The following is a 55,607-nucleotide window of genomic DNA, read 5'->3' on the forward strand; positions in this document are numbered from 1 at the left end:
CGTCCTGGGTGGCGACGGAGAGGGCGAAGGGGCCTCCGGAGCCGAAGTCGCGCGTCACCGTCCAGCGGACGCCGAAGTTGTTGCTCGGCAGCCCCGAAGCCGGAGCACCCGACCCCCAGTTCTGGTCGATTGCCGAGTCGCAGTCCGTTTTCTTCGGTGTGCCCGAGAAAGTGGTGTTGGCGAAGAACTGCCGCTTATAGACCGGAGATGCGCAGGTTGTCGCGGCGGAGGCGGGCGCGGCGACTGCGGTGAGCAGGGCGCCCGCGGTGGCGAGCACGAAGGCGGAGGAGACCGCGGCCGTCGTGCCTCTGGCTGGGTTCATGCGTTCCTTCAGGAGTGCCGATCGTCGCCGATCGTCAACGGGAGGTAAAGCCGTTGACGATCACGACTCCTGAAGTGGCCACTTGGTTGTAGGCAGTTGCAGTGACTTGTGCGACTCAGGGTGAAGCTGAGGGGATTGCTGGAAGGCGAGGGCGTAACCTCTTCCCATCGTGTTCACTTGGGGAACACAGAACGCTGTTGCCATCTCGTTAAGTGGTTACTCCTTGACGCTGAGGTGATCGCCGCGTTGGCTTTCAGCCACCTGGGTCGCAATGCTGCAACCTCGCCCGGAAGGCACCTGATGTGAACACTCGTAACGCCCGGCTTCGTCGTACGGCCATATCCCTGGCCTCGTCCGCGATGGCCGTCACCCTCGCCGGCTGCGGCGTCGTGGACGGAATCGGCGGCAGCAGCACCAAGGCCAGCCCCACGAAGGGCGACGACATCCAGGTGGGCCTGCTCCTCCCGGAGAGGGAGAACACCCGTTACGAGAAGTTCGACTACCCCATCATCAAGGCGCAGGTCGAGAAGCTCACCAGCAACAAGGGCAAGGTGGTCTACGCCAACGCCGAGCAGGACGCGGCCAAGCAGAGCCGCCAGCTCCAGCAGATGGTGGACGACAAGGTCGACGTCATCCTGGTGGACGCGGTGGACTCCAAGTCCATCGCGGCCGGCGTGCAGAAGGCCAAGGACGCCGGCATCCCCGTCATCGCGTACGACCGCCTGGCGCAGGGCCCGATCGACGCGTACATCTCCTTCGACAACGAACTCGTCGGCGAGGTCCAGGGCAAGGCCCTCGTCGAGGCGCTGGGTGAGAACGCGGCCTCGAAGAAGATCATCATGATGAACGGCGCGACCACCGACCCGAACGCGGCGCAGTTCAAGGCCGGCGCCACGTCCGAGCTCAAGGACAAGGTCGTCATCGCCAAGACGTACGACACCAAGGACTGGAACCCGGTCAACGCCAAGGCCCACATGGAGAAGGCGATCGCGGCCGTCGGCCTCAACAACATCGCCGGTGTCTACTCCGCCAACGACGGCATCGCGGGCGCCGCCATCGACGCCCTGAAGACCGCGGGCGTCAGCAAGGTCCCGCCGGTCACCGGTCAGGACGCCGAGCTCGACGCGGTGCAGCGCATCGTCAAGGGCGACCAGTACATGAGCGTCTACAAGTCGTACCCGGACGAGGCCAACGCCGCCGCCGAGATGGCCGTGGCGAAGGTCCAGGGCCGCTCGATCGAGTTCGACGCCCTCACCCGCGACAAGGTCGACAGCCCCACGAACCAGGACGTCCCGGCCCAGCTCGTGCCCGTGGTCGCCCTCACCAAGGCCAACATCCAGGACACGGTGATCACGGACGGCATCTACACCGTCAAGCAGATCTGCACGGCCGTGTACAAGGCGTCGTGCGCGGCGATCGGGCTGAAGTAGAGCGGTACGAGGTATGCGGGCCGGGCGGCCGCCGGTAAACCGTTCCCGGTCCGCGGATGTCTCACAGGATGACCGCACGTCGTACCGTGCGACGTACTGTCATCGTCCTGCTGGAGGCACCCCGTGGCCATGATCGGCCTGTTCTGGATAACCGAGGAGAGTGTGCACCTGGGTGCCGAGCCCGAAGGACAGGGGCGCGGCGTCCGGCTCACTCCCGAGGGCCTGGAGGCCGTCGGCACGGTCGGCACGGTCGGCACGGATCAGCGGGGTTCCTGGGCCTGGGCGGACATCCGCGCCGTCGACATCCACCACGTCCAGGTGCGCGCGAGCACCGGCTGGCTGATGCACAGCGTCGCCGACACGGTCCTCGACCTCGCGGCGGGCATCGGCGAGACCCCGCCCCCCTTCGAGCTCCACGTCCGCACGGCCACCGACGAGACAGCCGAGCTGACCGTGCACTGCGCGGTGCCCGGCGGCTACGTCCAGTCCGAGTACGAGCTGTCCCTGGAGCTGCTGCACCGGTTCGTGGACGGTACGGCGGACGTGGCGCGCCTGCTGGAGTGGGGCCGCGCCGAGGGCGGCGGCACCACGCCGTGGCGCCCGGCCCGGGAAGCCTTGCTCAGGAGCTGGGCGACGACTTGATGTGCCGCGACTTGATGTGGCGCAGCAGTGCGGTGAGCCCCTGAGGGGCGGTGGTTATGACCGTTTGGGGGGCGTCGCTCTCGCGGAGGCGGATGGTTCCGTCGGGGGCGGTGGCGACGTTCACGCACTCGCCCTGCGGGCCGCCGCTGAACGTCGACTTCTGCCAGTCGAGGTCGGACATCTTGGCTTCCCCCTAAAGCGTGTAGAGAAGGTGCTGGATGAGGGCCAGCGAGTCCTTCACTGAGTGTGCTTCCGGGGCCAACGATACGTCGATGGGGGTGAGGGCGTTCTCGACGAGACGGTCGAACATCTCGCTGTACTTCTGGAGTTGGACTTGCTCGCTCAGGTACCGGGCGCCAGTGGGCTGCTCAAGAACCACTGTGCTCAGCTGTGAGGCGCTGGGGATGATGTGGACGAAGTTCCCGCTCAGGGCGGCGTGCGCCTGTGCGCTGAACGGGTAGATCTGGATGGTCACGTGGGGCAGGCGGGCCAGTTCGATGAGCCGCAGCATCTGCTCGCGCATTATCTGCGGGCCGCCAAATCGCATGTGCAGGGCGGCTTCATGGATCACGGCGTGCACGATGGGCGGGTTCTTGCACGTGAGGATGTGCTGCCTCTCCATGCGGAATTTCATGGCCTCCTCGATGTTCTCGAAGCCCAGCTTGGGACTGTTGAAGATGGCCTGGGTGTACGCGGCCGTCTGGAAGAGCCCCGGAACGAAGAGTGACTGGTGCACCCGCAGGGCGACGGCGCTCGCCTCAAGTTCCGCCAGACTGAGGGCACCTGGCTCCATCGGCCCCTTGTATGCGGTCCACCAGCCCTTGCCCGTTGCCTCCGAGAGGGCGACCAGGGCCTCGACGTACGTTCTATCTGTGCATCCGTAAGCGTGGCACAGCTCCCGGAGCCGCTCCGTCAGAATCGTCGTCTTCGCCGTCTCGATCTGGCTCAGCTGGGCGCGGCCCATGCCGATCCGCTCCGCAGCCTGCCCAGAGTTCAACCCTGCTTGTTCGCGCAGTTGTTTGAGCTCAAGGCCGAGTCGTCGCTGACGCTCGCTGATGGTGGTGCGCAGTCCCACGGATTACTCCTCGTCCGATCGGTCAAAGTCTCTCCAGCTCAAGGGAGTTCGTCCACCGATCCGGGCGAACAGCTTGAAAATTATAAACCCAACCCCCTACCGTGAGTGTGGCGCCGATAACTCTCCGGAACCGTACCGGAGTTGTCCAACTTCCCCTGCCCGCAAGCGAAAGCGCACCCGATCCGCCCCCCAGCCGGAGCCGGACACTGCCATCGCGGGCGCTACCCCCCACTCGCCCCCCACTCCACAAGCTCTTCGACAGGAGCCGATCCCCCCATGGAAATGGAAGCCGCCCGCAAGGCACCCCACCGCCCAGCCCAACTCGCGTACGACTACAGCCTCTTCGCCCCCGCCGACGCCACCGCCCCCAAGGTCTGCCGGGACTTCGTACGCACCGTGCTGCTCACCCTCGACCGCGAACCCCTCATCACGCCCGCCACCCTCTGCACCTCGGAACTGGTCACCAACGTCCACCTCCACACCAAGGGCACCGCCATGCTCCGCGTCCAGCTCACCCCGGCCCGCCTCCGGGTGAGCGTGTACGACGAGAGCCACGAGCCCCCGGTCACGCCGGCGGCCACCGGCACCGCCTGCTGGGGTCGCGGCCTCGCGCTGGTCGCGGAGGTGGCGGATCTGTGGGGTGTGGCGCAGGAACGGGCGGGGCGGTTCGCGAAGGGGGTGTGGTTCGAGCTGGGCGGGCCCGATCAACCGCCACCCGGATGGGTGGCGGGCCTTTCCCCGGCACCGGCCAGGCCGTACCGTGGGGCAGAGGCTGGATTCTGCGATTTTTCTGCACAGAATGCCATCTGACCCGGCAGAGGAGGTGATGAGCTGTGCTTCTCAGCTTCCGTGTCGCAAACCATCGGTCCATCAAGGAAGAGCAGCAACTGTTGCTCGGCCCGGTGTACGAAGCGGACCGCCCGGAAGGGACGGACTGGGAGGCGGTCCCCGTCGCCGCCGTCTTCGGGGCGAACGCGGCCGGCAAGTCGAACGTGGTGGACGCCCTGCGATACATGGCGGAGATGGTGAGCTCCTCACACCGGGACGCCGAGCCGGGCGCCGGAATCGAGCGCTACGCCTTCGCACTCGACGAGGAATGCCGAACGGAGCCGTCCTGGTTCGTCGTGGACCTGTCGCTGGACGGCGTCCGGCACACGTACGGCTTCAGCCTCGATGACGAGCGGGTCGTCGATGAGTGGCTCTACAGCTATCCGCACGGGCGAAAGCGGGTCGTGTTTCAGCGCGCCGGCGAGGACTTCACCTTCGGCGACGCACAGCCCCGTAAGGAGCTGGAGCTGGTCACGAAGATCACCGAACCGAACACACTGTTCATGACGGTCGCCGCCCGGTCCCGGCAGGAAGCGTTCCGTCCGGTGTACACGTGGTTCACGCGAGGGGCGCGGTTCCGCTACGGAACGCAGAGGGACCTGCTCTTCAGTGCCACGGCCGCAAGGCTCCTGTCCGATCCAGCCCGTGTCCCCGGCGTTGTCCGCCTCCTGAAGGCTGCGGATCTCGGGATCGAGAACGTGGGGGTGGAGCGGGTGGCGGCCGATGGCGCGAGCACTCCGGAACCCTCGCACCGGCTGTGGGACGCGCTTGCGGACAACAGCTCGGACTCGGCTTCGGGCATGCGGACGCTGAAGCGCGAAGTCACCCGGGTGTGGGTGGAGCAGCGAGGTCGCCATGGTTCCGTCCGGCTTGGTCTCAAGGACCAGTCGGCCGGTACGAAGGCCCTGCTGGCGTACGCCGGTTCGGTACTGGGCGTTCTGGAAAGCGGCGGCCTTTTGGTCGTCGACGAGATCGACTCCAGCCTGCACCCCCGGCTCACCGCACATCTGATCAAGCTGTTCCAGGACGAGGCCACCAACCCGCGGGGGGCACAACTCCTCCTCACCACCCACGATGCGAGTCTTCTCGGACGCAGCGGTGGCGAGGACATCCTCAAGCGGGACCAGGTGTGGTTCGTCGAGAAGGACGGCTACGGGGAGACGACGCTCTACCCGCTCTCCGACTTCAAGCCGCGCCAGGAGGAGAACCGGGAACGCCGCTATCTGGGCGGCAGTTACGGCGCGGTACCGCTGTTGAACGAAGAGCTGTTCGCGGCCGCTGTCGCCGTGCGGGAGGGGAGCGATGGCGAGGACTCCGAAGAGTAGCGGGCGCCGCCGCCCCGCCTTCGAGTCGGACTTGAGGCGCGTGGCGGGGAAGCGGGAAGCCCGTCGAAGACTGCTGGTCGTGTGCGGTGCGGATGTGACCGAGAGCGACTACTTACGCGGCTTGGTCGCGCATGTCGCCAATCCGGCTGTCACGGTGAGGATCGCCACGAAATCGTGCGCGCCCACGCAGCTCATCAAGTACGCGGCAGGGCAACGCGAGTTGTCCCGAAGTGACTTCGACGAGGTCTGGTGCGTCTTCGACGTCGACGAGTTCCCGGATGTGTCGCGTGCCGTCTCGCAAGCGGGCGCGGCTGGGATCGAGGTAGCCGTCTCCAACCCGTGCTTCGAGCTGTGGCTGATCCTGCATTTCGGAACGCACACCGCGTACGCAGGGACCTACCGCGAACTTCTCCCCCATCTGACCCGTCATCTTCCCCGCTACGACAAGTCCCGCCTCGACTTCCGTCATTTCGTGGACGGGTGGGAGTCCGCGGTGCCGCGCGCCCGAAAGCTGGCACCCCTCGGCAAGGAGCACGAGGTCAATCCCGCGACCGGCATGTGGGCGCTGGTCGAACGGATCGGGGGTCCGCCCGGCCGAGCTGGGTGACTCCTCCGTCCCGGGCCGGTGGATCGCTCCCTCCTCTCCCCATCTCAGCTCACCTCACCGAGTGGCTCGATTCCCTAAACAGCCGTCTGCCGGTCCGAACCGTCCGTCGTGGCGCCGGCGGCTCGCGCGCCCGCGCTCCGGGCCGTGGAGGCGATGTCCTGGAGTGCGGCGATGTGCTGGGTGAGCGCGTGGTGCCCGTCCGGGGTCAGTGAGAGCCAGGTGCGCGGGCGTTTGCCGACGTAGCCCTTGCGGATGTCGAGGTAGCCGGCGGCTTCGAGGGCCGAGGCGGCCTTGCTGAGGACCGAGTCGGACACCTCGCAGGAATCCCGTACGGTCGCGAACTCGGCCTCGTCGCAGGCGGAGAGGAAGGCGACCACGGCCAGCCGGGTGGGGTGGTGGATCGTCTCGTCGAGGGTCGGCCTGCGCGGCTCGGGTGGGTCAACAGTCATACGAGCTCCCGCAGTTGACGCGTCGTCACGGCGTTGCGCCACGCGCAGTAGGCCCACGCGACGAGCCCCAGCGCCGTACCCAGGGTGACATGCGTGGCGTCCTCCCCGACGCCCAGCAGTCGGAGGAACAACCACGCCAGCCCGATCGTCACGCTCAAGCAGAGCACCAGGGCGACCCCCGTCCACCCGAACCGCTTGTGCGCCATCACCCCGGTGCTGCGCCGCCGGGCCCGCGTCAGCGCGAGGACGGCCAGCAGCACCACCCACCCCGCCCACTGCCGCCAAGCTCCCCACCCCGGGTCGCCCGCGTCCGCGGATATGGTGCCGATCGTCCCTTGGACGGCCACGAGCACCCCGATCAGCGGCCCGTACCACGCGGGTATCAACCGTGCCCGCAGCCGGGCCCGTGCCTGCGCCGTGTCGACGTCCCGCAGTGCGCTCGCCGCGGCTTCACCCGACAGGACGCTGTCGGCGGCCGGGTCTGCGTCGCGGTTGTTCTCCTGATCGGGCATCGAGCGCTCCAGGTTTTCCAGGTGTTCCGGGTATTCCGGGTGTTCCCGGTTTTCCGATGGATGTGGGCGCCCGCTGACACGCTCGCCCGCCCGCTCACCGGCTTACTTGCATCCTGGCAGGTATTTTCCACACTGGAAAGTACTTTCTCGCCGCCGACCAGTCCTCCGGTCCCGCGCCGCATGATCCACTCACGTCATGACCGAGATCGTGTTGATGTCAGATCCGAAGATCGCCGCGATACCCGTCGTGGAGTGCGGAGAGCCGCTTCTCGACGTACGGGCGGGGGAGCCGTTTCCCGTCGACGGGCGGAGGCGGGACGGCTCGGGAGCCTTCGCGCATCTGCGGGAAGGGGTGTTGAGCAGGCTCGTGGAGGCGCGGGTCCTGCTGCCGGACGGCGTACGGCTGTTGTTCGTCGAGGGGTACCGGCCGCCCAGCCTGCAACGGTTCTACTTCGAGCGGTACGCCGACGAGTTGCGCGCGAGCAACCCCGACTGGGATGCCGAGCGGCTCCGGTCCGCGGCGAGCCGATACGTGTCCCCGCCGGAGATCGCCCCGCACAGCGCGGGTGCCGCCGTGGACCTGACCCTCGTGGACGTCGACGGTCGCGAACTCGACATGGGCACCCCGGTGAACGCGAACCCGGAGGTGAGCAAAGGTGCTTGCTACACCGCAGCGGAGAACATCAGCCCGGAGGCGCGGGCCAACCGGCAGCTGCTCGGCGACGCGTTGACCGCCGTAGGGCTCGTCAACTACCCCACCGAGTGGTGGCATTGGTCCTACGGCGACCGGTACTGGGCCCTCGCCTCGGGTGCCGGTCACGCGCTCTACGGGCCCCGGGAACTCGACTCCTGCTGAGGCCCGGCAGGCTCCGTCGGGCGCGGAGATCCTGTGGAGATGCGCGCCCCCACGGGGCCGACGAGGAGGGCGATCCGGATGATCCGGACGCCTGGGTCAAGGGTTGGTCAACGAACCCCCTGAAGATCGTCTAGGGTTGCGCGCTGCCACCTGACGATCACGGGGAGATTCTTTCGCATGGCTGGAATGAACGGGGATATACGGTACGCGGCGCCGCGCAGGCGGGGTGCGAGGGCGACGGCGATGTCGGTGACCGGGCTGGTGCTGTCGCTCGGGCTGCTGACCGGGTGCGGGTCGGGTGACGCGGCGAACGAGGGCGGGTCCGACGGCAACGGGAACGGCAACGGCGCGGCGTCCGGAGGCGGCAAGGCAGCGGCCGGACCCGCCTACAAGGGGCCCCAGTTGCCGGGCCTGGCGCGGCAGGCCGCGTGGAGCCTGCCCGCCACGGACGGTGGGGGCACCCCCGGCGTACTGGACCTCGGCGACACACTGCTGTTCGCCAAGGACGCGGACGGCGCCTACCTCTCGGACAACGAAGCCCAGGGCGAGCCGGAGAACGCGAAGAACCGCGTGCTGTTCTTCGCGGACGAACCGGAGAGCCTCGTCCTGGAGTTCCGGGACGCGAAGACCGGTGCCCTGCGCAAGAGCCTCAAGGTGAAGACCGACATGGTCTCCGCCACGACGTGGCACGACGGCGTCCCGGCCGTCGCCGTGAGCACGTCCGCGACCGCCGAGTCCGACGGGCTGACGGAGGAGTCGACGACCTCGACGGCCACCCTGTACGACGCCACCGGCAAGAAGCTCGGCGTGAGCGAACTCCCGCAGGACGATGAGCAGTCGACGGACGAGCGGACGTACGCCGCCGCCTACCTCTTCGAGGGCTACCGCGTAGCCGTCGCCGACAACACTCTCACCCTCACGCCCATCGACGGCGGCACCGCCCGCACGGTCGGCTGCACCGGTTCCCAGGCCGACTGCTCGTTCCTCCCGAAGGAAGGACTGGCCACCGGGCAGTCGACGTACGCACCGCTCATCGCGGGCACCTACTACGCCGGCTTCGAGAACGCCACCGGCTACGAGTACGACCCCGAGCAGGTCACCCTCTCCGACCTCACCACCGGCGCGAAGGTCTGGAGCAGCGGCGATGTGACACCGCCCCCGGGCGTGAAGTTCCGGGACGACGGCGACCGCATGTCGGAGGCGACCCGGGTGCTGCGGGTCGAGGACGGCAGAATCCTCACCGCCTGGCAGACCCAGGCGGGCTCGGACACCTGGATCGACGCCTGGTACGACCTGAAGGGCGCCAAGACCGCCACCGCGTCCTACCCGAGCGTCGAGGAGCCCCTCCTCTCACCCTCGGGCGACCTGGTCGCCGCCACCACCGACAGCGGCACCGTCGTACGCCAGACCGCCGACGGCAAGCAGCTGTGGGCCCAGGACGCAGGCGAGAAGGCGCTCGCGCCGGTCCGGTTCTCCGCGGACGGCTCGGTCCTGTACGGCACGACGGACGGCACGGACAACGGCATCGACGACGACAACCACACCGTCGTCGCCGTCGACGCCCACACCAAGAAGGTCCTCGCCAAGGACCTCACCACCGACCAGATCCCCTACTTCAACGACACCACCCAGTACGGCTACCTCTCCACGGACGACGGCTTCTTCGTCTTCGCGCCTGCCTCGTGACACACGGGTCGCCAGGTCACCGAGGTCGCCAAGACATCGACGTACGAACGGAGTTCACGCCACCCGCGTGAACTCCACCGTCACCTCCGGCGGCCCCCCGGCCACCCCCCGGTACACCCCCTTGTGCGGCGTCACGTCGTCATAATCCCGTCCCCGGCCCACGACCACATGGGACTCGTCGGCGCGGGTGCTGTTGGTGGGGTCGTAGCCGGTCCAGTCGCCCGCCCAGTACTCGATCCAGGCGTGGCTCTGGCCGGCGACGGGGCGGTGGAGTTCGGCCTCGCGTTCGGGGTGGAGGTAGCCGGAGACGTAGCGGGTGGGGAGGCCGAGGCCGCGCAGGAGACCGGTTGTGAGGTGGGTGATGTCCTGGCAGACGCCCGCGCCCTGTTCCCAGGCCTCCATGGCGCTGGTGTTCACGCCGGTGGCGCCGGGGATGTAGCGGACCTGGTCGGTGACGAGGGAGGAGACCGCGACCGCCGTCTCGTGGGGGTCCAGGCCGGATGCCAGGTTCCGGGCCCGTTCCACCAGCTCCGGCGGCACCGTCGTACGGCTGGTCGGCGCCGCGTACTCCAACAGGCGTGACTGGGACGTCACTTCGGCCACCTTCGCCCATGTGGGGGCAGCCCTCAGCGGGCCCGGCGGGGCCGTCTCCACCAGGCTGGACGCCGTGATGGTCAGGTCCGCGTGGGGTTCCATGAGGTCGAAGCCGGTGACCTGGGTGCCCCAGTAGTCCCAGTACGACCAGGTGGCGGTGGAGGGGTTCACGGTGACCCGGGCGTCCAGGGTCGTCTGGCCGGGGAGTGTCAGCGGGGTCATCCGCACCTCGTTGTGGGAGGAGACGGCGGCCTGCGCGTAGGAGACGCGGGTGGTGTGACGGATGCGGAGACGGCGTGTCACGGGAGTGGTCATCTCGCTCACGCTCCTTCCTGGGCCCACTCGACGGGCCCCTGGTACGGGAAGAACTTTTCCGCCACCGCCTCCGCCGAGGCCATGCACGCCTGTTGCAAGTCCTTGAGGAGGAGGGGGAGTTGGTCCTCCAGGGCCGACAGGTCCAGGTACTCAAGGCGGGTCCGCATACGGCCTATCGGGCGGCGTGCCGGATCCTGGCGCGGGCGGCCGAGCGCCGCCAGGCACTCCTCCGCCGTCGTGAGGGCGTGCAGGGCCGAGCGCGGGAAGTCCCGGTCCAGCAGGAGGAATTCGGCCACCCGCGGGGTGTCGCCGAAACCGCCGTACACCCGGGCATACGCCTCGTCCGCGCCGCTCGCGCTCAGCAGCGTCGGCCAGTCGGGGGCGTGCGCCGCGTCCAGCACCCGTACGGACAGCAGTCGTACGGTCATGTCGACGCGCTCCAGGCTTCTGCCCAGCACCACGAAGCGCCAGCTGTCGTCCCGGCTCATCGTCGAGTCGGCGAGCCCGAAGAAGAGGGCGGCCCTGCGGCGTACGAGTTCGAGGTAGGCGTACGGGCCCGTGCGGCGCGCGGCGAGACGCTGGTCGGCGAGGGCGTGCCAGGTGGAGTTGAGGCACTCCCACATCTCCGACGACACCGCCTCGCGCGCGCTGCGGGCGTTGAGGCGGGCGGCGCCCAGCGCGCCCTCGATGGAGCAGGTGGAGCGCGCGTCGAAGGCCAGCTGGTCCAACACCTGCTGCATGTCGACGCGTTCGTCTCCGGCGTCCACGCCGAGGATGGCGTACAGCGACCGGCAGGCGACGTCCTCGTCGCGCCAGGGGTCTTCGAGGAGCCGGTGGAGGTAGGCGTCGAGGATGCGGCCGGTGGCGTCCGCCCGCTCCACGTAACGGCCCGTCCAGATCAGGGCTTCGGCTATCCGGGAGAGGATCACGTCGTTCACTGCTGCTGTGCCCCTTCCTGTACGACGGCGGGGGTGCCGTCGGGTCCGAGCTGGCGCGGGACGACCTCCGGAACGGTGTCGCTGAACTCCGGCTCGGGGTGCTCGGCGGGTCCCTCCGCCAGCACCCAGGTGTCCTTGGAGCCGCCGCCCTGGCTGGAGTTGACGATGAGGTTGCCCTCCTGGAGCGCGACCCGGGTGAGCCCGCCGGGCAGCACCCAGATGTCACTGCCGTCGTTGACGGCGAACGGGCGCAGGTCGATGTGGCGCGGCGCCATGCGTTCGCCCGCGAGGGTGGGGGAGGTGGACAGGGCGACCGGCCGCTGCGCGATCCAGCCGCGCGGGTCGGCGGCGACGGCGGCGCGGGTGCGTTCGAGGGTCTCCCGGTCGGCCTTCGGCCCGATGACGATGCCCTGGCCGCCCGCGCCGTCCACCGGCTTGATGACGAGCTGGTCGATCTGGTCGAGCACGGCGTCCAGCTGGCCCGGTTCGTCCGGCCGGAACGACTCCACGTTCGGCAGGACGGGCTCCTCGCCCAGGTAGTACCGGATGAGATCAGGAACGTACGTGTAGAGGAGCTTGTCGTCGGCGATTCCGTTGCCGACGGCGTTGGCGAGCGTGACCGCGCCCGCCTGCGCGGCGCTCAGGATGCCCGGGCAGCCGATCACCGAGTCGGGCCGGAAGTGCAGCGGATCGAGGAAGTCGTCGTCGAGCCGCCGGTATACGACATGGACCGGCATCTCGCCGCGCGTCGTCCGCATCCAGACACGGTTGGCTCGGCACACCAGATCATGCCCCTCCACCAGCTGCACGCCCATCAGCCGGGCCAGCAGCGCGTGTTCGAAGTACGCGGCGTTGCTGGGGCCGGGCGTGAGCACGACGACACGCGGGTCGCCGACCCCGTCCGGGGCCGCGGCCCTGAGCGCGGCGAGGAGCTTCTGCGCGTAGCCGTCCACGGGGACGACATGCTGCTCGGCGAAGAGGGAGGGGAAGATCCGGGTCATCGCACGCCGGTTCTCGATGACGTACGACACCCCGGACGGCACGCGAACGTTGTCTTCGAGCACCCGGAAGTCTCCGGCCTCGTCCCGTACGAGATCGATCCCGGCGACATGAATCCGGACACCGCCCGGTGGCTCGACCCCGTGCGCGGCTCTGTGGAAATGCGGTGAGTTGAGCAGCAGCCGCCACGGGACGACACCGTCCTCGAAGGCCCGGCACGGCCCGTAGGCATCGCTGAGATAGGCCTCAAGGGCCCTGACCCGTTGAGCGACCCCGCGTTGTATGAGATCCCATTCGAGCGCGTCGAGGATCCTCGGAACAAGATCCAGCGGCCAGGGCCGCTCCTCGCCCGCGAAGGCGTAGGTCACGCCCCGGTCGGTGAACGCACGGGCCATCTGATCGGCCTTGAACCGCAGTTCACCCGGTTCGATCGGCTGAAGCGCCGCCAGCACCGGCTCATAGGCGGTCCTGACCTCACCCGGCCGCTCAAACATCTCGTCCCACGCATCGGCCAACGCGTACGCGTCAAATATGTCCGCCATGGACTGACGTTAAGTGCGATACGTAACGCGCCGATCACTCGACGATTTCCACCGGCTCACGCGGTGTTTCGACGAGCTCCACTCTGCGCTGCCGCGCTCCGGCGCGCGCCGCGGCCCTGGCCGAAAAGGGGGGTGATCGACCAGGGCCGCTCGGAGCGCCGTCGCGCCCGTGGGAAGCGGTACCACCATGCACCGGGTGCCGGGGCCGCGCCACCGTCATCTTGTTGCAACGGGCGAGGAGGAGGTGGGGATTTTTATGCACAAAGGCGGGTGAGAAGGGGCGCGCGGGCGGGGCAGCCGTGTTGCGATGCCGGACGGGTCCGCGCATAGTTGCGCTGCGACAGACGCTGTTTACGCGGGGCTTGCACCAGCGGTTGGAGCCAGAGGTGGAAGATGGCCGGGCACGGGACGGACACGCATCCGCACGGGGCTGACCGACTGTGCGAGGCCGGAGACCGGGTCTACTCCCGGGCCGTGCGGCGCGGCCGTGTGCCCCGCGAGGCCGCGGAGACCGTGCCCTGCCTGCTGGAGCTGGCGCTGTTGCACCCCGACCCCGACGACATGGGCTGGCTGGTGCCGACCTCGCCGCAGGAGGTCATGACACGTCTCCTGCGGGGCCTGTACGAGGAGGTCAGCGCGAGCCAGGCGCGGGTGGGCGACGCGGTGTCGGCCTTCGAGTGGTACGCGGGGCTCGGCGGACGCGTCCAGGCGCCGGCCGAGGGGGTGGCGATCCGCGTCCTCGACGGACTCCCGCGTATCCGCGCCGCGATGGACAAGGCGACGGAGGAGTGCGCGAGCGAGGTCCTGGCGGTGCAGCCGGGCGGCATCCGCCGCGAGGACGAACTCTCCGAGGGCCTGCACCGCGCGCTGGAGATGCGCCGCCGGGGCGTCCGTATGCGCGACCTGTACACGCATGTGGCCCGGCACGGCCAGGGCCTGCTGAACTACATGGAGTTGATGGGCGGCGCGGCGGAGGCCCGGACGCTGGACGAGGTCGTGGAGAGGCTGATCCTCTTCGACCGCAAGGTCGCCTTCATCCCCGCCAACACGGACCGCACGATCGCCCTGGAACTCCGCCACCCGGCCCTGGTGGACTACCTGGTGACGGTCTTCGAGCGGTTGTGGCGCCTGGCGATCCCGCTGACGTCCCCGCTCCCCTCGACGGGCATCGAGGGCATCACACACCGCGAGCGGTCGATCGCCGCCCTGCTGGCGGAGGGACACCAGGACGCGGTGGTCGCCGAGCGGCTCGGGATCAGCGTCCGTACCTGCCGGGCACACATCGCACGGCTGTCGGAGACGCTGGGGGCCGCCAGCCGCACGCAGCTGGGGGTGCGGATCGCTCAGGCGGGTCTGGATGGGCCTCCTCGGGCGCCGGAGGTTGAGCCGGTCACGCTTCCGGGTGCTGGCCCGGGCGTCATTCCGGGGGGCGTACCGGGGGTTGTTCCGGGTCTTCGTGCTGTCGCTGATCCAGAATCCCCGACCGGCCTATGAGGTAACCGAGTTGGGCTCGGCTCTCGCTGCCTAGGGTGGCGGCGAGTTTGGCTATGTGGACTCGGGCGGTACGGACGTTCATGCCGAGGCGGTCGGCGATGGCGGTGTCGGTGAGGCCTTCGATGAGGAGGCTCGCGATGGCCTGCTGGCGGGGGCTGATGCCGTTCAGGGAAGGCCGTTGGACCGCTTCGGGATACATGGGGGTGGCGAGGCGCCAGAGGCGGTCGAAGGTGATGAGGAAGTGCTCGATGAGGGCCGGGTGGCGTATTTCCAGGGCGAGTTTGTAGTCCTTGCTCGCCGGGATGAAGGCCACGGTCCGGTCGACGACGATCAGTAACTGGGTGACTTCGTCGAGGGTGCGGGCCTCCACGTCGCCCTTCAGCACCTCGTAGCGGGCGACGACGGTGGGGGCGTGGCGGAGGGTGTGCTGGTAGAGGGTGCGGATACGGCCGCCGCGGTCGAGGAGGGACTGATCGCGGAGCAGGGCCTGGGAGTGGCGCTGGGGCTGCGAGTTGGCGCCGACGTGGCTGACGTGGGGCTGGACGGCGAGGATCTGGGACGCGCTCTCCATGGCCCGGGTGATGGCCAGGCTGATCTGGTCCCCGCCGTTGATGAGGCTGATCGTCGGGGTCTCCGCGGTCGCTGTGCGCGGGCTGTCGATCCGCATCAACGGCTCGAACACCGCGGCCAGCCGCTCCTCACGCCGCCGTTCGTCCGCGATACGGTCCTCGGCGCCGCGTAACAGCCGGTGCAGGGCGAGGGCGGGCGCCACGGGCTCCAGCCGCCGGGTGTCCTCGACGTGCGGCTGAAGCAACCCGAGGTCGAGCAGACAGGGCGCGGATACGGTGTCCTGGGCGGGCACCTGTCCTTCGCGGAGGGCCTGCGTGTACAGCTCTACGCCCTCCTCGCAGAGATCCTCCACACCGTGCGACCGATGTGCCTCCGTCACTCTGCCTCCTCCGGTTGCTCTTGTTGCCCTCGCTGCTCCTGTTGCTTGAGGATCCCGGATTCGGCGATGAGGTAGCCGAGTTGGGCTCGGCTTTCGCTGCCGAGGGTGGCGGCGAGTTTGGCGATGTGGACTCGGGCGGTGCGGATGTTCATGCCGAGGCGGTCGGCGATGGCGGCGTCGGTGAGGCCTTCGATGAGGAGGCTGGCGATGGCGCGTTGGCGGGGGGTGATGCCGTTCAGGGTGGGTTGCTGGACGGCTTCGGGGTACATGGGGGTGGCCAGGCGCCAGAGGCGTTCGAAGGTGATGGCGAAGAAGGCGATCAGGGCCGGGTTACGGACTTCCAGGGCGAGGGTGCGGTCCTTGCTCGCCGGGATGAAGGCCACTGTGCGGTCGATGACGAGCAGTCGCTCGGTGACCTCGTCGAGGGTGCGGGCTTCCACGTCACCCTTGAGCTGTTCGTAGCGGGCGATCACCGTTGGTGAGTGACGGAGCGTGTGCTGGTAGAGCGTACGGATACGGCCACCCCGCTCCAGCAGAGCCTGATCGCGGCCCAAGGATTCGGCCAGGCCTGCGGCGTTTCGGCCGGTGTAGGGCTGTATGGCGAGGAGTTCCTCGCGCGCGTCGGTCATGGCCTGTGTGATGGCCCGGTTGATCCGCCCCATACCGCTGAGGACGCTGATCGGCGAGGTGTCCGCCGCCGTATGCCGACCGTCGATCCGCATGAGCGGCTCGAACACCTCCGCCAGGCGCGCTTCGCGCTGCCGCTGCTGTGCGACGGCGTTGGCGGTGACGTGCAGCAGCCGGGGGAGCGCTATGGCGGGGGCCACGGGGAGTAGCCACCGCTGGTCCTCGATGTCTGGCTCAAGCAGGCCGCAGTCGATCAGGCAGGGGACGGGGTCGGCATTCTCGGTGGGCACGCGCCCTTCCCGCAGGGCCCGCGTGTACAGGGCCAGGCCTGCGTCACAGACGTCCTCCACTCCGTGTGGATGAGTCCCCGTGAGTTTCGATCTGCCGTCGGTCGGCACTCAGCTGTCCTTGTCCAGGAGACCTGACTGCGCGATGAGATAGCCGAGTTGGGCCCGACTGCCACTGCCCAGCGCGGCGGCGAGTTTGGCTATGTGGGCGCGGCACGTACGGACATTCATGCCGAGGCGACGGGCGATGGCCTCGTCGACGTGGCCCTCCACGAGTAGGTGGGCTATGGACCGCTGGACGCCGCTAATGCCATCAGTGGGTGGGGCGTACGGCGTCTGAGCGAGGAGGGGGGCGGCACGGCGCCAGAGTTGTTCGAAGACTTTGACAAGGTACTGGACAAGGCCAGGGTGGCGGAGTTCCAGGGCGACCCGGCGGTCGTCCTGAGCGGGTATGAAGGCGACTTCCCGGTCGAAGATCATCAACCGCTCTATGAGTTCCTCAAGCGTCCGAATCTCCACCTTCCCCTGAGCCATCTGCTCGGCGTACTCCAAGGTTCCCTGGCTGTGCCGAGCGGTGTGTTGGTAGAGGGTGCGCATGACGATGCCGCGCTCGATGATCCCGTGGCCGATCTCGACTGCCTGGTTCAGGACATCCTCGGGACGCCCACCGCCGGGCTGCACCGTGAGGATTTCGGACCGGCACTCCGCCGTAGCTCGCTGTATGGCCTCGTTGATCCGGGGAATGCCTTCCAGGACCGTGATGGCGTGGGTGGTCGGCCGGTCCTGGGCTGTGATGGACATGAAGGGCTCGAAAGAGTCGGTCAGGCTGATGGCCAGATGCCGACGCTCCTGGATCTCCCGCTCGATGGGGTGGAGACGCTGCGCGAGGGCGGCGATCGGCGAGACCGGCCGGAGCCAGTCCGGATCGTCCGGATCGGGATGGAGGAGCGAGAACTCGACCAGGCAAGGTGCAGGGGACACATCCGCACGAGGGATGCGTCCTAGGCGCAAAGCCTCGGCATAGAGCTGCCTGCCCACCTCGCAAAGATCCGCCACCCCGTGACCATGTGTCTGGTTCATGTGGCTATTGGGCAATTCTCCACCCCCCAGGGTCCTGAACGTGCAGGAACATGATGCACCTCGCAGGTGGCTTGACGTGTCCTGATGAGCCATCGTCTTCAGGGCGGGGGAGAAGACTTGGGAAGTGAGGACGAGGCCCAACATGTGCAGGAAAATGCTTCGCTCGGTGCTTGCTCTGGCCTTCTCGGCGGGACTTGTCTTCGGTGCGGCCCATGGCTTGGATGTGATCTGGAACAGCCAGCCTGCGACCGCGGTTCAAGCGGACACGGTTTGGAATGCTGTACCGGCGACCGTGACCATGGCCGACCCGGCTCCGGATCCGGTCTGGGACGCTGCTCCGGTGGACGCTGAGGCATGACCATCCCTCCTGACGACCGCTCCTTCCGCCGAGAAATGGCCACCGCCTACCGCTCCGGCTGGCACTTCATCGACCTGGTCACCGCCATCCCCCACAGTGGTGACTCGTTGATGGTGACGGTGTTCGGAGAGCCTGTCGTCGTCACCCGGGACGACGAGGACGACGTACGGGCGTACCGGTGTCTGCGGCGGCCTCGGGGGGCGCCGCAGCCGGTCCGGTGTGCCATTCGGTACGGAATGATCTTTGTGAACCTTGACCAGCGTGACCACCAGCTTGTCGAACCGGAAGCCCCGGACGTACAGACCATTGCAGCCACCCCCCGCAGTGCCTGACGCGATTCCCCCGTCGTAGTAGATCGCGCAGGTACTTCCCCCCGCAGCGGCGTCACCGTGACCTGAACACGGTGACGCCGCTGCAGTTTTACGTGAAACCTCCAGGATTCCGCCCATCTCGGCAAGGGCTGAAACCGGCCGTAGCCCGGCTGTCCCGGCTGCCCCCGCGTCAGCCCCGCCCCATCGCCGACGTCAGCTCCACCTCGATCACCACCCGCGCCGGATTCGGCGCCGGCACCCGCCCGTACCGCTCCGCGTACCGCGCCTCCGCCTCCGCGACGCGCGCCGGGTCCACGGACACCCTCGCGCGCCCCTCCAGCGTCGCCCAGCGGCGGCCGTCGACCTGGCAGACCGCGACCCGGGCCCCGTCCGCGCCCGCCGCCAGTACGTGGCCCACCTTCGCGCTGGACTTGTTGGTGATCACCCGAGCCAGACCCGCCTCCGGGTCGTATGTAACCCCGACGGGCACCACGTGCGGGCTCCCGTCGGGGCGGAGCGTCGTCAGGGTGCACAGATGCCGCTCGCGCCAGAAGCTGAGGTAGGTGGGGTCGGGATCACGGGGGTCTACGGGGTATGCGGCCATGGTTCGAAATGTAGCCGGAGCTGTCAGCGGTATGCCGTATGGCCTCCACGTCACGCCTTGAGTGGAATAGACTCAACTTTGTGTACGTTGGCCGAGTCAGGCAATGGTCTCAGGGGTCTCAGGCAACGGTCAGGGACACCGTGAGTCAGTGGGACACCAGGAGGAGGAGAACGCGAACGTGGACGCCGAGCTGACCAACAGGAGCCGGGACGCGATCAACGCGGCCACCAGTCGGGCCGTGTCGGAGGGGCACCCGGACCTCACCCCCGCCCACCTGCTGCTCGCTCTGCTGGCGGGCGAGGACAACGAGAACATCATCGATCTGCTGGCTGCCGTCGACGCCGACCAAGTGGCCGTCCGTGCCGGGACCGAGCGCGTCCTCGCCGGTCTGCCCAGCGTGACCGGGTCCACCGTCGCGCCCCCGCAGCCCAACCGTGAGCTGCTCGCCGTCATCGCCGAGGCTGCCGACAAGGCCAAGGAGCTCGGCGACGATTACCTCTCCACCGAGCACCTGCTCATCGGTATCGCCGCGAAGGGCGGCCAGACCGGCGACGTACTCTCCCAGCAGGGGGCCAGTGCGAAGAAGCTGCTGGACGCGTTTCAGAAGAGCAGGGGAGGGCGCCGGGTGACGACCCCGGATCCCGAGGGCCAGTACAAGGCGCTCGAAAAGTTCGGTACCGATTTCACCGCCGCCGCGCGGGACGGGAAGCTCGATCCCGTCATCGGGCGGGATCAGGAGATCCGGCGGGTCGTGCAGGTGCTGTCCCGTCGTACGAAGAACAATCCCGTGCTCATCGGTGAGCCGGGCGTGGGCAAGACCGCCGTCGTGGAAGGGCTCGCGCAGCGGATCGTGAAGGGCGACGTGCCCGAGTCCCTCAAGAACAAGCGGCTCGTTTCGCTCGACCTCGGTGCCATGGTGGCCGGGGCGAAGTACCGGGGTGAGTTCGAGGAGCGGCTCAAGACCGTGCTCGCCGAGATCAAGGACTCCGACGGGCAGATCATCACCTTCATCGATGAACTGCACACCGTCGTGGGTGCCGGTGCCGGCGGCGACTCCGCCATGGACGCCGGCAACATGCTCAAGCCCATGCTCGCGCGTGGCGAGCTGCGCATGGTCGGTGCCACCACTCTTGACGAGTACCGCGAGCGGATCGAGAAGGACCCGGCGCTGGAGCGGCGCTTCCAGCAGGTGCTGGTCGCCGAGCCCACCGTCGAGGACACCATCGCCATTCTGCGCGGGCTCAAGGGGCGGTACGAGGCCCATCACAAGGTCCAGATCGCCGACCGCGCGCTCGTCGCGGCCGCGACCCTCTCCGACCGGTACATCACCTCCCGCTTCCTGCCCGACAAGGCCATCGACCTCGTCGACGAGGCGGCCTCCCGGCTGCGCATGGAGATCGACTCCTCCCCCGTCGAGATCGACGAACTCCAGCGCGTCGTCGACCGGTTGAAGATGGAGGAGCTGGCGATCGGCAAGGAGACCGACGCCGCCAGCAAGGAGCGGCTGGACAAGCTGCGCCGTGACCTCGCCGACAAGGAGGAGGAGCTGCGCGGCCTGACCGCCCGCTGGGAGAAGGAGAAGCAGTCCCTCAACCGCGTAGGCGAGCTGAAGGAGAAGCTCGACGAGCTGCGCGGCCAGGCCGAACGCGCCCAGCGCGACGGCGACTTCGACACCGCCTCCAAGCTGCTCTACGGCGAGATCCCCACCCTGGAAAGGGACTTGGAGGAGGCCTCCGAGGAGGAGGAAGAAGCCGCCAAGGACACCATGGTCAAGGAAGAGGTCGGCCCCGACGACATCGCCGACGTCGTGGGCGCCTGGACCGGCATCCCCGCCGGGCGGCTCCTCGAAGGCGAGACGCAGAAACTCCTTCGCATGGAGGAGGAGTTGGGGCGCCGGCTCATCGGGCAGGCGGAGGCCGTGCAGGCCGTGTCCGACGCCGTACGGCGTACGCGTGCCGGAATCGCCGACCCGGACCGGCCCACCGGATCCTTCCTCTTCCTCGGCCCGACCGGCGTCGGCAAGACCGAACTCGCCAAGGCGCTGGCCGACTTCCTCTTCGACGACGAGCGGGCCATGGTCCGCATCGACATGAGCGAGTACGGCGAGAAGCACAGCGTCGCGCGGCTCGTGGGCGCCCCGCCCGGGTATGTGGGCTACGAGGAGGGCGGCCAGCTGACGGAGGCGGTGCGCCGTCGCCCGTACAGCGTCATCCTGCTCGACGAGGTCGAGAAGGCGCACCCGGAGGTCTTCGACATCCTGCTCCAGGTGCTGGACGACGGGCGGCTGACGGACGGTCAGGGGCGGACGGTCGACTTCCGCAACACCATCCTGATCCTCACGTCGAACCTGGGCAGCCAGTTCCTGGTCGAGCCGATGACCTCCGCGGAGGAGAAGAAGCAGCAGGTCCTGGAGGTCGTACGGGCCTCCTTCAAGCCGGAGTTCCTGAACCGGCTCGACGACCTGGTGGTCTTCTCGGCCCTCGACAAGGAGGAGCTGGAGCGCATCGCCAGGCTCCAGATCGACCGCCTCGCCCAGCGCCTGGCCCAGCGCCGGCTGACCCTGGAGGTCTCCGACGCGGCCCTCGCCTGGCTCGCCGACGAGGGCAACGACCCGGCGTACGGCGCGCGCCCGCTGCGCCGCCTCGTCCAGACCGCCATCGGTGACCGGCTCGCCAAGGAGATCCTGGCGGGCGAGGTCAAGGACGGCGACACGGTCCGGGTGGAGGTGTTCGGGGACGGGCTGATCGTGGGCCCGGCCACCGGCAAGACCCTGTGATCCCGGCGGTCGGCAAGACCCTGTGATCCCGGCCGCGGCTCAGGACGAGTAGGCCTCAAGGCGTACGAGGGCGGTGTCCCCGTCCTCGTACGCCACGGTCAGTCGTGCGTAGTCGGCGTCGAAGTCGGCGTTGAAGTCGATGTCCAGGCACACGTCCTGGTCGCAGGCCTCCGACGGCTTCTTGTCCGGGTAGGCGTCCGGGTAGGAGTCCTTCAGCCAGGCGGCGACATCGGTGCGCGGCATCTTCCAGGTGCCGCGCACCACGTCGTCCATCCAGTCGTCCAGCGAGCACTCACCGTCACGCGCGCTCTCGGGCAGCGTGCCGTGTGCGAACCTCATCGCCTGTGAACAGGTGATCGCCGAGTGTGTGCGGAAGGGATCGCCGCTCGCTTCGGCGGTGATCACCGACCACGCGAACCACCCCCCGACGACCACGGCGAATGCCAGGCACAGCGACCACATCCCCCACAGCAGCCACCGCAGTCCCCTCCGTATGCGCATGACCAGATCATGTCAGCGCTGGTCTGGCCGGGTGACCGGATCTTGTCAGCCTGCGGCGGAAGGGCCGTCAAGGGTTGCCACCCCCCGCCCCGGATGGGGGAGGATGGCAGGATCCGTACGAAGGGAAATACACGGTGAGCATCGACCCGTCCTCGATTCCGAACTTCGGGGGCCAGCCCGAGCCGCAGTCCGGCGGCCCCGCGGGCCCCGTCGTCCCGGATCAGGACCTCGTGAAGCAGCTCCTCGAACAGATGGAGCTCAAGTACGTCGTCGACGACGAGGGTGACCTCGCGGCGCCGTGGGAACAGTTCCGTACGTATTTCATGTTCCGCGGCGAGGGCGACCAGCAGGTCTTCTCGGTGCGCACGTTCTACGACCGGCCGCACCAGATCGAGGAGAAGCCGGCGCTGCTGGAGTCCATCGACGACTGGAACCGCCGCACGCTGTGGCCCAAGGTCTACAGCCACACGCACGACGACGGCACCGTCCGCCTGATCGGCGAGGCGCAGATGTTGATCGGCACCGGCGTCGCCCTGGAGCACTTCGTGTCCTCCACGGTCAGCTGGGTGCGGGCCGCCATCGAGTTCGACAAGTGGCTCGTCGAGTCGCTCGGCCTCGAAGAGGAGATCAACGAGGCGGAGAAGCCCGAGGGCGACGACGAGGAGTAATCCTCCGGTCAGGTCCTGACGAGCGGTTCTCCCGCCAGGTCCTAGAGCGGCGTGTGCGCGAGCACCACCAGATACGCGCCGTACGCGAACGAGAGCCCGGCCAGGGCGCCGACCACCAGGGTCGCGTGCCAGGGCCGGGCTCTCGCCGTCCGCACCAGCGCCGTCGCCAGCGGCAGCAGCAGCGGGAACGCCGGCAGCAGGAAGCGCGGCTTCGACTCGAAGAACCCGGAGCCGCCGAGCGTGATCAGCAGCAGTACGCCGCTGTAGACGACGAGCGGCAGCGGCGCCCGGTCCGCCATCAGCAGCGCGTACAGCAGGACGGCCGCCGCGACGATCACCAGCGTCACGGGGAAGACGAAACGGTCCCCGTGCAGGAGCAGGTGCTTGACGACGCTGAGCGAGCCCGCCCCGAAGTCGAAGCGTGAGCCCCACAGCCGCTGCACGTCGAAGTAGCCGCCGAGCGGATCGCCCTCGCGGATTCCCACCCACAGCACGAAGCCGCCCCAGCCGAGCGGCGCGAGCGCGGCGCCCGTCCACAGCCTGTGGGGAACTTTTCGCCCGCGCCGCCGCCAGATCTCGTACGCCGCCGAAGCGAGGACCGCCGCGGCCACCGCGAACCCGTTCGGCCGGGCCAGCCCCGCGAGCGCCGCCAGGGTGCCCGCCCACAGCCAGCGCCCGCTGAGCACCGTGTACAGCGACCAGGCGGCGAAGGCGGTCAGCACGGGCTCGGTGTACGCCATCGACAGCACCACCGAGTGCGGGAGCAGGCCCCAGAGCAGCACGAGGGCGGTGGCGACCGCGCGGCCCCGCAGCCGGGCCCCGATCGCGTAGATGCCGCCGGCTGCGGCCGCCGCCGCCAGCCAGGCGACCAGCAGGCCCGCCGTGCTCGCGTTCAGCGGGCTCAGGGCGGTGGCGGCGCGCACCAGCGCCGGGTACAGCGGGAAGAACGCCAGGTCGCTGTGGATGATGGTGGGCTGGAAGGTCAGCGTCCGGCCGTAGCCGTGCGCCGCGATCCCCAGGTACCAGACCGAGTCCCAGGACCGCGCGAGCAGCGTGAGCGGGTGCCTGCCGGTGGCCCAGGCGGTCGCGGCGAGCACGAGCACGCCGGTGAGGCGCGCGGCGGCGAACAGCCCCAGCGCGGTCACCGCGGCGATCGGCAGGCCCCGCGCGGCGCGGGACGGACGGGCGCGGTCCCCGGGCTCCGTGCGGGCGCGGCGAGCGAGGGTACTCGGGTGGGTCACATCCGAACTGTGCGTTCCCCACGGGGCACTCGCGACCTGTGCTCCTCCGCGCGGGTACGGTTAGCGCGCTCCCGGCGCGCCGTCCGCACGGACGGCGCCACCGGTGTTAGAGAGCCCGGGCCGGTGTGGGTGGAAGACCCTGGGCCGAGTCCGGCTACCAGGCCGCCTTGAGCCGCTTCGCCGCCTCCTCCAGCACCTCCGTCTGCTTGCAGAACGCGAACCGCACGAAGGGCGCGCCCGCCTCCCGGTGGTCGTAGAAGACGGCGTTCGGGATGGCGACGACCCCGGCGCGCTCCGGCAGGGCCCGGCAGAAGGCGAAGCCGTCGGACTCGCCGAGCGGCCGGATGTCGGTGGTGATGAAGTACGTGCCCTGCGGCCGGAACACCTCGAACCCGGCCTCCGTGAGCCCCGCCGCCAGCACGTCCCGCTTGGCCAGCATGTCCGCGCGGAATGCCTCGAAGTACGTGTCCGGCAGCGCGAGCGCCTCCGCCACGGCGTACTGGAACGGCCCCGACGACACATACGTCAGGAACTGCTTCGCCGACCGTACGGCGCTGATCAGGGCCGGCGGCGCGGTCACCCAGCCCACCTTCCAGCCGGTGAAGGAGAACGTCTTGCCCGCGCTGCCGATGGTGACCGTCCGCCCGCGCATCCCCGGGAACGTGGCCAGCGGCAGATGCTCGGCGTCGTCGAAGACGAGGTGCTCGTACACCTCGTCCGTCACCACGAGCAGATCCCGCTCGACGGCGAGCTTCGCGATCTCGGTGAGCTCCTCGCGGGTGAGCACGGTGCCGGTGGGGTTGTGCGGCGTGTTGATCAGCAGCAGCCGGGTGTTGTCGGTGACCGCGTCGCGCAGCTCGTCGAGGTCGAGGCGGAAGCTGCCCTCGTGCGGGCGCAGCGTCACCGGTACGCGCGTGCCGCCCGCCATCGCGATGCAGGCCGCGTACGAGTCGTAGTACGGCTCGAAGGCGATCACCTCGTCGCCGGGTTCCAGCAGCGCGAGCAGGGTGGCGGCGATGGCCTCCGTGGCGCCCGCCGTGACCAGGACCTCGGTGTCGGGGTCGTACGACAGGCCGTACCGGCGCTCCTGGTGCGCGGCGATCGCGGTGCGCAGCTCGGGGACGCCCGGGCCCGGCGGGTACTGGTTGCCGCGCCCGTCGCGCAGCGCCCGCACGGCCGCTTCCCGGATCTCCTCGGGGCCGTCGGTGTCGGGGAAACCCTGGCCGAGGTTGATCGAACCGGTGCTCATCGCGAGGGCGGACATCTCGGCGAAGATCGTCGTTCCGAACTCGGCGAGCCGGCGGTTGAGGAAGGGGCGTGCGGTGGAGGTCATGCCGGTCATCCTGCGCCCAAGCTCTGGACTTCCTCAACTCTGCTTTGCGCCGTGAGACGCGGGGGCATTTCCACGGCACGGCCCACGGGGGGCCGCTTTCGGGGGAACGAAAGGAGGGTGACGCCATGATCATCGGTCTCATCCTGGCGGGCGTCTGCATCCTGGTCGTCGTGGTCGTTCTGGCCACGGACCGCAGCCAGAAGGTCAGCCTGTCGAAGAGTGGCCGCAGGTCCCACAGCGGCTCGTCCTCGGACAGCAGCAGCAGCTGGTGGGCCGGCGGGGCGGGCGACGCCTCGTCCTGCGGCGGAGGCTCGGGAGGGCACCACTCGTCGTGCGGCGGCTCCTCCTCCTGCGGCGGGGGCTCGTCCTGCGGAGGCGGGTCGTCCTGTGGCGGCGGGGGCGGATGCGGCGGAGGCAGCTGACACGGGGCAGCTGAGCTCCCAGTGGGGGAAGCGCATCCGGAGCATTCCGGAGCACTGGGAAGTGTCCGTCGGGCAACGGCTGCCGGCGGGCACTTCCGCGCGCCGGGCGTACGCCGTGGTTGAACAGTTGAGCTGTGGAGCCCTCGGGGGGATGGAAACCCTACGAAGTTGGGTAAAAACGCTGTGGCGGCGCCACAGTTCATGATTCCCTCTAAATCACCGAAGCAGCCCCGAGCCGACAGGCCTCGGATGCCCGTCGGACGCGTCCATCGGATGCGTCCATCGGATGTCCTTCTGGTGTCCTTCCGACCGGGCTGACCGAGCCGTTCCCCCGGTGTCGACCGGGTGCGCCGGACCCCCACCTCCCTTTGCGTGCTAGCGGAGCCGACCCATGCTCACGACCCTGAAAACCTCGTACACCGACACGCGCGCGGCAGATCTCGCCTGGACCCTGGGCCGGGAACCGCTGCCGGCCCTCGCCACCCTCGACCTCGAACTCGCCGGGGCGAAGCTCCAGTTGAGACTCCTCGGCGCCTCCCACCAGGTACTTCTGGAGGAGGAGAAGGGCAGTTGCTCGGAGACGGTCGCGTGCATCCCGGGTTCCAGCACCCCCCTCCCGCTCGGCGTGGCGAAGCGGGTCGGCGACTGGGAGTACGAGTTCGCGGCCCGCGTCGAAGTGCTGTCCCCCGGCTCCTTCGCGGGCCGCGCCCAGGAGTTGCTGGACCTGGTCTCCGACCACCCCAACGGCCTCGCCGGCGTCTTCCCGGGCAGCCCGCACGCCTTCACCGCGCTGCTGGCCCAGCGCCACGACGGCCAGGTCCACTGGCGCACGTGGCACGCGTACCCGCAGGACGGGCAGTTGGTGGCGACGCGGACGAGGGTGGGGGTCCGGGTGGTGACGGGGGCTGCATTGCTCAGCCCGTCCGGCGTTTGAGGACGAGCGCGTCAGCGCGATGCGGGGGTCCGGGGGCGGCAGCCCCGGTGGTGACCCCACTTCAACCCCGGTTATCCCAAAGCGCAACGGTTCCACACGTGTGGGTGACGAGGCGTAGCGCCAGTGTGACGTAGCGTTCGCTGGGTGATCGAACCGCACGCGCCCGCTCCCCCCGGCGCGCCGCCGCCCTGGGCCGTCCAGGGCCAGGCGCGGCTGCCCGTACGACCGGGCTTCGGCCGGTTCCTCGTCCTCGCCGGAGTATTCGTCTGCGCGGCGTGTGGACTCGTGTACGAACTCGAACTCGTCGCCCTCGCCTCGTACTTGATCGGCGACTCGGTCACCCAGGCGTCCGTCGTGCTCTCCGTCATGGTCTTCGCCATGGGCATCGGCTCCCTCGCCGCGAAGCGGCTGCGCCCCCGCGCCGCGGCCGGTTTCGGCGCGGTCGAGGCGGCGCTCGCGCTGGTCGGCGGATGCAGTGCGATGGCGCTCTACGCGGTGTTCGCGTGGACGGGTGACTGGGGCGGCGTCTGGGCGAACGGATCCCGGTATCTGCTGGTGGCCTTCTCCCTCACCATCGGCCTGCTGATCGGCGCCGAAGTCCCCCTCCTGATGGAGCTGATACAGCGCATCCGTCGCCAGGACCCGGGTGGCGCGGTGGCGGACCTGTTCGCGGCGGACTACGTGGGCGCGCTGGTCGGTGGCCTGGCCTTTCCCTTCCTTCTGCTCCCGATGCTCGGCCAGCTGACGGGCGCGCTGCTCACCGGCACGGTCAATGCGGTGGCCGGCGGAGCCCTCGTACTGGGCTTGTTCCGCAGGGACTTGACCCGCCGGGCACGCTGGCTGCTGCTGGTCGCCAATCTCGTCGTCCTCGGACTGCTCGGCGCGGCCGCGGTGCTGGTCGACGACTTCGAACGGGCCGCGCGGCACGCGGTGTACGGGGCGGACGTACGGGTCGCGCTCCGGACCGGCGAACAGGAGATCGTCCTCACCGGCGGCACGCACGGCCGGCCGCTCGACCTCTTTCTCGACGGCCGGCTGCGGGTCAGCGGCCGCGACGAGGACCGCTACCACGAGGCGCTCGTGCACCCCGCGATGAAGGGCCCGCACGCGCGCGTGCTCATCCTCGGCGGCGGCGACGGGCTCGCCGCGCGCGAGGTGCTGCGCTACCCCGGCGTGCGCAGCGTGGACGTGGTGGAACTCGACGCGGGGGTGGTGCGGCTGGCGCGCCACGACCGGGCGCTGTCCGCCCTGAACGGCCATGCGTACGACGACGCACGCGTGCACGTCATGAACGCGGACGCCTTCCGCTGGCTGCGCGGCGCCCCGTCGACGTACGACGTGGTGATCTCGGACCTCCCCGACCCGGGCATCACGGCCAGTACGAAGCTGTACTCGCAGGAGTTCTACGGGCTCGCGTACCGCGTCCTGGCCCCAGACGGCCGGCTGGCCGTGCACGCGGGCCCGGTGACCTGCCGCCCCCGGGTCTTCTGGACGGTCGACACGACGATGCGCGCGGCCGGGCTCCGCACCACGCCCTACCGGGTGGGCGGCCGGGAGTCCGGCTTCGCGGCGGGCCCCGACCGCACGGCGGGCGGTGCGTCGAAGGCTCCGGGCGACTGGGGCTTCATCCTGGCCTCCCGCACGGGCGTACCCCTGAGCCTCGCGCCGGACGGCCCACGCCTGCGCACGCTGACCTCGGCGGGCCTGGCGGCGGACGCGCGCGCGGCCTCCCGCACCCGCGTCACGGGTTCGCTCCCGCCCTCCACGCTGGTGCATCCGCGGTACGCCGACTGAGGTGGAGGCGGGCGAATCCGGTGATACGCGGGTGCGGTCCGGGTCGTGCTGGGTAGGCTCGGTTGACATGGAGCATGAGGTGTTCGTTCCGGTTCCGGCCGAGCGGCTGAGGGAGGCGCTGGCCGATCCCGTACGGGTGGCCCGCGCGGTACCCGGCCTCCAGCAGGACGCGGGGACGCCACCCGTCTCCGGCCGCCTGAAGGTCCGCGTCGGCGGCCACACGATCACCTACCGCGGTGCGCTCCGGGTCACCGCCCAGGACGACGGCACCTACGCCGTCGAGGGCGACGCGACCGAGGCCCGTGGCGCCGGCTCGGTGAAACTGGCGCTCGCCGTGCGTCTTGTCCCGGCGGACGGCGGCACGACGCTTGCCTTCAGTGGCATGGCCTCCGGGGACGGGCGGGTGGCGGAACTGGCGCCGGATGCCGTGCTCTCGGCGGGGGTGCGGCTGCTGGGGCGGTTCGCGGAGAACTTGGGGGCGGGCGCCGAGGGTGAGTCTGCTGAGCGGGACGCGGAGGCTGGGCCGGATGTGGTGGCTGAGCCCGAGTCCGGAAGTCTCGATGACTCTGAGCCTGAGTCCCCGTCCGAGTCTGAGTCCGACTCTGTCTTCGATACCGAGGTTCCGCCTCCCGCGCTCGATCCGCTGGTGGATGACGAGCTGGCGGGGGAGGAGTTCGTGGTGGAGGCGGGGGAGCCGGGGCCGGAGGACGCCATGGCCGAGGCGGCGCATGCGCGGCGGACGATGATCGGCCGTAGTGCGGAGGAGGTGGACCATGCGCCTCCGCGTGGCCGCTATGCGCCCGTTCCGGCGCCTGAGGCCACCGCCGCCCGTGCCACTCTGCGGTGGGCGGCCCCCGCGGCGGCGCTGGCGCTGGCCTCGGCGATCGCGCTGACGCGGGCCCTGCGGAGACGGCGCTGAGTTTTCTCGCCCCCGCCGCCCCTACCCGTCCCATCCCTGGGGGCTGCGCCCCCAGACCCCCCTAAAAGATTGCGCAGTTCCCCGCGCCCCTTTTAGGGGCGCGGGGAACTGCGCAATCTTTTGCATCAGCCCCCACCCACCCGCAGCCGACACACAACCTCCCGGGGTCGAAGGGGCGGAGCCCCTGGGGTGGGGTCGTCCCAGTAGGGTCAACTTCGTGAGTAACGAAGACATCACGCTGACCGCGGGCGACGCGGAGGTGACCGTGGCGCCGGGTAACGGCGGACGGGTCGGAAGTCTGCGGGTCGGCGGCGTCGAACTGCTGCGGCAGGGCGAGAAGTTCGGGTGCTTCCCGATGGTTCCGTGGTGCGGAAGGATCCGCGACGGACGGTTCCTGGACGGGGCGACCGTCCAGCAGATGCCGCTCAACTCCCCACCGCACGCCATCCACGGCACGGCACGAGACGGCGCCTGGAAAACCGCCCGCACCGCCACGAACGAGGCCGTCATCACGCACGACCTCGTGGCCCCCTGGCCCCACCCCGGCCGCGTCACCCAGGCCTTCACCCTGACCGAGGACGCCTTCACGCTCACCATGTCCGTGGAGACGTACGGCGATTCCTTCCCCGCCCAGATCGGCTGGCACCCGTGGTTCAACAGGAACCTCGGCCAGCAGGACGCACAGGTGGACTTCACCCCCGCCTGGCAGGAGGAGCGCGGTGACGACCACCTGCCCACCGGTCGCCGGATCGAGCCGAAGCCCAGCCCCTGGGACGACTGCTTCGGCATGCCGGACGGGGTCGACGTGACGCTCACCTGGCCGGGGCAGATCGAGCTGAAGGTCGCCAGCCGGGAGCAGTGGGTGGTCGTCTACGACGAGCAGGAGGCCGCCGTGTGTGTGGAGCCGCAGACCGGGCCGCCCAACGGGCTGAACACCCTCCCTCGCCTGGTCACTCCCATCGAGCCCCTCGAAGCCACCACGACCTGGAGCTGGCGGCGCCTCTAAGCTGGCGGACATGAGTGACGTACGCGGCGCGCTGCTGCAGGAGATCAAGGACAAGGCCGTCGTGCACGGCAAGGTGACCCTTTCGTCGGGCAAGGAAGCCGACTACTACATCGACCTTCGCCGGATCACGCTCGACGGTGTGGCCGCTCCGCTGGTCGGTCAGGTCATGCTCGACCTGACCGCCGACATCGACTTCGACGCCGTCGGCGGTCTGACCCTCGGCGCGGACCCGGTCGCGACCTCGATGCTGCACGCCTCCGCCGCGCGCGGGAAGACGCTGGACGCCTTCGTCGTGCGCAAGGCCGGCAAGGCCCACGGCCTCCAGCGCCGCATCGAGGGTGCCGAGGTCAAGGGCCGCCGCGTCCTGGCGGTCGAGGACACCTCCACCACCGGCGGCTCGGTGCTGACCGCGGTGGAGGCGCTGCGCGAGGCCGGTGCCGAGGTCGTCGCCGTGGCCACGATCGTGGACCGGGACACCGGTGCCGCCGAGGCGGTCGCCGAGCAGGCCGGCGTGCCGTACCTCTTCGCGTACTCGAAGACGGATCTCGGCCTGGACTAGGCATCTCCCAGGCCCCGGCACGGGACCCCGCCGCCCTCGGGGTCCCGTGTCTCGTATGCCGCGTCCCGTATCCCGGACACGGTGTCTGGAGCATCCGGCCAAGTCTGGAAAGATGGGGACGACGATGACGTCGCCCCCCTAGGTCAGGGCCGAAAGCACCAGTCCCGACGTACCGCAGCAGCAGTACGCAGACCCGCACATACAAGGAGCGGACAGATGCCCATCGCAACCCCCGAGGTCTACAACGAGATGCTCGACCGGGCGAAGGCAGGCAAGTTCGCCTACCCGGCCATCAACGTGACCTCGACCCAGACCCTGCACGCTGCGCTGCGCGGCTTCGCGGAGGCCGAGAGCGACGGCATCATCCAGATCTCCACCGGTGGTGCGGAGTTCCTGGGCGGTCAGCACAACAAGGACATGGTGACCGGCGCTGTCGCGCTCGCCGAGTTCGCGCACATCGTCGCCGCGAAGTACGACATCACGGTCGCGCTGCACACGGACCACTGCCCCAAGGACAAGCTGGACGGCTACGTACGTCCGCTGCTCGACATCTCCGCCGAGCGCGTCGCCAAGGGTGAGAACCCGCTGTTCCAGTCGCACATGTGGGACGGCTCCGCCGAGACCCTCGCCGACAACCTGGCCATCGGCCAGGAGCTGCTCGCCAAGGCCGCCGCCGCGAAGATCATCCTTGAGGTCGAGATCACCCCCACCGGCGGTGAGGAAGACGGCGTCTCGCACGAGATCAACGACGAGCTGTACACGACCGTCGACGACGCGCTGCGTACCGCCGAGGCCCTCGGCCTGGGCGACAAGGGCCGCTACCTGCTCGCCGCGTCCTTCGGCAACGTGCACGGCGTCTACAAGCCGGGCAACGTCGTGCTGCGCCCCGAGCTCCTCAAGGACCTCCAGGCGGGCGTCGCCGCCAAGTACGGCAAGGCGAACCCGTTCGACTTCGTCTTCCACGGCGGCTCCGGCTCGACCGCCGAGGAGATCGCCACCGCGCTGGAGAACGGCGTCGTGAAGATGAACCTCGACACCGACACCCAGTACGCGTTCACCCGTCCCGTCGCGGACCACATGTTCCGCAACTACGACGGCGTCCTGAAGGTCGACGGCGAGGTTGGCACGAAGTCGAAGTACGACCCGCGCACCTGGGGCAAGCTGGCCGAGGCCGGCATGGCGGCGCGTGTGGTCGAGGCCTGCGCGGCGCTGCGTTCCACGGGCACCAAGCTCAAGTAGTACCCCTCCGGTACTCCCCCGAGTACTCCCACCAGTACTCCCATCGGTTCGGGCTCGGCACCCCCGCGGTGCCGGGCCCTTCCGTATGCTCCGAGGTATGGCTGCCCCGGCGCAGGAGAGACCGGCCGTACGGATTTCCACCCCCACGGGGAAGTGGATCCTGCTGACCACTGTCCTTGGTTCCAGCATGGCCATGCTGGACTCCACGGTCGTCAATGTCGCGCTGCCGCGCATCGGCCGTGACCTGGACACGAGCCTCGCGGACCTCCAGTGGACCGTGAACGCGTACATGCTCACCCTGGCGGGGCTGATCCTGCTGGGCGGCTCGCTCGGGGACCGCTTCGGGCGCCGGAAGGTGTTCGTCATCGGTGTGGTGTGGTTCGCCGCGGCCTCGCTGCTGTGCGGGCTCGCGCCCAGTGGTGGAGTGCTGATCGCCGCCCGGGCGTTGCAGGGGATCGGCGGGGCGCTGCTCACCCCCGGTTCGCTCGCACTCATCCAGGCGTCCTTCCATCCGGACGACCGGGCCCGGGCCGTCGGCCTGTGGTCCGGCTTCGGGGGCGTCGGCGCGGCGATCGGCCCGTTCCTGGGCGGCTGGCTGGTGGACGGCCCCGGCTGGCGCTGGGTCTTCCTGCTGAACATCCCGGTGGCGCTGGTGTGCGCCCCGATCGCGCTCCGGCACGTCCCCGAGTCGGCCGACGGCCAGACGCACAAGGGCTTCGACGTGCTCGGCGCCGCCCTCGGCGCACTGTCGCTCGCACTGGTGACGTACGCGCTGATCGAGGCCCGCAGCGGCTCCGTGCTCGTCGTGGTGACGGCGGTCGGGGGTGTCGCCGCGGGGGTCGCCTTCGTGTACGTCGAGAAGCGGCGGCCCGATCCGATGATGCCGCTCGACATCTTCGCCTCGCGCCAGTTCACGGCCGTCAATCTCGTCACCCTGTGCGTGTACGCGGCCTTCGCCGGGTTCTTCTTCCTGACCGCGCTCCAGCTCCAGGTCGTCGCCGGTTACTCGGCCCTCCAGGCCGGTACGGCGCTGCTGCCGACGACCGCCCTGATGCTGCTGTTCTCCGCCCGCTCCGGCGAGCTCGCCCAGCGCATCGGCCCGCGCATCCCGCTCACGGTGGGCCCGCTGCTGTGCGCGGCCGGGATGCTGCTGATGCTGCGGGTGGGCCCGGACGCCGCGTACGTCGTCGATGTCCTGCCCGCGCTGCTGGTGATGGGCGCGGGCATGGTGACGCTGGTCGCGCCCCTGACCGCCACCGTCCTCGCCTCCGTGGACACCGCGCGGGCGGGCCTGGCCAGCGGGATCAACAACGCGGCGGCCCGCGCGGCCGGTCTCATCGCCGTGGCCGCGCTGCCGCTGCTCACCGGGATGGGCCCGGACGCGTACCGCTCGGCGGACGCCTTCAACGCCGCCTTCCGGCGGGCGATGCCGCTGTGCGCGGGCGTCCTGGTGGTGGGGGCGGCGCTGGCCTTCACGACCGTACGCCGCCTGGCACCCGACTGCCGGCACCCCGAGTGCCGTACGCACGGGTGCGTGACGGCGCCGCCGCTGGAGCCGCAGCGCGCCGCTCCGGGCTCTCCGATCTCTCCGGGGCCCACGGCTTCCGGCACTGGTCCAGCCGCTTGATCTTCGCGGTCCCGGAGAGCCGGATCCCGTGCGCTGCCGGGCTCACGGCGAAACGTTGCCGCTCCCTCACCGAGCGGTCGCTCCCCAGCGATGCAGCAGACTGGAACCATGACGATTCACGAGAACCTCCTCGGGGGACCGCCCCCGACCCACCTGCCCGACGACCCGGGGCCGCGCGAGCTCCTCGCGAACGGCACGGCGTCCGCCGATGTCGCCGCCAAGTACCCCACCTCCTCGCTCGCCTGGGCGCAGCTCGCGGACGAGGCGTACGAGCGTGGCAGTGTCGTCGAGTCGTACGCCTACGCCCGTACCGGCTACCACCGCGGCCTGGACGCCCTGCGCCGCGGCGGCTGGAAGGGCCACGGTCCGGTGCCCTGGGAGCACGAGCCGAACCGCGGCTTCCTGCGCGCCCTGCACGGCCTCGCCCGCGCCGCGCAGGCGATCGGCGAGCAGGAGGAGTACGAGCGCTGCAGCCAGTTCCTGAAGGACTCCTCGCCGACGGCGGCGCAGACGCTGGGCTGAGTCCACGCAGGTCACGCGGGTCCGCCTGGTCGATGTGACCAGGCGGACCTTGCGGTTTCGGGGGACGATTGTGGAGGATGCCCGGTGGGGACCGGGGCCCCCGTGTCGATAACGGCAGGGGCGGACCGCTACCCGGAGTACGCATCAGGAGACAGCGATGTCGTCCCATCCGGCCCAGCCCGTCGAGGTTCAGCCCGCAGAGGCTCAGCTCGCAGAGGCTCAGGAGCCCGAGACCCCGCATCTCGACTTCCAGGGAACCACCCCGTACGAGGACTACGTCCAGGCGGACGTCCTCACCCACCTCCAGCACACCCGCTCCGACGACCCCGGAGAGATGGTCTTCCTGGTCACCACCCAGGTCATGGAGCTGTGGTTCACGGTCATCGTCCATGAGTGGGAGACGGCGGCGAAGGCCCTCCGCTCGGACGACGTCCCGACGGCCGTGGCCGCGCTGAAGCGGTCCGTACGGGAACTGGAGGCGCTGAACGCCTCCTGGCGGCCGCTCGGCCAGCTCACCCCCGGCCAGTTCAACTCGTACCGCTCCGCCCTCGGCGAGGGCTCCGGCTTCCAGTCCGCGATGTACCGCCGGATGGAGTTCCTGCTCGGCGAGAAGTCCGCGTCCATGCTGGTCCCGCACCGGGGCGCGCCGCGCGTGCACGCCGAGCTGGAGAAGGCGCTGCACGAACCGAGCCTGTACGACGAGGTGCTGCGGCTGCTGGCGCGGCACGGGCACGCGATCCCGGACGCCGTGCTGTCGCGGGACGTGTCCACGAGGTACGAGCCCTCCCCCGAGGTCGAGGCCGCGTGGACGTCCCTGTACGAGGGCCCCGAGAACGATGAACTCGCCCGCCTCGGCGAGGCGTTGACCGATGTCGCCGAGCTGGTGTGGCGATGGCGCAACGACCATCTCGTCGCCACGCGCCGCGCGATGGGCGCGAAGACCGGCACGGGCGGCTCCGCCGGGGTTGCCTGGCTGGAGAAGCGGGCGCAGAAGAACGTGTTCCCGGAGCTGTGGACGGCGAGGTCCCATGTCTGACGTGCCTGACGTGACTGAGCTGCGGGAGTCTGACATGCCTGACGTGCCTGAGCTGCGGGAGAGGGCCGCCGAGCTCGACGCGGCCGACGAACTCGCCAAGCTGCGCGAGCAGTTCGTGCTGGACGAGGTCGTGTACCTGGACGGGAACTCGCTGGGCGCGCTGCCGGTGGGGGTGCCCGGGCGGGTCGACGACGTGGTGCGCCGGCAGTGGGGTGAGCTCCGTATCCGCTCCTGGGAGGAGAGCGGGTGGTGGACGGCGCCGGAGCGGATCGGCGACCGGATCGCTCCGCTGGTCGGGGCCGCGCCCGGACAGATCGTGGTCGGCGACTCGACAAGTGTGAACGTCTTCAAGGCGCTTGTGGGGGCCGTACGGCTGGTCGGGGACGGCCGGGACGGCCGGAGCGGCCGGAACGAGATCCTCGTCGACGCGACGACGTTCCCGACGGACGGGTACATCGCGGCGTCGGCGGCGCGCCTGACGGGCTGCGAGCTGCGCCCGCTGGAGCCGGCGGAGGTGCCGGGTGCGGTAGGACCCCGTACGGCGGCGGTCCTGCTGAACCACGTCGACTACCGCACCGGTCGGCTGCACGACCTTCCGTCGCTGACGTCCGCGATCCATGACGCGGGCGCGCTCGCGGTCTGGGACCTGTGCCACAGCGCGGGCGCCCTGCCGGTCGGGCTGGACGAGCACGGGGTCGACCTGGCGGTCGGCTGCACGTACAAGTACCTGAACGGCGGCCCGGGTTCACCGGCGTACCTGTACGTCCGCGGCGACCTCCAGGACCGCTTCGACTCCCCCCTCCCCGGCTGGAACTCCCACGCCGACCCCTTCGGCATGAGCCCGTCGTACGCTCCCGCGCCGGGCGCGCTGCGGGGCCGCGTCGGCACGCCGGACATCCTCTCGATGCTGGCCCTCGAAGCGGCGCTGGAGGTGTGGGAGGACGTCTCGATCGACGCCGTCCGTGCCAAGTCCCTCGCCCTGACGGACTTCTTCCTGGAGTGCGTCGCGGCGTACGTCACCGGGGGCAGGGTGGAGTCGATCACTCCGTCCGCCCACGCGGAACGGGGCAGCCAGGTCGCGCTGCGCTGCCCCGACGCGGGCGAGGTGATGAAGCGCCTCATCGAACGCGGCGTGGTCGGCGACTTCCGCCACCCGGACGTCCTGCGCTTCGGCTTCACGCCGTTGTACGTGGGGTTCGGGGACGTGGAGCGGGCGGCGAGGGTGCTGGGGGAGACGCTGGGCTAGCCGGTTCGCCTGGGGGCGGCGGGTGGGTGGGTCGGGGCCGGGCCGGTACATCGCGAGCCCGTCGCCGGTGGACATTACTGCCCGCTGCCACGGCGGAACTGGGCAAGCGACCACGTAAGCGACGGGCTCGCGACGTACCGACCCGCCCCCTTCCGTGCGTCGTCGGGTGCGGCGCCGCGTCGCCCCCGGCCCGCTTCCGGCCCGCCCCCGGCCCGCCCCCGGTCTTTTGTCTTTTAGGGGCGCGGGGAACTGCGCGCCCAGCCCCCACGGGCCCGCAGACGACTTTCAGGGGCGCGCGGAACGGCGCAATCTTGAGGGGGGTCTGGGGGCGCAGCCCCCAGGAACGGGATGGGACGGGTAGGGGCGGCGGGGGCGAAAACCTCCTGGCCGGGTCACCCGACGACGTACACCCCGGCCGCGGCCGCGGCAACCGCCGCCTCGGCCGCACGATCGGCCGCGGCGGCATCCGGAACCACCCCCGTGGTGAGCAACGCGTAATAGAGCGGCGCCGACACCGCCCGCACAACCAGCCCGGAATCGGTCCCCACCGGCAACTCCCCCCGCACAACCCCTTGTTCCACACACGGCGCCCATTCAGCGACCCGCACGTCGTAGAACCGCCGCAACGCCTCCGCCGTACGAGAGTCACACGCCGCCGCAGCAATGACCGCCCGGAACAACGCCCCTTGCCGAGGATCGGCCAACGTCCGCCGCACCAGCGCGGCATTGGCCCGCAGATCCCCGAGCACGCTCCCCGTCTCCGTACGGGGAACGGACTGCTCGGCCATGTCACCGAGCAGATCGGCGACCAGGCCCGTCACCGACCCCCACCGCCGGTACACGGTCGTCTTCCCCACCTCGGCCCGCCGAGCCACATCGGCCAGATCGAGATGCGCGAACCCCTGCTCGGCGAGCACATCCCCGGCGGCCCGCAACACGGCCGCACGGACACGCGCGGTACGCCCTCCGGGACGTACGGTGCCGGGCTCGGCGGACATGGCGACCTCCTTGAGGGACGTGAACGCGGACGCACCACGGGCGGGACCGCGGACGCATCACGGGTGGGACCGCGGGCAGGCCCACGGGCAGGCCCACCATGGTGGACGCTACCCGCCAGCGTAACGAAACGGCAGGACCGTTTAACCCTAACCGAGCGTGATATCCCGGTGTAGACGCACGTCACGGGCCTGATACCGTCCCGGCCAACGGCCGAATTCTCCCCTGGTCCGCCAAATCCGTTTCACCGCTGAGAGGTTGGAGCATGCAGGACGACGCCGCAGCCGACGGGACCGCAGCGGAGCGCGACGCCGCGGAAGAGGCGTCGGCCTTCTCGCATCCGCCCGTGGACCCCGACATCACCGCCGCGTACGGCGACGACCCCGACCAGGTGATCGACTTCTACGTCCCGCGCGAGCCGGACCCCGCAGTCCTCGCCCCTCTCGTGGTCGTCCTGCACGGCGGTGCCTGGCGCGCCCCGTACGACCGTCGCCACATCACCCCGTTCGCGGACTTCCTGGCCCGCCGTGGTTTTGCCGTGGCGAACGTCGAGTATCGGCGGGGTGGCCCCGCCGCCAAGCCGGAGGGCGGCCCGATCCCCGCGCAGGGCGGGCCGGGTCCGGTGCAGGGCGCCGGTGGTCCGGTCGCGGGTCGCTGGCCGGACACCTTCGACGACATCGCGGCCGCGTTCGACGCGCTGCCCGCCCTCGTGCGTGAGCTGCTGCCGCAGGCCGATGCCCGGCGCATGGTCGTCACGGGCCACTCGGCGGGCGGTCAGCTGGCCCTGTGGGCCGCCGCGCGTCACCTCCTCCCCGCCGACGCTCCCTGGCGCACCGACCGGCCCGCCCCCTTGCGCGGCGTCGTCGCCCTCGCCCCGATCGCGGACTTCCAGGTCGCGGAGAAGCTCGACGTCTGCGGCGGTGCCGCCCGCCAACTCCTGGGCGGGGAAGGTGAGTTCGCGGATCGCCTGCCGTACGCCGACCCGGCGCTCCTCCTCCCCACCGGGATCGCCACCACTCTCGTCCAGGGCCGCACCGACATCGTCGTCCCGCAGGCCGTCGCCGAGTCGTACGCCGACGCGGCCGCCAAGGCGGGAGAGGTGGTCGGCCTGACGCTCCTGGAGGACGTCGGCCACTTCCCCCTGATCGACCCGGCGGCGGACGCGTGCGCGGTGGTGGCCGAGGAGATCGCCCAGCTTGCCTGGTGACCGGTCATCCAACTGGCCTGGTGGTAGGGGGAGTTGGCTGTTCCCCTGAGTTCCCCTGAGTGTTCCCGGTCATACCCGTAGTACCTGAGAGCTACCTCTCAGGTGAGCTCCCCAGTGGGACGACGACGACACGTCACGGTCCGTAACTTCCCTTCCAGCGACGCCCGATGAGTGGGCGGACTGGGAGGGAAGGACGCCATGGCCATGGGTCAGGAGGGGCTGGGGGCTGCCCGGGCTGCGGAGGCTGCGCGGCGAGGGTCCGGCCGAGGTGCGGGCCGAGTCGTCCGGCGGGTGCGTCGTGCTCTGCTCGCCGCGTTGGTCATGGGCGCCGTGGTCGTCCCCGTGTCCGCCGCCGCCCGGCCTCGGATACCCGCCCCGGCACCCGCGGTCCTCGCGCCGGTGACGGCATCGACGCTGGACACGGCGTATGCGGCCAACCGTGCCAACGCCGCGGAGGCGGCCCGCATGGCCGCGGACCACGGCGACCGCACCCGCGCCGCCGCTGACCGCGCCATGGCCGCCCCCTCCCGCCGCTTCCTCTCCTTCGACGGCCGGGGCGCCGGCCAGGCCGTCGAGGTCTTCGGCGACCTCGCCCACGCCGACCGCGTGGCCGTCCTGGTCCCCGGTTCCGACACCAGCCTGGAGACGTACGGCCGCTTCCGCGCCGGCGCCCTCGCCCTGCACGACCGCCTCGGCCCGCGCACGGCCGTCGTCGCCTGGCTCGGCTACGAGACGCCGGGCACGGTGAGTCCCACGGTCCTGACGACGGGCCGGGCGGAAGACGCGGCCCCGCGCCTCAAGGGGTTCATACGCGAACTGCGCGGCGTCGTCGGCCAGTCGGCGCGGATATCCCTGCTGTGCCACTCGTACGGCTCGGTGGTCTGCGGCCGCGCGGCCCAGGGTCTGGACGTGGCGGACATCGCCCTCATCGGCAGCCCGGGCACCGGAGCGGACTCCGCGGCGGCGCTGCACACGTCCGCCCGCGTCTGGGCGGCCCGAGGCGCCGACGACTGGGTCGCGCACGTTCCGCACACGAGCACCGACCTCTTCGGCACGACCGTCGGCTTCGGCACCGACCCGGTGTCCCCGGCCTTCGGCGCCCACGTCTTCGCGGCGGGCGACGGCGGCCACAGCGACTACTTCACACCGGGCTCGGTGTCCCTGGACAACCTCGCCCGCATCGTCCTCGGCGACACCTCGGAGGTGACCCGTGCGTGAAATGAGCCTGCGCGGAACGCGGCGACGTGAAATGCGCCTGCGTGAAATGAGCCTGCATGAAGTGAGTCCGCCTGAATCGAGTCCGCGTGAATCGAGTCCGCGTGAATCGAGTCCGCGTGAAGTGAGTCCGCCTGAATCGAGTCCGCGTGAAGTGAGTTCGCGTGAAGTGAGCCCGAGTCTTCGGAAGAACGCTCCGGCGCGCGTCGACGGCCCGCAGGGGGCACTGGCACCCCCGGCCGTGGGCCGCGTGCCCCGACCCCGTCCCGCGCTGAACGCCATACGCACCGCCGCACACCGCATCGACGAGGCGACCCCCGCGGAGCGTGACCGTGCCGTCGATGCCCTGCGGGCCCTCGCGATTCTCGGTGTCGTCCTCGGCCACTGGCTGGTGACGGCCCTGGTCGCGGACGGCGGCGCGCTGCGTACGGCGAGCCCCTTGCAGCACATGCCCTGGCTGGCCCCGATCTCCTGGGTCTTCCAGACGCTCGCCGTGTTCTTCCTGGTGGGCGGGCATGTGGCGACGAAGAGCTATGCGTCGGCGCGGGCGCGTGGCACGACGTACGGGCAGTGGCTGCGTGCCCGACTGGGCCGTCTCTTCAGGCCGGTGGCGGCGGTGCTGACCCTCTGGACGGCGGCCACGGCCTGTCTGTTCGCGTCGGGCGCGGACTTCGCGACTGTCCACACGCTGGTGAAGCTCGCCCTGTCCCCGCTCTGGTTCCTCCTGGTCTTCGCCGGACTGACCGCGGCGACGCCCCTGGTGACGCGGATCAACCCGCTGTGGCCGCTGGCCGTCGTCCTCCATGTGGACCTCATTCGCTTCGGCCTCGGCGGCCCGTCCTGGCTCGGCTGGGTGAACGTCGCGGCGGGCTGGCTGGTGCCGTACACCCTCGGCGCGGCCTGGACACGCGGTGAGCTGGACCGGCGGCGCGCGGGCTGGGTGCTGTTCACCGGCGGTGCGGCCGTGACGGCGGCGCTGGTGGCGTGGGCCGGCTACCCGGCGTCGATGGTCGGCGTCCCGGGCTCCGCGGTCTCCAACCTGGACCCGCCGACTCTGGCCGCGGTCACCTTCGGTCTGGCCCAGTGCGGCCTCGCCCTGCTGCTGCGCGAGCCGCTGCGCCGGGTGATGCGGCGCCCCGCGGCCTGGGCGGGGATCGCCTTCGCCAATCTCTCCGCGATGACGATATTCCTGTGGCACCAGACGTCCATGATGGCGGTCACCGCCCTGGGCCTCCTCGCGGGCCGTCTCCCCGGCCTGCACACCACCCCGGACGGGCTGGGCTGGGTGGCCGCCCGGCTCGCCTGGCTGCCTGTCTTCGGCCTCGCCCTCGCCGTCTGCTGGTCCGCCTTTCGCACCTACGAACAGGGGCCGCGCCGCCGTACCGGCCGCCCGTCGCGAGTCGTCCGCATCAACCGCCGCCCAGGCCGGGCGGGAGCAAAGGCGATGCCTCGTGCCTAGGGTTGGCCACGTGACCAGCGAGGAGCACCGGGACCCGGACAGCGAGCCCTCCACGTCTCCCATGCCGCCCCCCGTGCCTCCGGTGTCCCACGACGCCGGGCTCAGCCCGCGGGACACGACGCGCCGTCCCCAACGGCAGGACGGCAAGGGCGAGTCCACCCCTCGAAAAGCCCCGCGCAAGCCCAACAAGCCGAACAAGCCCAACCCGCAGGAAGCCTCGGGCAACGCCGCGGCGCCCAACACCCGCCCCGCCGCCCGCGCACGGGGCGTCAGAACTCTCGTCGGCTCGGTCCTGACCGACCTCGGGTCGTCGTCGGCCGCGCCGTTGCCGCCGCTGTCCCGGCCGCGGTGGCTGCGCTGGCTGCCGCATGTCGTGGTGTGCTGGATCGCCCTCGGCGTGGCGCTCGCGGGTGTGGACGCGCTGAACAACTCCTATCGGCTGGGCTTCGCGATGGGCACGTCGACCGGGCTCGCGCAGGGAGGGGCGATCGCCCTCGCCCTGTGGCGGCCCGTGCCGGCCTGGTGGCTGTCGCTGGGAGCCACGGTGCTGGCCGCCTCGGCCGCCCGGGGGCACATGCCGGTGGACTTCCTGCCGCCGGGCCCGGACTGGCCGTGGAGTTCGCCCGCGATCACCGCGCAGGCCTTCGTGCTCTTCCTCCTCGCCCTGCGGGTACCCGCGCGCGTGGCCGTCGGCGCACTGTCCCTGACCGCCCTGGCGACGTACGTCGTGCAGGGGCTGGTCGGCGGGCAGGCCTACCGTTCGACGGGGCTGATGGCGATCGTCGTCTTCGCCGCCGTCGTCCTCCTCGGCACCGCCCTCCGAGGCCGTCGCGAGGCCCGCACCCAGCTCGTCGAGCAGGCCTCGTTGACCGAGGAGGAGCGCGCCCGCCGCACCCTCCTGGAGGAGCGCAACCGGATCGCCCGCGAACTGCACGACGTGGTCGCCCACCACATGTCGGTGATCTCCATTCAGGCCCAGGTCGCCCCGCACCTGGTCGAGAACCCCACCGAGGAGCTGAAGGAGAACCTGGAGGGCATCCGGCAGAACGCGCTGGAGGCGCTGACCGAACTGCGCCGCGTCCTCGGCGTGCTGCGCTCGGAGAACCCCGAGGACCCGTACGGCCTCGGTGCCGGTACGGGCGCCGCGCCGGACGCCCCGCAGCCCACGCTCGACCGCCTCGACGCCCTCGTCGAGAACACCCGGGCCGCCGGACTGGACGTGACCACGGAGATCACCGGCGAGCAACTCCCCCTCGCGCCCGGCGTGGAGCTGTCGGCGTACCGGATCATCCAGGAGGCGCTGAGCAACGCCCTTCGGCACGCGCCCGGTTCCGCGGTCCGCGTCGAACTCTGGCACTTCCCGCGCGGCCTCCAGGTCCGGGTCGTCAACTCGAGACCTGAGCGCCCCGCCCCACCGTCCCCGGGCGCCGGGCACGGTCTGCTCGGCATGCGGGAGCGCGTCGCGATGCTCGGTGGCACCCTCGTGACCTCGGAGACATCGTGCGGCGGCTTCGCGGTGGCGGCCTTCCTGCCCCGCAACGGCGCGGCTCCCGCAGGCGAAGGCTCGAAGGACGACCCCCCGCCCCCTGGCTCCACCGACGACAACTCCACAGGCCTCCCAGGAGAAGAGACCCCATGACAAGCGCGAGCGGCACCATCCGCGTACTGATCGCAGACGACCAGCAGATGGTCCGCCAGGGCTTCACCGTGCTGCTCAACACCCAGCCCGACATCGAGGTGGTCGGCCAGGCGGTCGACGGCCTCGACGCGATCGTCAAAGTCGCCGAGCTCGCCCCGGACGTCGTCCTGATGGACATCCGCATGCCCGAGCTAGGCGGCATCGAGGCCACCCGCCGCATCACCGAGAAGACCCCCCACATCAAGGTCCTGGTCCTCACCACCTTCGACCTCGACGAGTACGTGTACGACGCCCTGCGCGCCGGCGCCTCCGGTTTCCTCCTCAAGGACGCGTCCGCCGACCAGCTCGCCGAGGCGGTACGGGTGGTAGCGGCGGGCGACGCCCTGCTCGCCCCAGGCATCACCCGCCGCCTCATCGCCGAGTTCTCCCGCCTCGACTCCACCCCCCGCGCCCCCCTCAAGCAGCGCGTGGGCGAACTGACCGAACGCGAGACGGAAGTCCTCGCACACATCGCTCAGGGCCTGTCGAACGCGGAGATCGCCGAACGCCTGGTGGTAGCCGAACAGACCGTGAAGACCCACGTAGGCCGCATCCTCGTAAAACTGGGCCTACGCGACCGCACCCAGGCAGCGGTCTTCGCCTACGAGTCGGGCCTGGTCCGCCCGTCGGGCTACTGACCCCACCCCTCGACCACGTGCCGCGCCCGCGGCGCCCCCGACCACGTGCCCCCGCAAGCCCCCAGCCGATACGGCCCGCAGCCGGCGATGCACGGTCCCACCCACTCCCAGCCAAGACGGCGGCGCGGTCGGCGACGCACGGAAGGGGCCGTGTCGGTACGTCCAGCCCGTCGCTTACGTGGTTATGGGCAAGTTCATGCTGTGGAAGCAGGCAGTAATGCCCACCGGCGACGGGCTGGATGTACCGGCGCGGCCCCGCCCCACCCACCGGCACAGGGCGCCCCACCCGCCGGCGGCAGGCGACACACCCACCCACGCACGCACCCGCCCACGCCCCCGCCCACCCACCGGCCGACGGACCCCGGCCATACCCGTAGTACCTGAGACGGATCCGCAAGGACCCTCCTCGCAGGTGACGACCGAGCCCCCCGCGGCGGCCTACCGTTTTGAACGTGACCGAGACGACCCAGACCCAGACGCAGATGACACCGCCAGGCGGTGCCAAGCCACGCAGCCCGGAGTTCCGGCTGGCCGCGGACGCCCTGCGCGGGCTGCGGCAGGACCTGTTCCACGACGCCTTCGCCTACCGCCCGCTGCCGCGGATGCGGCTGGACGGCCCGCTCACCCGACGCCTGCACGGAAAAATAAGGGAGTACGCGGCCTGGACCCCGCACGCCGCGGTGGCGGCGGCCGGACTGATGGCGATGGCCGTGGCCTCCGTGGACGGCGACGCCGGCAGCGTCGGGACGCTGGTGTCCGGACTCCTCGCCCTGCTCCCGGTCCTGGCGACCCTGATCCGGCCGGTCGGTGCCTTCTGGTTCTCGCTCGCGGCGACACCGGTCGCCGCCGTGCTCGGCAGCGGCTGGAGCGACTGGCCGTGGCAGCCCGGCAGTTTCGCCGCCCATCTGGTGGTGCTGACGGTCGTGGCGCTGCGGACGAGGCCACGCACCGCCGCATGGATGTGGGTGCTGACCGCGGTGTACGGGATGGTCGCCGAGACCTTCTTCGGCGCGGGGTACTACGCCACCAACACCGTGCCGCTGCTGTTCGTCACCGCCCTCGCACTCCTCGTCGTCACCGTCCTGCACATACGCCGAGAGGCGGAGCAGGAGGTCACAGCCCACCAGTCGGAGACGGCACAGGAGCGCTCCAAGCGCACCCTTCTCGAAGAGCGCACGACCATCGCCCGCGAGCTGCACGACGTGGTCGCCCACCACATGTCGGTGGTCGCCATCCAGGCGGAGGCCGCCCCCTACCGGGTGGAGAACCCGCCGCCGGAGCTGGAGCAGGCCTTCATCACGATCCGGGAGAACGCGGTGGCGGCGCTGACCGAGCTGCGCCGCGTGCTCGGTGTCGTCCGGGCCGAGGACTACGAGGCTCCGGACGCCCCCCAACCCACCCTCGCCGACCTCGACGCGCTCCTCGCCAATGTGCGGGACGCGGGCCTGACCGTCGAGAAGGCCGTGACCGGCGCGGTGCGCGAACTGCCGCAGGGCGTCGAGCTGTCGGCGTACCGGATAGTCCAGGAGGCGCTCAGCAACACGCTGCGGCACGCGCCGGGTGCGGCGGCCCGTGTGGAGATCGGTTACGTCCTCGGCGGGCTCGGCCTGCGCATAGTCAACGGCCCCGCGCCGGCGACGAGCCTGACGAAGTCCACGCACGGCGCGGGGCACGGCATCACCGGTATGCGCGAGCGGGTCACGATGCTGGACGGCGAGATGACGGCGGGCGAGGCGGACGACGGGGGCTATGAGGTGACGGTGTTCCTGCCGGTGCCCGCCATGGAGGAGTCCGGATGACGGGCGGCACCAGCGGCACCATTCGCGTACTGATCGCCGACGACCAGGTGATGGTCCGCGAGGGCTTCTCCGTGCTGCTCGGCGCGATGCCGGACATCGAGGTGGTCGGCGAGGCGGTGAACGGCCGGGACGCGGTCGAGCGGGTCCGTGAGCTCGCACCGGACGTCGTGCTGATGGACATCCGGATGCCGGAGATGAACGGGATCGAGGCGACCCGGGAGATCGTCGCCGCGGACGGTGCCGCGAAGGTGCTGGTGCTGACGACGTTCGACCTCGACGAGTACGTGTACCAGGCGCTGCGCGCGGGAGCCTCCGGCTTCCTGCTCAAGGATGCCTCGGCGCGGCAGCTCGCCGATGGGGTGAGGGTGGTGGCGGCCGGGGAGGCGCTGCTCGCTCCCTCCGTCACCAAGCGGCTGATCACCGAGTTCTCCAAGCTCGCGGACGCGCCCCGGCTCTCGTCCACGGCGCAGGCGGCGTACGGGGATCTGACCGAGCGGGAGACGGAGGTGCTGGTCCTCATCGCCCAGGGCCTGTCGAACGCGGAGATCGCGGGGCGTCTCGTTGTCGCCGAGTCCACGATCAAGACCCATGTGAGCCGCATCCTGGTGAAGCTGGGCCTGCGGGACCGAACCCAGGCGGCGGTGTTCGCGTACGAGGCACGGTTGGTCACGCCGAGGTGAGCAACCGGGGCGAGGGCGGGGCAGGCGGCAGGGCACGGGGGTCCCTGCCGCAGGCCTAGGGCGAGCCCCGCGTCGAGACGCGCCCCGCCGAGATGCCGCTGGTTGGGACGCCGCTGGACGAGACGCCCCTGTTCAGAGGGGGGTGCGTCGGGCTAGCGTCCGTTCATGGCAGCTTTGGAGACTCCGCAGGCCTTCGACCCGTGGGACCCGGCGTTCGTGGCGGACCCGTACCCGGCGTACGAGGAGCTGCGTGCGCGTGGCCGGGTGCACTACTACGAGCCCACGAAGCAGTGGCTGGTGCCGCATCACGCGGATGTGTCGGCGTTGCTGAGGGACCGACGCCTGGGCCGGACGTATCAGCACCGGTTCGCGCACGAGGACTTCGGGCGGACGGCGCCGCCGGCCGAGCACGAGCCGTTCCATGTGCTCAACGACCACGGGATGCTCGACCTGGAGCCCCCGGACCACACGCGCATCCGGCGGCTGGTGTCGAAGGCGTTCACGCCGCGTACGGTCGAGCAGCTGAAGCCGTACGTCGACCGGTTGGCGGGTGAGCTGGTCGCCGGTCTGGTGGAGGCCGGCGGCGGCGATCTGCTGACCGATGTGGCGGAGCCGCTGCCGGTGGCGGTGATCGCCGAGATGCTGGGCATCCCGGAGTCCGACCGGGCGCCGTTGCGGCCCTGGTCGGCGGACATCTGCGGGATGTACGAGCTGAAGCCGTCCGAGGAGACGGCGGCGAAGGCGGTCCGGGCGTCGGTCGAGTTCACGGAGTATCTGCGGGAGCTGATCGAGGCGCGTCGCAAGGAGCCGGGCGACGACCTGATCTCGGGCCTGATCGCGGCGCACGACGAGGGTGACCGCCTCACCGAGCAGGAGATGATCTCCACGTGTGTCCTGCTGCTGAACGCGGGGCACGAGGCGACGGTCAATGCCACGGTGAACGGGTGGTGGACGTTGTTCCGTCACCCCGAGCAGCTGGCGGCCCTGCGTGCGGACCACTCCCTGATCCCTACGGCGGTGGAGGAGCTGATGCGCTACGACACCCCGCTCCAGCTCTTCGAGCGGTGGGTTCTCGACGACATCGAGATCGACGGTACGACCGTCCCTCGTGGCGCGGAGATCGCCATGCTCTTCGGCTCGGCGAACCATGACCCGAAGGTCTTCGAGGCGCCGGAGCGGCTGGACCTCACCCGCGCCGACAACCCGCACATCTCCTTCAGCGCCGGCATCCACTACTGCATCGGCGCACCGCTGGCCCGTATCGAACTGGCGGCGTCCATGGCCGCGTTGCTGGAGCGGGCCCCGACGCTGTCCCTGGCAGCCGAGCCGGAGCGCAAGCCGAACTTCGTGATCCGGGGGCTGGAGGGCCTGCGGGTGGACGTCTGAAAGCCCTGGAGGAAGCCGACGTCGGCCGCCACGATGACGCTGGACGCCATCTTCCTATCGTGCCTGGTCAGGACCTGCTCGGTAACCGCTCAACCGCTCAAGTCCCGCCGCCGCAGCCCCGCCAGCCCCACCCCCGTCATCGCCACCGCGAGGGCCGTGAGGACGAGTGCGGGCGTCCACGTCATGGCACCGCCCGGCAGCTTGGGGAGGTGGCCGAAGGGGGAGAGGTCCAGGACGGTTTGGGGGACGTTGAGGGCGGGGCCGATCCAGCCGAGCAGGAGGGCGAGGCCGGCCACGGCCCAGGCGCCGGGGGCCAGGTGGGGCGAGAGGCCGTAGAGCAGGACCGCGAGGCTGCCCAGAGTCCAGATCGCCGGGACCTGGACGAGGCAGGCGCCGAGGATGGGGCCCAGGTCGGCGCCGTAGCCGAGGCCGAGTCCGAGGCCGCCGAGCAGCATGATGAGGACGGCGCCGCCGAAGGCGATGGCCAGGTGGCCGGAGGCCCAGCGCAGTCGGCCCACCGCGTTGGCCAGGACGGGCTCGGCCCGCTGCGAGGTCTCCTCGCCGTGCAGCCGCAGGACGGAGGCCACCACGAACAGCGCGGCGACCATGCCCAGCATCCCCACCATCGTGGCGAGGAAGGCGTCCGTGATCCCGGCCTGCCCGCCCATCCGTTCGATGATCTCGCGGGTCTTGTCGTTGTTCCCGACGAGGTCCGAGGCCCCCTTCGTCATCCCGCCGAACGCGGCCCCGGCGGCGAGGAACCCGAGGCTCCAGCCCAGCACGGCGCCCCGCTGCAGGCGCCAGGCCAGCGCCCCCGCCGTACCGAGCCGTCCCGTGGCGGGACCGGGTCGCGTCGGCAGGAAACTCATGCCGACATCGCGGCGCCCGGCGAGCTCGTAGGCGACCGCGCCCTGGATCGCGACCGCCGCCGCGAACAGCGGCAGGACCCACCAGCGTTCGTCCGCGAAGGACCTGGTCTCCTCCAGCCAGCCCACCGGGGAGATCCAGGTCAGCGGCGACGATCCGTCGTCCGTCGCCGAGTCGCCCGCCGCCTTCAGGACGAAGGCCGCACCGAGCAGCCCGCCCGTCAGCCCCTTCGCGAGCCGCGCGCTCTCCGTCAACTGGGCGACGATCGCCGCCATCGTGGCGAAGACCATGCCGACCCCGCCGACGGCGAGCCCCAACGCCAGTGCCCCGGCGCCGCCCTGCCCCGCGAGCCCGCCCGCGATGAGCAGTGCGAGGGCGCCGTTCGCGACGAACGCCGCCAGCAGCGCGGCCGTCAGCGGGGCCCGGCGGCCCACCATCGCCGACGAGATGAGTTCCTGCCGCCCGCTCTCCTCCTCGTCCCGGGTGTGCCGTACGACGATGAGCAGGCTCATGATCCCGGCGAACACCCCGGCGTAGCCGCCGATGCGCCAGGCGGTGAGTCCGCCGAGCGAGTCGCTGAACACCGGCCCGTACGTGGCGCGCAGGGAGCTGTTGGTGAGCATCTGGCGGGCCACGTCGGCGCGTTCGGCCGGGGTGCTGTACACGGTCTTCAGCGAGTTCGGCATGGAGAGCACCAGCAGGCCGATCACACCGGCCCAGAGCGGCATCATCACGCGGTCGCGGCGCAGCGCGAACCTCAGGAGCGCGCCCGTTCCGGCCAGTTGACGGGACCCTCCGGCCCGCACCGCGAAGGCCGAGGCGGTCTTGGCAGTCGTGGCATCCGTGGCATCCGTGGCGGTCATCGCGCCGTCGCCCCCTCGGAGGCAGCCGGGGCATCTTCCTGGTAGTGCCGCAGGAACAGCTCCTCCAGCGTCGGCGGGGTCGACGTCAGCGACCGTACGCCGGAGTCCGTGAGCGAACGCAGTACGGTATTCAGCTTGTCCGTGTCGACCTGCAACCGCACACGCCTGTCCTGTACGTCGATGTCGTGCACCCCGGGCAGTGACGCCAACCCGTCGGGCGCGCCCACGAGTTCGGTGGTGACACTTGTACGGGTCAGGTGGCGCAGTTCGGCGAGCGTGCCGCTCTCGACGGTCCGGCCCTTGCGGATGATGCTGACCCGGTCGCAGAGTTCCTCCACCTCGCTGAGGATGTGCGAGGACAGCAGGATGGTGCGGCCCCGGTCGCGTTCCTCCTCGACGCAGCGCTGGAAGACCTCCTCCATCAGCGGGTCGAGGCCCGAGGTCGGCTCGTCGAGGATCAGCAGGTCGACGTCCGAGGCGAAGGCGGCGACGAGGGCGACCTTCTGGCGGTTGCCCTTGGAGTAGGTGCGCCCCTTCTTGGTGGGGTCCAGCTCGAACCGTTCGATCAGGTCGGCGCGCCGCGCCTTGTCGAGGCCTCCGCGCAGCCGGCCGTACAGGTCGATGACCTCGCCGCCGGAGAGGTTCCGCCACAGCGTCACATCACCGGGGACGTAGGCGACCTGGCGGTGCAGTTCCACCGCGTCCGCCCAGGGGTCCCTGCCCAGCAGCTGCGCCGCGCCCGAGTCGGCGCGCAGCAGGCCGAGCAGGACACGGATGGTGGTGGACTTCCCGGCGCCGTTCGGGCCGAGGAAGCCGTGCACCTCACCGGTCTCGACGTCCAGGTCGAGGCCGTCCAGCGCGTGTGTCCTGCCGAACGACTTGTGCAGCCCCGAGACCGTGATCGCCTTCGTCATGGTTCAGAACGTACGCTACTTTCACAAATTTGTGAAGTTAAGGAAGCGTATGAACCACGGATACACTGGGTGGCGGCGCGTGAGCAGGGCGAATGAGCAGGGGAGATGATCCGGGGATGGCTGAGCCCAAGGAGCCCAAGGCGGCGGAGCGGGACGTCGAAGCGGTCTCCAAGTTCGTCGAGAGCTTCGCGGCGCAGCTCGTCGAGGCCGGGATGCAGCGGATGCCGGCCCGTGTCTTCGCGGCGCTGCTCGCCTCCGACACCGGCACGATGACCTCCGCCGAGCTGGGCGAACAGCTGCGGATCAGCGCGGCCGCGGTGTCCGGTGCGGTGCGGTATCTGGCGCAGCAGCACATGGTTTCGCGGGAGCGCGAGCCCGGGTCCCGCCGTGAGCGCTACCGCGTCCACAGCAACCAGTGGTACGAGGCGCTCACCAACCGTGAGGCGGTTCTCAAGCGTTGGGAGTACGCCCTGCGCGAGGGCGTCGAGGGCCTGGGCCGCGAAACCCCCGCCGGTCGCCGCCTCGCCGAGACCCTCGCCTTCTTCGAGTTCGTCGACGGCGAGATCGCCGAGATGATGGAACGCTGGCGGGTGCATCGCGACCGGGTCTTCGGCGACAGCTGAACGGGCCGCGCCAACCTGCCGCGCCAACTGGTCGCGTCAACCGGCCGCGCCGCCCGGCCGCAGGCGCGAGCGTTACCCGTCGGCGGCTTCCGGCGCGGGCTCGACGGGCTGCCCCACCTCCGCGGACCACCCCGGTCGCCACCGCGCCGCGTACTCGGCGAAGTCCTCGCGCAAGTAGGCCGGATCCACCGGCTTCAGCCGAAGCTGCCGCCGTTCGTCCGCCCACCACACCTCGAACGAGGTGACGGTGCCTTCCGTGGGCCAGTGCTCCGTGACGAGGGGGAGGAGAAGGACGTCCACGAAGCCGCCGACCTCGAGCCCGACGTCGACGAAGACACCGATGGCCCCCGGCCGGGGAACCTTCACGACGGTGCCGGTGAGGACCTGCCCGAAGCGCAGCCGGCCACGGATCCGCTTCCACTCCGCGTCGCTGACCACCCGTACATCATGACAAGGGGCGGACGCCGTGGCGCCCGCCCCTCGGCGCTCGGGGCGCCGGTCAACTCGCAGGGAACTACCGTTCCTTCGTCTCCTCCAGGACCGTGCGGCCCAGGAGTGCGTACCGTTCCGGAGCCCGGCGCTTCAGGTAGGTCGCGTAGGCCAGGCCGCCCACCGCTATCAGGGCGACGATCCACGGGGTGGACTTGAGGATGAGGGAGCCGGACTCCGTTCCCGCCGCGGCGCCCATGTTGGAGACCAGCAGGGCCACTACGCCGAGCATGGCGAGGCCGCCGAAGAGGGGGGCGGTGAAGGTCTTGAACCAGTGCTTGCTCTCGGGGTGGTGGGTGCGGAAGTAGGCGAGGACCGCGAAGGAGCAGACGGCCTGGACGATCAGGATGGCCATGGTGCCGAGGATGGCGAGCAGGACGTAGGTGCCGGTGTACGGGTCCTTGCCGGCGGCCCAGAACGCGCCGATCAGGATCGCGCTGACGACCGTCTGGACCAGGCCCGCGATGTGCGGCGAGCCGTGCCGGGGGTGGGTGCGGCCGATGGTCCGCTGGAGGGAGGGCAGGACACCCTCGCGGCCCAGGGCGTACATGTAGCGGGCGGCGCAGTTGTGGAAGGCCATGCCGCAGGCCAGCGAGCCGGTGATCATCAGCCACTGCATGACGTCGACGGCCCAGTGGCCGACGTAGTGCTCGGTGGGGTTGAAGAAGAGCGCGAGGGGGTTCGCGGAGGAGGCGGCCGAGACGGCCTCGCTCTCGCCGTTGCCCGTGATGGCCATCCAGGAGACGAAGACGTAGAAGACGCCGACGCCCAGGACGGAGATCATCGTCGCCTTGGGGATGATCTTCTTCGGGTCGCGGGATTCCTCGCCGTACATCGCCGTCGACTCGAAGCCGACCCACGACCAGAAGGCGAAGAAGAGACCGAGTCCGGCGCTGGTGCCCTTGAAGGCGTTGACCGGGTTGACCGGGCCGAAGGTGAAGCCGTGCGGACCGCCGCCGTGCAGGGCGACGGAGATCGCCATCGCGGCGAGGATCGTCACCTCGGTGCCCAGCAGCACGACCAGCAGCTTTTCGGCCACGGAGACGCCGAACCAGGTGCCGGTCGCGTTGATGGCCAGCATCAGGATCGCGAACGCCCACCACGGCACGTCAAGTCCCGTCTGGTCCTTGAGGGTTCCGGTGGCGAAGGTGGAGAAGATGCCGATCAGGGCCGGCTCGAAGACGACGTACGCGAAGGTGGCCAGCAGGCCCGAGGCGAGTCCGACGGTGCGGCCGAGACCGTACGAGATGAAGCCGTAGAAGGCGCCGGTGGAGGTGATGTGCTTTGCCATCGAGGTGAAGCCGACGGAAAAGATCGCCAGTACGACCATTGCGACGAGGTAGCTCGCCGGGGCGCCGATGCCGTTGCCGGCGGAGACCATGAAGGGCACGTTGCCGGTCATGGCGGTGATCGGCGCGGCGGTGGCGACGGCCATGAAGACCACGCCGAGAAGGCCGATCGCGTTCGGCTTCAGCCGGTGAACTACCCCTCCGGACACGGAATCCGTGTCCGCGGCCTCGGGGGCCACGCCCTCTTGTACTGCCATCGGGTGGCCCCTTTCCTCATGCACTCAGTCGCTGATCGCTCGGTGATCGGTGATGTTCGACGAGCCGGAATCCTGCTGGGCGAATGAGTCGTCTTACCGGCAGCCGCGTTAAATGTTTGTCAACCAGACCTTTAGAGCGGTGCGGGAGCGAACGTCTGCGTTAACTCTCCGGCCGGGTGTGGACCCGGCCCCGCACCCCTTCGTACGGTCGCCGTCATGAGCACCTACTCCGCCACCCTCGGCGGCCGGAAATACACCTTCGCCGGCCTCGCGTCGCTGCTCGCCGCCGCGAGCCCCGAGCGCTCCGGCGACCGGCTCGCCGGCCTCGCCGCCGAGTCCGCGCAGGCGCGGGTGGCGGCGCGGTGGGCGCTGGCCGAGGTGCCGCTCGCACGGTTTCTCGCCGAGCCGGTGATTCCGTACGAGGACGACGACGTGACCCGGCTGATCGTGGACAGCCATGACCCGGTGGCCTTCGCACCCGTGTCCGCGCTCACCGTCGGGGACTTCCGGGAGTGGCTGCTGTCCGAGGCGGCGGACGCGGCGGCGCTCGCCGCGCTGGCCCCCGGGCTGACGCCCGAGATGGTGGCCGCCGTCTCCAAGCTGATGGGCAACGCGGACCTGGTGGCGGTCGCCCGCAAGGTGCGGGTGGTCACCGCCTTCCGCTCCACGATCGGCCTGCCCGGCCGCCTCGCCACCCGTCTCCAGCCCAACCACCCCACCGACGACCCGGCGGGCGTCGCGGCGGCCCTGCTCGACGGACTCCTCCTCGGCTCCGGCGACGCGGTGATCGGCATCAACCCGGCGACGGACAGTCCGAAGGCGGTACGGGACCTGCTGGAACTGCTGGACGGAGTGATCGACCGCTACTCCATCCCCACCCAGTCATGCGTCCTGTGCCACGTCACCACCAGCATCGACCTGATGGAACGCGGCGCCCCCGTCGACCTCGTCTTCCAGTCCATCGCCGGTACGCAGGCCGCGAACGCGTCCTTCGGCGTCACCCTGGGGCTGCTCGACGAGGCGTACGAGGCCGCCAAGGGGCTCGGGCGGGGGACGGTCGGGCAGAACGCCCTCTACTTCGAGACCGGCCAGGGCAGCGCGCTGTCCGCCGACGCGCACCACGGGGTGGACCAGCAGACGGTGGAGGCGCGGGCGTACGCGGTGGCCCGGCGCTACGACCCGCTGCTGGTGAACACCGTCGTGGGCTTCATCGGCCCGGAGTACCTGTACGACGGCCGCCAGATCCTCCGGGCGGCCCTGGAGGACCACTTCTGCGGCAAGCTGCTCGGCCTCCCGATGGGCCTGGACATCTGCTACACCAACCACGCCGACGCGGACGACGACGACATCGCCACGATGCTCACGATGCTGGGCGTGGCAGGCGCGTCCTTCGTGATCTGCACGCCGGGCGGCGACGACATCATGCTCAACTACCAATCCGCCTCGTACCACGACGCGTTGTACCTGCGCGAGGTCCTCGGGCTGCGCCCGGCACCGGAGTTCGAGGCATGGCTGGACGGGATCGGGCTGCTGGACGGCGGTGGCGCCATCAGGGATGTGTCCGGTACGGCGCACCCCCTGATGACGATCGGCAAGGAGATAGCCGCATGACGGACGACCGCCAACAGGATCAACTGGGTCAACTGGCAACGCTCGTACGGGCTTTGGTGGCGCCGCCCGAGTCCGACGCCGCGCTCTGGGCGTCGCTGCGTCGCCACACCCAGGCCCGGATCGGACTCGGCCGTGCGGGGTCGGCGCTGCCCACCCGGCACCGGCTCGAACTGCAGGCCGCGCACGCGGCGGCGCGGGACGCGGTGCATTCGCCGTTCGAGCCGGACGTGGTGGCGGCCGCGCTGACGGGCGTTCCGACGATACGGGTGCGCAGTGCCGCCCCCGATCGGCTCACGTACCTTCAGCGCCCCGACCTGGGGCGGCGGCTGGACGACATCGACCGTGCGCATCTGCCGCGCGATGACTGGGACCTGGTGTTCGTGGTCGCCGACGGGTTGTCCAGCCGGGCCGTCCATGAGCACGCCGCGCCGGTGATCCGGGAGACGACGGCGCTGCTGCCCGCCGAGTGGCGGGTCGCGCCGGTGGTGCTTGCCGAGCAGGCTCGGGTGGCGCTCGGGGACGACATCGCGCATGCGCTCGGGGCCTCGATGGTGGTCGTCCTCATCGGCGAGCGCCCCGGTATGTCGGCGGCCGACTCCCTGGGCGCCTACCTGACCCACACCCCCCGCCCCGGCCACACCACCGACGCCGACCGCAACTGCCTCTCCAACATCCGTCCGCCGCTGGGTCTGACCCATGCCGCGGCTGCCGCCAAGCTGGTGGCGTTGATGCGGGGGGCGCGGGAGCTGGGGTGCACGGGGGTGGCCTTGAAGGACGAGTCGGATACGGCGCTGTCGGTGGGGTGAGTTTTTTCGCCCCCGCCGCCCCTACCCGTCCCATCCCGTTCCTGGGGGCTCCGCCCCCAGGCCCCCGGGTTGTGTGTCGTCTGCGGGCCGGTGGGGGCTGGTCGCGCAGTTCCCCGCGCCCCTGAAAGCCGCCGCCTCGGCGGTGGTGAGTTGGTCGCGCATGTTGCTGGCTGTCTT

At 70.4% G+C, this 55,607-nt stretch carries 55 protein-coding genes (2 of these 55 cut by a window edge); 33 read left to right on the forward strand and 22 right to left on the reverse strand.

The features are described 5' to 3' along the window. On the reverse strand, positions 1–322 hold the start of the coding sequence (locus tag OG975_RS25200; RefSeq protein ID WP_406331624.1) for a PA14 domain-containing protein. The gene continues 2,090 nt to the left of window position 1, outside the view; only the first 322 of its 2,412 coding nucleotides appear in the window; it begins with the start codon at positions 320–322; its stop codon lies off the left edge, out of view. Between the two features lie 302 nt (positions 323–624). Here OG975_RS25200 and OG975_RS25205 point away from each other — a divergent pair, with 302 nt between their 5' ends. Then, positions 625–1,752 (forward strand): sugar ABC transporter substrate-binding protein, encoded by a 1,128-nt coding sequence (locus tag OG975_RS25205; RefSeq protein ID WP_406331626.1) that lies wholly within the window; start codon positions 625–627, stop codon positions 1,750–1,752. Positions 1,753–1,881: 129 nt separating this feature from the next. Further along, a complete protein-coding gene (locus OG975_RS25210; protein WP_406336449.1) occupies positions 1,882–2,394 on the forward strand; it encodes a hypothetical protein in 513 nt (170 codons plus the stop codon). On the opposite strand, the gene OG975_RS25215 is transcribed toward OG975_RS25210, so the two are convergent. Together OG975_RS25215 and OG975_RS25220 are read right to left on the reverse strand one after the other, a co-directional pair. Further along, complete coding sequence (locus OG975_RS25215) at positions 2,372–2,575, reverse strand: DUF397 domain-containing protein (protein WP_406331627.1); 204 nt, start codon at positions 2,573–2,575, stop codon at positions 2,372–2,374. The two genes, OG975_RS25210 and OG975_RS25215, sit on opposite strands and share 23 nt — an antisense overlap. A gap of 12 nt (positions 2,576–2,587) precedes the next feature. Then, on the reverse strand, positions 2,588–3,469 hold the full coding sequence (locus OG975_RS25220) for a helix-turn-helix domain-containing protein (RefSeq protein WP_406331628.1): 882 nt from the start codon (positions 3,467–3,469) through the stop codon (positions 2,588–2,590). Between the two features lie 276 nt (positions 3,470–3,745). Between OG975_RS25220 and OG975_RS25225 the strand changes: the two genes are divergently transcribed. Genes OG975_RS25225 through OG975_RS25235 form a run of 3 tightly spaced genes read left to right on the forward strand, consistent with a single transcriptional unit; the run spans position 3,746 to position 6,229 of the window. Beyond that, positions 3,746–4,279, forward strand: a complete 534-nt coding sequence (locus OG975_RS25225; protein ID WP_406331629.1) for an ATP-binding protein — start codon at positions 3,746–3,748, stop codon at positions 4,277–4,279. 23 nt (positions 4,280–4,302) lie between these two features. After that, positions 4,303–5,622 (forward strand): ATP/GTP-binding protein, encoded by a 1,320-nt coding sequence (locus OG975_RS25230; RefSeq protein ID WP_406331630.1) that lies wholly within the window; start codon positions 4,303–4,305, stop codon positions 5,620–5,622. Then, positions 5,600–6,229, forward strand: coding sequence for an RloB family protein (locus OG975_RS25235; RefSeq protein ID WP_406331631.1), 630 nt, complete (start codon positions 5,600–5,602; stop codon positions 6,227–6,229). Before OG975_RS25230 ends, OG975_RS25235 begins: the two co-directional genes overlap by 23 nt. A gap of 74 nt (positions 6,230–6,303) precedes the next feature. Here OG975_RS25235 and OG975_RS25240 read toward each other — a convergent pair whose 3' ends face one another. Both OG975_RS25240 and OG975_RS25245 read right to left on the reverse strand, forming a co-directional pair. Beyond that, positions 6,304–6,678: a winged helix-turn-helix domain-containing protein gene (locus OG975_RS25240; protein WP_406331632.1), complete on the reverse strand. Its 375-nt coding sequence runs from the start codon at positions 6,676–6,678 to the stop codon at positions 6,304–6,306. Next, complete coding sequence (locus tag OG975_RS25245) at positions 6,675–7,190, reverse strand: hypothetical protein (protein ID WP_406331633.1); 516 nt, start codon at positions 7,188–7,190, stop codon at positions 6,675–6,677. The genes OG975_RS25240 and OG975_RS25245 overlap by 4 nt, the downstream gene beginning before the upstream one ends. A gap of 196 nt (positions 7,191–7,386) precedes the next feature. On the opposite strand from OG975_RS25245, the gene OG975_RS25250 reads away from it, so the two are divergent. After that, complete coding sequence (locus tag OG975_RS25250; RefSeq protein WP_406331634.1) at positions 7,387–8,046, forward strand: M15 family metallopeptidase; 660 nt, start codon at positions 7,387–7,389, stop codon at positions 8,044–8,046. A 186-nt stretch (positions 8,047–8,232) separates the two neighbouring features. Continuing rightward, complete coding sequence (locus OG975_RS25255) at positions 8,233–9,732, forward strand: hypothetical protein (protein ID WP_406331635.1); 1,500 nt, start codon at positions 8,233–8,235, stop codon at positions 9,730–9,732. A 54-nt stretch (positions 9,733–9,786) separates the two neighbouring features. Here the strand turns inward: OG975_RS25255 and OG975_RS25260 are convergent, their stop codons facing one another. The 3 genes from OG975_RS25260 to OG975_RS25270 are packed head-to-tail and all read right to left on the reverse strand — an operon-like array spanning position 9,787 to position 13,120. Further along, entirely contained in the window at positions 9,787–10,641 is an 855-nt protein-coding gene (locus tag OG975_RS25260; protein WP_406331636.1) for a transglutaminase N-terminal domain-containing protein, read from the reverse strand. Positions 10,642–10,646: 5 nt separating this feature from the next. Beyond that, complete coding sequence (locus OG975_RS25265; RefSeq protein WP_330306057.1) at positions 10,647–11,579, reverse strand: alpha-E domain-containing protein; 933 nt, start codon at positions 11,577–11,579, stop codon at positions 10,647–10,649. Continuing rightward, positions 11,576–13,120, reverse strand: a complete 1,545-nt coding sequence (locus OG975_RS25270) for a circularly permuted type 2 ATP-grasp protein (protein ID WP_406331637.1) — start codon at positions 13,118–13,120, stop codon at positions 11,576–11,578. The genes OG975_RS25265 and OG975_RS25270 overlap by 4 nt, the downstream gene beginning before the upstream one ends. Positions 13,121–13,513: 393 nt before the next feature. Here OG975_RS25270 and OG975_RS25275 point away from each other — a divergent pair, with 393 nt between their 5' ends. After that, positions 13,514–14,614: a LuxR C-terminal-related transcriptional regulator gene (locus tag OG975_RS25275; RefSeq protein ID WP_406331638.1), complete on the forward strand. Its 1,101-nt coding sequence runs from the start codon at positions 13,514–13,516 to the stop codon at positions 14,612–14,614. On the opposite strand, the gene OG975_RS25280 is transcribed toward OG975_RS25275, so the two are convergent. The 3 genes from OG975_RS25280 to OG975_RS25290 are packed head-to-tail and all read right to left on the reverse strand — an operon-like array spanning position 14,538 to position 17,557. Next, positions 14,538–15,563 (reverse strand): LuxR C-terminal-related transcriptional regulator, encoded by a 1,026-nt coding sequence (locus OG975_RS25280; protein WP_406331639.1) that lies wholly within the window; start codon positions 15,561–15,563, stop codon positions 14,538–14,540. The two genes, OG975_RS25275 and OG975_RS25280, sit on opposite strands and share 77 nt — an antisense overlap. Further along, entirely contained in the window at positions 15,560–16,588 is a 1,029-nt protein-coding gene (locus tag OG975_RS25285; RefSeq protein ID WP_406331640.1) for a LuxR C-terminal-related transcriptional regulator, read from the reverse strand. The genes OG975_RS25280 and OG975_RS25285 overlap by 4 nt, the downstream gene beginning before the upstream one ends. Next, a complete protein-coding gene (locus tag OG975_RS25290) occupies positions 16,589–17,557 on the reverse strand; it encodes a helix-turn-helix transcriptional regulator (protein ID WP_406336451.1) in 969 nt (322 codons plus the stop codon). A gap of 354 nt (positions 17,558–17,911) precedes the next feature. On the opposite strand from OG975_RS25290, the gene OG975_RS25295 reads away from it, so the two are divergent. After that, positions 17,912–18,247, forward strand: a complete 336-nt coding sequence (locus OG975_RS25295) for a hypothetical protein (RefSeq protein ID WP_330306066.1) — start codon at positions 17,912–17,914, stop codon at positions 18,245–18,247. A 169-nt stretch (positions 18,248–18,416) separates the two neighbouring features. Here the strand turns inward: OG975_RS25295 and OG975_RS25300 are convergent, their stop codons facing one another. Continuing rightward, complete coding sequence (locus tag OG975_RS25300) at positions 18,417–18,830, reverse strand: pyridoxamine 5'-phosphate oxidase family protein (RefSeq protein WP_406331641.1); 414 nt, start codon at positions 18,828–18,830, stop codon at positions 18,417–18,419. Between the two features lie 178 nt (positions 18,831–19,008). Here OG975_RS25300 and clpB point away from each other — a divergent pair, with 178 nt between their 5' ends. Continuing rightward, positions 19,009–21,606 carry an ATP-dependent chaperone ClpB gene (gene clpB / locus OG975_RS25305; protein WP_406336453.1) on the forward strand — a complete coding sequence of 866 codons (2,598 nt, stop codon included), beginning with the start codon at positions 19,009–19,011 and terminating at the stop codon, positions 21,604–21,606. 39 nt (positions 21,607–21,645) lie between these two features. On the opposite strand, the gene OG975_RS25310 is transcribed toward clpB, so the two are convergent. After that, positions 21,646–22,107, reverse strand: a complete 462-nt coding sequence (locus OG975_RS25310; protein ID WP_406331643.1) for a hypothetical protein — start codon at positions 22,105–22,107, stop codon at positions 21,646–21,648. Between the two features lie 134 nt (positions 22,108–22,241). On the opposite strand from OG975_RS25310, the gene OG975_RS25315 reads away from it, so the two are divergent. Further along, complete coding sequence (locus OG975_RS25315; RefSeq protein WP_330306070.1) at positions 22,242–22,775, forward strand: YbjN domain-containing protein; 534 nt, start codon at positions 22,242–22,244, stop codon at positions 22,773–22,775. Between the two features lie 41 nt (positions 22,776–22,816). Here OG975_RS25315 and OG975_RS25320 read toward each other — a convergent pair whose 3' ends face one another. Together OG975_RS25320 and OG975_RS25325 are read right to left on the reverse strand one after the other, a co-directional pair. After that, the gene (locus OG975_RS25320; RefSeq protein WP_406331645.1) at positions 22,817–24,016 is read right to left on the reverse strand and encodes a mannosyltransferase family protein; all 1,200 of its coding nucleotides are present in this window, start codon (positions 24,014–24,016) and stop codon (positions 22,817–22,819) included. A gap of 154 nt (positions 24,017–24,170) precedes the next feature. Beyond that, positions 24,171–25,358 carry a pyridoxal phosphate-dependent aminotransferase gene (locus OG975_RS25325; RefSeq protein WP_406331647.1) on the reverse strand — a complete coding sequence of 396 codons (1,188 nt, stop codon included), beginning with the start codon at positions 25,356–25,358 and terminating at the stop codon, positions 24,171–24,173. A gap of 116 nt (positions 25,359–25,474) precedes the next feature. Here OG975_RS25325 and OG975_RS25330 point away from each other — a divergent pair, with 116 nt between their 5' ends. The 11 genes from OG975_RS25330 (at position 25,475) to kynU (ending at position 36,653) form a co-directional block, all read left to right on the forward strand. Then, complete coding sequence (locus OG975_RS25330; protein ID WP_406331648.1) at positions 25,475–25,771, forward strand: hypothetical protein; 297 nt, start codon at positions 25,475–25,477, stop codon at positions 25,769–25,771. Positions 25,772–26,162: 391 nt separating this feature from the next. Next, positions 26,163–26,705 (forward strand): DUF2617 family protein, encoded by a 543-nt coding sequence (locus OG975_RS25335; protein ID WP_406331649.1) that lies wholly within the window; start codon positions 26,163–26,165, stop codon positions 26,703–26,705. Between the two features lie 144 nt (positions 26,706–26,849). Further along, positions 26,850–28,499 (forward strand): polyamine aminopropyltransferase, encoded by a 1,650-nt coding sequence (locus tag OG975_RS25340; protein ID WP_406331650.1) that lies wholly within the window; start codon positions 26,850–26,852, stop codon positions 28,497–28,499. A gap of 67 nt (positions 28,500–28,566) precedes the next feature. Further along, positions 28,567–29,418 (forward strand): SRPBCC domain-containing protein, encoded by an 852-nt coding sequence (locus OG975_RS25345; RefSeq protein WP_406331651.1) that lies wholly within the window; start codon positions 28,567–28,569, stop codon positions 29,416–29,418. Positions 29,419–29,635: 217 nt separating this feature from the next. Further along, positions 29,636–30,424 carry an aldose 1-epimerase gene (locus tag OG975_RS25350; protein ID WP_406331652.1) on the forward strand — a complete coding sequence of 263 codons (789 nt, stop codon included), beginning with the start codon at positions 29,636–29,638 and terminating at the stop codon, positions 30,422–30,424. 10 nt (positions 30,425–30,434) lie between these two features. Next, on the forward strand, positions 30,435–30,983 hold the full coding sequence (pyrE, locus tag OG975_RS25355) for an orotate phosphoribosyltransferase (RefSeq protein WP_406331653.1): 549 nt from the start codon (positions 30,435–30,437) through the stop codon (positions 30,981–30,983). A gap of 216 nt (positions 30,984–31,199) precedes the next feature. Beyond that, a complete protein-coding gene (gene fbaA / locus OG975_RS25360) occupies positions 31,200–32,222 on the forward strand; it encodes a class II fructose-bisphosphate aldolase (protein ID WP_406331654.1) in 1,023 nt (340 codons plus the stop codon). Between the two features lie 97 nt (positions 32,223–32,319). Then, positions 32,320–33,849, forward strand: coding sequence for an MFS transporter (locus OG975_RS25365; RefSeq protein ID WP_406331655.1), 1,530 nt, complete (start codon positions 32,320–32,322; stop codon positions 33,847–33,849). A 108-nt stretch (positions 33,850–33,957) separates the two neighbouring features. Then, a complete protein-coding gene (locus OG975_RS25370) occupies positions 33,958–34,371 on the forward strand; it encodes a DUF3151 domain-containing protein (protein ID WP_406331656.1) in 414 nt (137 codons plus the stop codon). Between the two features lie 157 nt (positions 34,372–34,528). Beyond that, a complete protein-coding gene (locus OG975_RS25375; RefSeq protein ID WP_406331658.1) occupies positions 34,529–35,407 on the forward strand; it encodes a tryptophan 2,3-dioxygenase family protein in 879 nt (292 codons plus the stop codon). A gap of 34 nt (positions 35,408–35,441) precedes the next feature. After that, entirely contained in the window at positions 35,442–36,653 is a 1,212-nt protein-coding gene (gene kynU, locus OG975_RS25380) for a kynureninase (RefSeq protein WP_406331659.1), read from the forward strand. A gap of 392 nt (positions 36,654–37,045) precedes the next feature. On the opposite strand, the gene OG975_RS25385 is transcribed toward kynU, so the two are convergent. After that, positions 37,046–37,651 carry a TetR/AcrR family transcriptional regulator gene (locus tag OG975_RS25385; protein ID WP_406331660.1) on the reverse strand — a complete coding sequence of 202 codons (606 nt, stop codon included), beginning with the start codon at positions 37,649–37,651 and terminating at the stop codon, positions 37,046–37,048. Positions 37,652–37,914: 263 nt separating this feature from the next. On the opposite strand from OG975_RS25385, the gene OG975_RS25390 reads away from it, so the two are divergent. After that, positions 37,915–38,856 (forward strand): alpha/beta hydrolase, encoded by a 942-nt coding sequence (locus OG975_RS25390; RefSeq protein WP_406331661.1) that lies wholly within the window; start codon positions 37,915–37,917, stop codon positions 38,854–38,856. A gap of 198 nt (positions 38,857–39,054) precedes the next feature. Continuing rightward, positions 39,055–40,074, forward strand: coding sequence for an alpha/beta hydrolase (locus OG975_RS25395; RefSeq protein ID WP_406331662.1), 1,020 nt, complete (start codon positions 39,055–39,057; stop codon positions 40,072–40,074). Here the strand turns inward: OG975_RS25395 and OG975_RS25400 are convergent. Further along, positions 39,998–40,369 carry a pentapeptide repeat-containing protein gene (locus OG975_RS25400; RefSeq protein WP_406331663.1) on the reverse strand — a complete coding sequence of 124 codons (372 nt, stop codon included), beginning with the start codon at positions 40,367–40,369 and terminating at the stop codon, positions 39,998–40,000. The genes OG975_RS25395 and OG975_RS25400 overlap by 77 nt on opposite strands. Here OG975_RS25400 and OG975_RS25405 point away from each other — a divergent pair. The 6 genes from OG975_RS25405 (at position 40,313) to OG975_RS25430 (ending at position 47,711) form a co-directional block, all read left to right on the forward strand. Beyond that, positions 40,313–41,530 (forward strand): acyltransferase, encoded by a 1,218-nt coding sequence (locus OG975_RS25405; RefSeq protein WP_406331664.1) that lies wholly within the window; start codon positions 40,313–40,315, stop codon positions 41,528–41,530. The two genes, OG975_RS25400 and OG975_RS25405, sit on opposite strands and share 57 nt — an antisense overlap. 10 nt (positions 41,531–41,540) lie before the next feature. Then, entirely contained in the window at positions 41,541–43,169 is a 1,629-nt protein-coding gene (locus OG975_RS25410) for a histidine kinase (RefSeq protein WP_406331665.1), read from the forward strand. Beyond that, positions 43,166–43,846, forward strand: coding sequence for a response regulator (locus OG975_RS25415; RefSeq protein WP_406331666.1), 681 nt, complete (start codon positions 43,166–43,168; stop codon positions 43,844–43,846). The genes OG975_RS25410 and OG975_RS25415 overlap by 4 nt, the downstream gene beginning before the upstream one ends. 452 nt (positions 43,847–44,298) lie before the next feature. Further along, a complete protein-coding gene (locus tag OG975_RS25420; RefSeq protein ID WP_406331667.1) occupies positions 44,299–45,645 on the forward strand; it encodes a sensor histidine kinase in 1,347 nt (448 codons plus the stop codon). After that, positions 45,642–46,325, forward strand: a complete 684-nt coding sequence (locus OG975_RS25425) for a response regulator (protein WP_406331668.1) — start codon at positions 45,642–45,644, stop codon at positions 46,323–46,325. The genes OG975_RS25420 and OG975_RS25425 overlap by 4 nt, the downstream gene beginning before the upstream one ends. A 165-nt stretch (positions 46,326–46,490) precedes the next feature. Continuing rightward, entirely contained in the window at positions 46,491–47,711 is a 1,221-nt protein-coding gene (locus OG975_RS25430; RefSeq protein ID WP_406331669.1) for a cytochrome P450, read from the forward strand. Between the two features lie 89 nt (positions 47,712–47,800). On the opposite strand, the gene OG975_RS25435 is transcribed toward OG975_RS25430, so the two are convergent. Together OG975_RS25435 and OG975_RS25440 are read right to left on the reverse strand one after the other, a co-directional pair. Continuing rightward, the gene (locus tag OG975_RS25435) at positions 47,801–49,441 is read right to left on the reverse strand and encodes an ABC transporter permease (protein WP_406331670.1); all 1,641 of its coding nucleotides are present in this window, start codon (positions 49,439–49,441) and stop codon (positions 47,801–47,803) included. Next, positions 49,438–50,355 carry an ATP-binding cassette domain-containing protein gene (locus OG975_RS25440; protein ID WP_406331671.1) on the reverse strand — a complete coding sequence of 306 codons (918 nt, stop codon included), beginning with the start codon at positions 50,353–50,355 and terminating at the stop codon, positions 49,438–49,440. The genes OG975_RS25435 and OG975_RS25440 overlap by 4 nt, the downstream gene beginning before the upstream one ends. Before the next feature lie 116 nt (positions 50,356–50,471). Here OG975_RS25440 and OG975_RS25445 point away from each other — a divergent pair, with 116 nt between their 5' ends. Continuing rightward, a complete protein-coding gene (locus OG975_RS25445; RefSeq protein WP_406331672.1) occupies positions 50,472–50,978 on the forward strand; it encodes a GbsR/MarR family transcriptional regulator in 507 nt (168 codons plus the stop codon). Between the two features lie 72 nt (positions 50,979–51,050). Here the strand turns inward: OG975_RS25445 and OG975_RS25450 are convergent, their stop codons facing one another. Together OG975_RS25450 and OG975_RS25455 are read right to left on the reverse strand one after the other, a co-directional pair. Next, the gene (locus OG975_RS25450; protein WP_406331673.1) at positions 51,051–51,416 is read right to left on the reverse strand and encodes a hypothetical protein; all 366 of its coding nucleotides are present in this window, start codon (positions 51,414–51,416) and stop codon (positions 51,051–51,053) included. Positions 51,417–51,492: 76 nt separating this feature from the next. Next, positions 51,493–53,013: an APC family permease gene (locus tag OG975_RS25455; protein WP_406331675.1), complete on the reverse strand. Its 1,521-nt coding sequence runs from the start codon at positions 53,011–53,013 to the stop codon at positions 51,493–51,495. 216 nt (positions 53,014–53,229) lie between these two features. On the opposite strand from OG975_RS25455, the gene eutB reads away from it, so the two are divergent. Next, positions 53,230–54,624 carry an ethanolamine ammonia-lyase subunit EutB gene (gene eutB, locus OG975_RS25460; protein ID WP_327430382.1) on the forward strand — a complete coding sequence of 465 codons (1,395 nt, stop codon included), beginning with the start codon at positions 53,230–53,232 and terminating at the stop codon, positions 54,622–54,624. Then, positions 54,621–55,430: an ethanolamine ammonia-lyase subunit EutC gene (eutC, locus tag OG975_RS25465; protein ID WP_406331676.1), complete on the forward strand. Its 810-nt coding sequence runs from the start codon at positions 54,621–54,623 to the stop codon at positions 55,428–55,430. The genes eutB and eutC overlap by 4 nt, the downstream gene beginning before the upstream one ends. A gap of 21 nt (positions 55,431–55,451) precedes the next feature. Here eutC and OG975_RS25470 read toward each other — a convergent pair whose 3' ends face one another. Continuing rightward, on the reverse strand, positions 55,452–55,607 hold the 3' end of the coding sequence (locus tag OG975_RS25470) for a hypothetical protein (protein WP_406331677.1). It continues 357 nt past the right edge of the window; only the last 156 of its 513 coding nucleotides appear in the window; the start codon falls outside the window, past its right edge; its stop codon occupies positions 55,452–55,454.

The organism is Streptomyces sp. NBC_00203 (assembly GCF_045206325.1).
Taxonomy (GTDB): domain Bacteria; phylum Actinomycetota; class Actinomycetes; order Streptomycetales; family Streptomycetaceae; genus Streptomyces; species Streptomyces lutosisoli.

Excerpts from the sequence above, each read along its gene's own strand:
- OG975_RS25210 (WP_406336449.1), top strand. The coding sequence starts at position 1,882 with ATGATCGGCCTGTTCTGGATAACCGAGGAGAGTGTGCACCTGGGTGCC.
- OG975_RS25215 (WP_406331627.1), bottom strand. The coding sequence starts at position 2,575 with ATGTCCGACCTCGACTGGCAGAAGTCGACGTTCAGCGGCGGCCCGCAG.
- OG975_RS25225 (WP_406331629.1), top strand. The coding sequence starts at position 3,746 with ATGGAAATGGAAGCCGCCCGCAAGGCACCCCACCGCCCAGCCCAACTC.
- OG975_RS25235 (WP_406331631.1), top strand. The coding sequence starts at position 5,600 with ATGGCGAGGACTCCGAAGAGTAGCGGGCGCCGCCGCCCCGCCTTCGAG.
- OG975_RS25240 (WP_406331632.1), bottom strand. The coding sequence starts at position 6,678 with ATGACTGTTGACCCACCCGAGCCGCGCAGGCCGACCCTCGACGAGACG.
- OG975_RS25245 (WP_406331633.1), bottom strand. The coding sequence starts at position 7,190 with ATGCCCGATCAGGAGAACAACCGCGACGCAGACCCGGCCGCCGACAGC.
- OG975_RS25250 (WP_406331634.1), top strand. The coding sequence starts at position 7,387 with ATGACCGAGATCGTGTTGATGTCAGATCCGAAGATCGCCGCGATACCC.
- OG975_RS25255 (WP_406331635.1), top strand. The coding sequence starts at position 8,233 with ATGAACGGGGATATACGGTACGCGGCGCCGCGCAGGCGGGGTGCGAGG.
- OG975_RS25260 (WP_406331636.1), bottom strand. The coding sequence starts at position 10,641 with ATGACCACTCCCGTGACACGCCGTCTCCGCATCCGTCACACCACCCGC.
- OG975_RS25270 (WP_406331637.1), bottom strand. The coding sequence starts at position 13,120 with ATGGCGGACATATTTGACGCGTACGCGTTGGCCGATGCGTGGGACGAG.
- OG975_RS25275 (WP_406331638.1), top strand. The coding sequence starts at position 13,514 with ATGGCCGGGCACGGGACGGACACGCATCCGCACGGGGCTGACCGACTG.
- OG975_RS25290 (WP_406336451.1), bottom strand. The coding sequence starts at position 17,557 with ATGAACCAGACACATGGTCACGGGGTGGCGGATCTTTGCGAGGTGGGC.
- OG975_RS25295 (WP_330306066.1), top strand. The coding sequence starts at position 17,912 with ATGACCATCCCTCCTGACGACCGCTCCTTCCGCCGAGAAATGGCCACC.
- OG975_RS25300 (WP_406331641.1), bottom strand. The coding sequence starts at position 18,830 with ATGGCCGCATACCCCGTAGACCCCCGTGATCCCGACCCCACCTACCTC.
- OG975_RS25310 (WP_406331643.1), bottom strand. The coding sequence starts at position 22,107 with ATGCGCATACGGAGGGGACTGCGGTGGCTGCTGTGGGGGATGTGGTCG.
- OG975_RS25325 (WP_406331647.1), bottom strand. The coding sequence starts at position 25,358 with ATGACCGGCATGACCTCCACCGCACGCCCCTTCCTCAACCGCCGGCTC.
- OG975_RS25330 (WP_406331648.1), top strand. The coding sequence starts at position 25,475 with ATGATCATCGGTCTCATCCTGGCGGGCGTCTGCATCCTGGTCGTCGTG.
- OG975_RS25335 (WP_406331649.1), top strand. The coding sequence starts at position 26,163 with ATGCTCACGACCCTGAAAACCTCGTACACCGACACGCGCGCGGCAGAT.
- OG975_RS25345 (WP_406331651.1), top strand. The coding sequence starts at position 28,567 with ATGGAGCATGAGGTGTTCGTTCCGGTTCCGGCCGAGCGGCTGAGGGAG.
- pyrE (WP_406331653.1), top strand. The coding sequence starts at position 30,435 with ATGAGTGACGTACGCGGCGCGCTGCTGCAGGAGATCAAGGACAAGGCC.
- fbaA (WP_406331654.1), top strand. The coding sequence starts at position 31,200 with ATGCCCATCGCAACCCCCGAGGTCTACAACGAGATGCTCGACCGGGCG.
- OG975_RS25365 (WP_406331655.1), top strand. The coding sequence starts at position 32,320 with ATGGCTGCCCCGGCGCAGGAGAGACCGGCCGTACGGATTTCCACCCCC.
- OG975_RS25370 (WP_406331656.1), top strand. The coding sequence starts at position 33,958 with ATGACGATTCACGAGAACCTCCTCGGGGGACCGCCCCCGACCCACCTG.
- OG975_RS25375 (WP_406331658.1), top strand. The coding sequence starts at position 34,529 with ATGTCGTCCCATCCGGCCCAGCCCGTCGAGGTTCAGCCCGCAGAGGCT.
- kynU (WP_406331659.1), top strand. The coding sequence starts at position 35,442 with ATGCCTGACGTGCCTGAGCTGCGGGAGAGGGCCGCCGAGCTCGACGCG.
- OG975_RS25385 (WP_406331660.1), bottom strand. The coding sequence starts at position 37,651 with ATGTCCGCCGAGCCCGGCACCGTACGTCCCGGAGGGCGTACCGCGCGT.
- OG975_RS25390 (WP_406331661.1), top strand. The coding sequence starts at position 37,915 with ATGCAGGACGACGCCGCAGCCGACGGGACCGCAGCGGAGCGCGACGCC.
- OG975_RS25395 (WP_406331662.1), top strand. The coding sequence starts at position 39,055 with ATGGCCATGGGTCAGGAGGGGCTGGGGGCTGCCCGGGCTGCGGAGGCT.
- OG975_RS25415 (WP_406331666.1), top strand. The coding sequence starts at position 43,166 with ATGACAAGCGCGAGCGGCACCATCCGCGTACTGATCGCAGACGACCAG.
- OG975_RS25425 (WP_406331668.1), top strand. The coding sequence starts at position 45,642 with ATGACGGGCGGCACCAGCGGCACCATTCGCGTACTGATCGCCGACGAC.
- OG975_RS25430 (WP_406331669.1), top strand. The coding sequence starts at position 46,491 with ATGGCAGCTTTGGAGACTCCGCAGGCCTTCGACCCGTGGGACCCGGCG.
- OG975_RS25435 (WP_406331670.1), bottom strand. The coding sequence starts at position 49,441 with ATGACCGCCACGGATGCCACGGATGCCACGACTGCCAAGACCGCCTCG.
- OG975_RS25440 (WP_406331671.1), bottom strand. The coding sequence starts at position 50,355 with ATGACGAAGGCGATCACGGTCTCGGGGCTGCACAAGTCGTTCGGCAGG.
- OG975_RS25445 (WP_406331672.1), top strand. The coding sequence starts at position 50,472 with ATGGCTGAGCCCAAGGAGCCCAAGGCGGCGGAGCGGGACGTCGAAGCG.
- OG975_RS25455 (WP_406331675.1), bottom strand. The coding sequence starts at position 53,013 with ATGGCAGTACAAGAGGGCGTGGCCCCCGAGGCCGCGGACACGGATTCC.
- eutB (WP_327430382.1), top strand. The coding sequence starts at position 53,230 with ATGAGCACCTACTCCGCCACCCTCGGCGGCCGGAAATACACCTTCGCC.
- eutC (WP_406331676.1), top strand. The coding sequence starts at position 54,621 with ATGACGGACGACCGCCAACAGGATCAACTGGGTCAACTGGCAACGCTC.